Raw genomic sequence first — 44311 nt, 5'->3', positions numbered from 1 at the left:
TCTTCACGCTACTTTATTTGCTTATATGTATGAAATGTTAGGTGTATTAGCTATAAACAACGAAACAACACTTGTCCCATAAGGAAAATATCATGACCCAACAACCTTTAACCCTCGCTGCACAAGGCAGCTTTTTTGCCGGCGGCAAAGTGATTCAGGCAGACGGCACATACCGCACCGAAAACCCCATGTCGCACGACGGGCAAACCTTCCACGGCGACCATGCCTATGTTGCCTACCAAATCCCCGCCAACGCCCGCCGCCTGCCGCTCGTTTTCCTACACGGCGCAGGACAATCGGGACAATCGGGCAAAACCTGGGAATCCACGCCCGACGGCCGCGAAGGCTTCGGCACGCTGTTTCTGCGGCGCGGCTATGCCACCTATCTTTTAGACCAGCCACGACGCGGACGCGCGGGCAACAGCACCGTCGCCGACAACGCCCCCGTCTTGCCCAACGACCAGTTCTGGTTTGAAAACTTCCGCATGGGCATCTTCCCCGAATTATTCCAAGACGGGCAATTTCCCAAAGATGCCGCCAGCCTTGACCAGTTTTTGCGGCAAATCACGCCCAACACCGGCGCGTATGATTTGGAAGTTATCTCCGACGCCGTCGCCGCCGTGTTCGACCGCATCGGCGAGGGCGTGCTGATTACCCACTCGCAAGGCGGCGGCCCCGGCTGGCAGACTGCGCTGAAAAACCCCGAAAAAGTCAAAGCCGTGGTTTCCTACGAACCCGGCACCGAATTTGTCTTCCCCGAAAACGAAATGCCGAGCGTCGCCACGCCAGCCAACGCCGCTGCCAACATTTCACTCTCGCAGCCTATCAGTGCCGAACGTTTCGCCCTGCTGACCAAAATGCCCATCGTCATCTACTACGGCGATTACATTTCCGAAAACAACCCGCATTGGGCATCGCAAAGATGGATTGAACGCATCCATGTGGCTGAGGCTTTCGCCGAATGCGTCAACCGCCACGGCGGCGATGCGCGCGTGATCCGCCTGCCTGAAATCGGCATACGCGGCAACAGCCATTTTGCCTTTGCCGAAATGAACAACGTCGCCATCGCCGACGTGCTGGAAAAGTGGCTGCAAGAAAAATGGCTGAAATAAGGCGTCTCCCAAACCGGAAAGAACCCATGAAAAAAACACTTCCCGCCATCCTCATCGCCGCTCTCGCTCTGGCCACCCAAAGCACTGCCGCGCCGCTCACCCTTGCCGAACAGGGCAGCTTCACCGTCGGCGGCACGGTGAAGAAAAGCGAAGGCACCTACACCCCCATTCCCGCAGAAATTGCCGCCCGCAGCGGGGGCGACTTCTGGGACGCCCACCGGGCCGCCGTTGCCGCCGGGGGTATGACGATGCACGGCGACCACGCCAGCGTCTTCTACCAGATTCCGGTGGACGCCAGAAAAACGCCACTGATTTTCCTCCACGGCTACGGCCAGTCGGCGCGCGGCTGGATGACCACGCCGGATGGCAGAGCCGGTTTCAACGAACTCTTCCTACGCAAAACACTATCCCGTCTATCTCGTTGACCAGCCGCGACGCGGGCAGGCGGGACAAAGCACCGTCGCTGCCGAACTGAGCGCGACGCCAGACGACCAGTTCTGGTATGCGCAATTCCGCATCGGCGTCTATCCCAACATGAACGACGGCGTCGCCTTCCCCAAAGACCCGGCGGCGCAAGCACAATTCTTCCGCATGATGACGCCAGACACCGGCAGCTTCGACGTTGGCGTGATTACCGACAGCATGACCCAACTCTTCGCCAAAACTGGCGGCGGCGTGTTCGTGACCCACTCGGCAGGCGGCATCATCGGCTGGACGACGGCAATGGCAAGCGACAAGGTACAAGGCATCATTGCCATCGAGCCGGGCGCCTTCTACTTCTCTGAGGGCGAAGCACCACCGAAACTGGAAAGTAAATTCGGCGACGTTTCCCCGCTCACCGTGCCACCGGAACGATTCGCCAAACTGACCCGCATCCCCATCGTCATTTACTTTGGCGACTTCATTCCCGACCACCTCGACGGCACGCAGGGCGGCGAACAATGGCATATCCGCATGAAAATGGCGCAGCAGTTCGCCGATACCGTCAACAAACACGGCGGCAAGGCCGAACTGGTGCACCTGCCGCAGGTGGGCATCAGGGGCAACACCCACTTCATGTTCAGCGACACCAACAACGACGCCGTGGCCGACCACATCGCCGGCTGGCTGGCAAAGCAGGGCTTTTAGCGCGGGGAATACGGCCCCATCGCTATATACCAACCCGCCGCCATGACGCTTCCTCCGCTTGCGGGAAGCGATAGGAGAAACGAAACCGTATGGACGCATTGCTGCGCTGACGCCCCCCGGACGGAGATACAAAAAAACCGTCCGGGGGTGGACGGGGCACGCGGCCAAAGCGCCTACTTGAAGACGATGCCGGAGGCGGTGAAATCCATCTGCTCAGGCTCGACATCCAGCAGTGATTTGAACACCAGCCTGCCGATCTTCTTCAATTCTGCCGCACGCGCAGGATCAGGATGCTGCTGCAACTCCTGCTGCATCGCCATCAATAAAAAGCCCAGCCCCATTGACAGCTGATACGAATTCATCTTTTCCGTGGTCTTACCCTCAAACAGCTCGGGACTCTTGCGTAAATACTCGGCAATCTGCAAAAACGCGGGCTTGACCGCCGCATCCGGCATCGGCTGATTAAAATACGCCGCGTAAGCACCGCCGAGCAGCGCCACAATGCCCGTTGCCACATTTTCCTGCGGAATGCCATACAGCTGCTCAACGCTGCCGTCCAGCTTGTCTATACCCGCCACAATCAAGCGCCGCCCCTCCTGGCGCTGCGCCGCCGGGAACAGCTGCACCAACTGGTCAACCCCGTCCATATCCAAAAAATCGTCTCCTGTACGCACCAGCGCGCCGGTGTAGAGTATGTCCGTCGTAAAACCCTCGACGTAGGCCGAATCTTCGGGCGGATTCAAATTCTTCTTCGCCTGATTCATGGCGCGGTTATAGGCATCCTGCCGTAGCCACTGCTCGTTAAAATCAATATAATCAATGACATATTGCGCCTGCGCGCTGCCGAATCCCATCGCCAGTGCCAACACTGCCGCGCGAGCCCGCGTTTTACCGGAAAACCACATAAAACACCTCAAAAATAAAAGGAAAAAATGACCGCACGACAACGTCACGCCGCCGACAGCATCATATAACGCCCTCTGCCATAACGCGACGACGGCCCCATCCCTGCCGTGAGCCACACCGTTACGACACCGTCCCCGGCGGCAACGCCTACGGTTTCTATCGCGACCTTGGTTACGCGCTCTACATCAAGGACAGCGGTATTGCCCCGATTTACACCCTGCCGCAGTTGTGCGGCAGCGTTTCGAAAGCGACGCTACCCTTGCCACAAACCCGGCACATACCGCTTGGCGTCTGCCCAAACGTAAATCCCGCACAAAATCCCTTCCCTCCGCGTGCGGGGAAGGTGGCAAAGGCCGGAAAGGGGGACGAAAACCCGGTAATTTGCACCGCTCGGCAAGATCAGTAATGACGCCGCTTGGCAGGGCCGGTATTTGCTTGCTCGCGGCGCGGGTTGTTCCGTTCCCACAAGATCCGGAAATAAAAAAGGATGCCGCAGCATCCTTTTTTATCGCCCGGTACAAACCTCAGCGCGGTTTGCAGCCGAAGCCGATTGGGGCGCCGTTGTGGTCAAAAGACAGCACTTCGGCACGCGCGAGGTTGTTGCCCTGGGTTTTGACGAGGTGCAGCATGCCTTCATCGGAGCTGAAGATCAGGTTCTTGCCGCTGCTGGCCGAGGTATCCAGCGGCAGGCTGGAATCGCCGGAGTCGCTGTGGACGACGGCGGTCGGGGTTGCCGTGTTGATGTCGAGGTATTCGACGCTGAATTTGGCACCGTTTTCGCACTGGTAGTTGCGCGTTCTGCCCTTGCCTTTTGCCGGGGTGCGGGCGGCTCGCGGTGCCGGGGCGGGTTCGGCGTCCATTTCCGGTTCGGCTGCGGCAGGCATGGCGGCGGGAGCGGCGCGCATCGGGGCGCTGCGTTTGACCGGCATCGGATCGTTGCCGCCCATGCTCATGCCGCCGACCGGCATTGCGACGCCGTCTGCGGCACCGTCAAGATAGATGGTCACGTTGTAGGGGCGGGCGGTTTTGCTGTGCGCGGCATTCTTGTGGTTCTGCACGATGCGGACTTCGTATTCGCCGCTGTACGGCAGGGTGTGCACGGAGCCGAAGCGCATCCCCATTTGCGGGTTGAAGAGGGCGAATTCCATCGCGAAGTTTTTGCTGTTCGGCACCATGCGGATGGATTGTCCGGCGCTGCCGCTGAAGCTGTATGCGGCGATGCCGAGGCCGCGAATGCTGCCGGAGATGTGCGCCTGGCCGCCGCTGAAATTGAGCGGTTGCACCCCGATGCGGTCGCGGGCGGCGGCGGCGTTCGGCGGCATGATGGGCGTGCCGGGCGGGATGGGCTTCAGCAGGTTGCGGTTGCGGATGGCGGGGATTCTCTGCCCGCCGACGATGTAGGTTTCGTTGTAGGTCGTAGTGCGGGTCGTTTTGGCGGAACGGTTCGCTTTGGCCTTGCTTTTGCTGCGGGGGGCAGCGTCAACGGTCGTGGCGAGCGCAGCGGCGAGTAGCAGGATGAGGGCTTTTTTCATTGTGTAAACACTCCTGTGCGGATTAAGAAGAGATTGCGGTAATGTAACATATTTGTCCTTTGGCGGCAGAGAAAAATGACATTTTTTCCATGTTCCTTTTTTATCTGCGCGAAATCAGCGGTTTGTGATGAATAAAGATGTGTCGTTTATGATACGCACCGCTTCGTTACCGGAGGTTTTTTAATGTCGGAACAGGAACGCCATGCCGCTGCCTTGCGGCAGTTGTTGCAGTTGATTGTGGCGGAACCGGATCGTTTCGTGGACGCGGATGCGGCCTTGGATGATGCGCTGCTGGAAGCACGCAATCACGATCTGCCGCCGTTTTGGGCGGCGTACCGCTTGCTGCCGCATGAAGTGGTGTTTGCCGCTGCCTGGGTGGATGTGTTTGATTTGGTGGATGATTTGCGCGCGGTCGCGGCGAACTGGCAGGCGGATGTATTTTTCGGCGCGCAGGAAGCCGATGACGAGGCGGCGGTTTTCGAGACAGAACCGCGCCTGCTGCTCGCCCATGCCGCGCGGGAGTTGCAGGGCTACGGCCTGACGCTGTGGCGCTGGCAGGCGGACAATGCCGATGTCTGCGCCGGTTTTATCAGTCGTGCGGAAGACGAGGCGGCGGTGCGGCGTTGTGCGGCGTCGCTGGATGCGGCCATTGTCGCCGTGCGTGATGAGGAGGTGGCGGATGAATGGTGAGACTTTGGCGGTGACGGTCGCGCCGACGGCTGCGGAACAGCGCACGGCTTCGCGGGTATTGCAGCGCTTTTTGCCCAAAGCGGTTTTGCGCCGTGTGCGTTGGGTGGATGCGCTGTGCATGCTGGTTTTTATTGCCTGCATGTATATTGTCGTTAACCGTTTTCTATTTTTGAAAAATAGGGTGCTGCTTGCCGATGCCGACGGTATCCGTGCGCTCTGGTTCATTATTCAGGCAGTTGCCTTTGCCATCATGGCGTTGTCGGTTTCTATTTTTTATGAAATCCGCATTAAACGGTATACCGCCTTCCGCCCATTGCCCCAGCGGCAATTTATTTACACGGTCGCCCCGGAAGGCTTTTATAGTGAAGAATTGGATAAAAGCCGTATGCTTTATTTTTGGCCAACCATTGAGCGGGTAATCTGTGAACAGGGGCTGTGGTTTGTATTTATTGACCAGGCCGCAGCCTTTGTGATTCCGCAACGTGTATTTGCCGATAAGGAGACGGAGAACCGCTATTTTCAGTTGTTGCAGCATTACAGGGAACATTCATGACAGATTCGATGCAGATTGTTTTTACCACAAGCGAGCGCGAGAAACGGCAGGCGGGGCGGCGGCTTTTTCGCTACCGGGAGCCTGCCTTGCGGCGGAAATACTGGCTGGGTATGGCGGCATTTATCCTGGTCATTATCGGCCTTTGCTATTTCTATGGCCTGAAGATGGCGGAGATTTATCATGTTTTGTATGGGAATTATTATGCCTTTGCGGCATCCGCAGACATGGTGGAGGATTGCGTACTGGCAGCAGATAATGCCGGACAACGGTTGCAGTATTTGCTTTATTTGTTACTCGGCATTGTCATCATGGTTACCCTTCATCTGCGCTGGCAATTCACCTATGTCATACATAGCGCATGGTATCCGCTGGATGGGCGTTCATTCACTATTACGGTTTCCCCGGAAGGTTTGATGCAGGAAGAAGCCGGACGGGAACGGCGTTTCCATCATTGGCCTGCCGTTTACCGCCTGATTGAAGGCAAAGATTTCCTGTTTTTTTATGTGGATCGCAATATCGCCTATTTCATCCCGCTATCAGCGTTTGCCGCCGCCGGGATGGAAAGCCATGCCTTCTTCCTGCGAGCGCAACAATTCAAGGAGCACGCATGAAATCCTTTACCGTCCTGATTTCCGGCGGCGGCAGCAATCTCAAAGCCCTGCTGGATGCCTGCGCGCGTGGCGAGATTCCCGCGCACGTCAATGCCGTCATCGCTGATCGTGAGTGCAGCGGCAGGCAGCATGCCGAAACCGCCGCCGTGCCGTTTGTCCTCGTGGATCGCAAACGTGCGGATTTTGCCGCAGCGCTGGCTGCCGCTATTCCTGCCGCCACGGATCTGGTGGTGCTCGCTGGTTTCCTCAGCATCCTGCCGCCCGCGCTGGTCGCACATTTCCCGCAGCGCATCATCAACCTGCATCCGTCGTTGCTGCCGAAATACGGCGGCGCGGGGATGTACGGCCTGCGTGTGCATCAGGCGGTGCTGGACGCGGGCGAGCGGGAAAGCGGCTGCACCGTGCATTATGTGGACAGCGGCATTGATAGCGGCGCGGTCATCGCTCAGGCGCGGGTGCCGGTCTTGCCGGACGACACGGCGCAGAGCCTGCAAGCGCGCATCCAGCTACAGGAACACCGCCTGCTTACGGAAACCGTCGCCCGCCTGCTGGCGACATAGTCGCCTAAAACAGCCCGTTTGAACCGACTATAATCACGACCTTTCACGGATACGGCAAACACGCGCCAAGCGAGACAACCACGCGCTTTTGCCGCCTCCCACACAACTAACCCAAAAAGAGGAAAACCACCATGCTTAATATCCTGATCATCGGCGCAGGCGGGCGCGAACACGCGCTGGCCTGGAAATTCGCGCAAGACGCGCGCGTGCGGCAAATCTACGTCGCCCCCGGCAACGGCGGCACTGCCAACATGCAGCGGGTGCGCAACATCCCGCTCACCCGCGTCACCGACCTCCTCACCTTCGCCAAACAGAACGACATCGGCCTCACCTTCGTCGGCGCGGAAGCACTGCTCGTCGAAGGCATCGTCGATACCTTCCATAAAGAAGGGCTCACCATCTTCGGCCCCGACCGACAGGCGGCACAACTCGAAGGCAGCAAGCGCTTTGCCAAAGATTTCATGCACAAATACGGCGTGAAAACCGCCGCTTACGCCAGCTTCCGCGAACTCGGTGCCGCACTCGCCCACCTCGCCGCCTGCCCCTATCCGACCGTGGTCAAAGCCAGCGGTCTCGCCGCCGGTAAAGGCGTCGTCATCTGTCAGAATCAGGCCGAAGCCGAGGCCGCCGTGCGCGCGATGATGGAAAACCGCCGCTTCGGCGACGCGGGCGCGGAAATCGTCATCGAAGAATACCTGGACGGCTACGAATGCTCGCTGCTCAGCTTCTGCGACAGCCGCAGCATCGTGCCGCTCGTCAGCGCGCGCGACCACAAAACCATCGGCGAAAACAACACCGGCGAAAACACCGGCGGCATGGGCGTCATCGCCCCGCATCCCCGCTTCGGCGCGGCGGAAATGGCCGCCTTCCGCCGCGACATCCTCGAACCCACCCTGCGCGGCATCCGGGGCGAAGGCATGGACTTTGCCGGCGTCATCTTCTTCGGCCTGATGGTGACGGCGCGCGGCGTCTATCTGCTCGAATACAACATGCGCTTCGGCGACCCGGAAACCCAGGCCGTGTTGCCGCTTCTCGACAGCGAACTGCTCGACGCCGTGCAGGCCGCACTCGACCGCCGCCTCACGGCGGACGTTTTCCGCTGGAAAGACGCCCACGCCTGCTGCGTCGTCGCCGCCTCAAAAGGCTACCCCGGCGACTACCGCACCGGCCTGCCCATCCACCACCTCGAACAGGCGCGCTTCTACGCGCAAGTCTTCATCGCCGGTGCCAAATACGACGGCGGCCAATACCTGACCAGCGGCGGCCGCGTGCTGAATCTCGTCGGCATCGCCAAAACCGCCGCCGAAGCGCGGCAAAAAGCCTACGACGCCATCGCCCGCGTCCAATTCGACGGCATCACCTGGCGCCGCGACATCGGGGCATAAGCAGCACAAAAGCGCGGGGTTATCCCGCTTGGCGGGCATCAAGCCCGCCGGCGGCAGATTATTGGGGATTTGGGTGTTATGCCCGCCTGATGCGCCGCACGTTACGCTCTTTTCAGGGCGGTATTCCTGCGGCTACAACAGCAGCCGCCGCCATGTTCAGGCGCTTTTCAGGAAGCGCCGGTAGGCGCTGTTGTCCGTTTCTTCGGCGTAGTCGTAGCCGATGGCGGCAAGGTGGGCTTCCAGCGCTTCCGGGCGGTCGCTCTGGATGCCCGCCAGCACGCGGCCGTAGTCGCTGCCGTGGTTGCGGTAGTGAAAGAGGCTGATGTTGTTTTCGGTGCCGAGGGTGTGCAGGAAGTGCAGCAGCGCGCCGGGGCGTTCGGGGAAGCCGAAGCGGAAGAGGCGTTCGCCGGTCGCGCCCGCGCTCGCGCCGCCGATCATGTAGCGCAGGTGCGATTTGGCGAGTTCGTTGTCGCTGAGGTCTTCGCTGTCGTAGCCGTTGGCGTGCAGTTTGCCGATCAGTGCGGCGAGTTGGGCGCGGCCGCCGGTGAGTTGCACGCCGACGAAGATTTGCGCGCGCGTGTCATCTTGGTAGCGGTAGTTGAATTCGGTGATGTTCTGGTCGCCGAGCAGGGTGCAGAAGGCGAGGAAGCTGCCGGGGCGTTCGGGGATGGTGACGGCAAGGAGTCCCTCGCGCTGTTCGCCGATTTCGGTGCGCTCGGCGACGTAGCGCAGGCGGTCGAAGTTGAGGTTGGCGCCGGAGACGATGTTGATGAGGGTGAGGTTTTTGCCGCGCTGCTGCGCCGCCCATTTTTTGCTGCCGGCGGCGGCGACGGCGCCGGAGGGTTCGGCGATGGCGCGGTTGTCGTCGAAGAGGTCTTTCATCGCCGCGCAGATTTCGTCGGTGCTGACGGTAATGAAGTCGTCCACATGCGCCTTGATGAGGCCGTAGGTGAGTTCGCCCGGCATTTTGACGGCGACGCCGTCGGCGAAGATGCCGACGTGATCCAGGGTTTTGCGCGCGCCGTCGCGCACGGCGGATGTCATCGAGGCGGCATCTTCGGGTTCGACGCCGATGATTTTGATGTCCGGGCGCAGGGTTTTGGCGAGTACGGCGATGCCCGCCAGCATCCCGCCGCCGCCGCAGGGGACGAAGATGGCGTCGATGTGGTGCGGGTGCTGGGTGAGGATTTCCAGCGCGATGGTGCCTTGTCCGGCGATGACGTCCGGGTCGTCGAAGGGGTGGATATAGGTGTAGCCGTGCTGCTCTTGCAGGGCTTTGGCGTGTTGGGATGCGGCGTCGTAGAAGTCGCCGTGCAGGACGATTTCGGCGTTTTCCCCGCCGAAGCGCCGCACGGCGTCGATTTTGATGACGGGGGTGGTCACGGGCATGACAATGACGGCGCGGATGCCGAGGCGGTTGGCGGCGAGCGCGACGCCCTGGGCGTGGTTGCCCGCTGAAGCGGTGATGACGCCGCGCGCGCGTTCGCCGCTGCTCAGGCGGTACATTTTGGTGTAGGCACCGCGTATTTTGAAGGAGAAGACGGGTTGCAGGTCTTCGCGTTTGCAGAGGATGTTGTGCCCCAGGCGGTCGGAAAGGCGCGGCATGGCTTCCAGCGGGGTTTTCACTGCCACGTCGTACACGGGAGCGGTAAATATTTTCTCGATATAATGCTGCATGTTGTTTTTTCCTTAACTTGACGAGGTGTTGCAATGGATCAGAACGCGATGAAGGCGCTGGCCGCGAAAGAGGCGCTGCATTATATAGAAGACGGTATGGCGCTGGGCGTCGGCAGCGGTTCGACGGTGAACTGCTTTATCGAGGCGCTCGGCGCGGCGCGGCTGCAATTTGTGGATTTGGTCACGGCGTCGGAGGAAAGCACGCGCCGCTTGCAGGCGCTCGGCTACCGCGTCAGCGATTTGAATGCGGTCGGGCGGCTGGATGTGTATGTGGACGGCTGCGACGAGATCAACCCGCTGAAAGCGATGATCAAGGGCGGCGGCGCGGCGCTGACGCGGGAGAAGGTCACGGCGGCGTGTGCGGCGAAATTCGTCTGCATCATTGACGAGACAAAGCAGGTGCCGGTGCTGGGGCGCTTCCCGCTGCCGGTGGAAGTGGTGCCGATGGCGCGCAGTTTTGTCGCCCGTGAACTGGTCAAGCTCGGCGGCGAGCCGCGCTGGCGCGAGGGTGTGGTCACGGATAACGGCAACTGGATTCTCGATGTCCATCATCTGGAAATCACCGAGCCGTTCAAACTGGAAGAAATCATCAACAACATCCCCGGCGTGGTGACGAACGGCATTTTCGCGCGGCAATCGGCCGATGTGGTGATTACCGCCTATGCGGGCGGCAAGGTGAAAGTATCCTGAGGCGCGCCGCCGGGCGGCGGTGCCTGTGGTATGAGCAAAGCAGCGGCTATACAATGCCGCGCTTTCTTTTTTGGAGTTCCGATTTATGCAGAAGGTACTTGCCTTTATCAGCGCCATCCTGTGGCTTGCCGCCGATTATTGCAGCAAAGTGTGGGCGCAGGAGGCGCTGGCGGCGGGGAATGTCATCACCGTCAACAGCTGGATGAATTTCAAGCTCGCCTTCAACAGCGGCGCGGCGTTCAGCCTCTTTGCCGACGGCAGCGGCTGGCAGCGCTGGTTCTTCATGGCAGTCGCCATCGCCATCGGCGCCTGGCTGTGTTACGCGATTCTCTTCGAGCGCGCCACAGCGCTGATCCGCTTCGCTTATGCCGGCATTCTCGGCGGCGCGCTCGGCAATCTGTATGACCGCATTGTGCACGGACATGTGGTCGATTTTATCAGCTGGCATATCGGCGATGCCTACTGGCCGACCTTCAACATCGCTGATGTCGGCATTTGTACGGGCGTCGGCCTGCTGGTCATCGCCTGGATTTGGGAATGGCACAAGGGGAGACAGTCATGAGCGATATTCTGGTTATTCACAGCGGCGGCACCATCGGCATGAAACCCGGCCCGGCGGGGCTGGCACCCGATCCGGACTTCGTCCGCCGCCTGCAAGCGGCGCTGCCGCAAGCGGATTTTGACGTGTATGTCTGCGAACCGGCAATCGACAGCTCTTCGGCGACGCCCGCCGCCTGGCAGCGCCTCGCCGATGCCGTCGTCAAACACCGCGAACAGTACCGTGCCTTCGTCGTCCTGCACGGCACGGACACGCTGGCGTACAGCGCCGCCGCCCTGAGCGGCATGCTGCGCGGCCTCGGCAAGGCGGTAGTCGTTACCGGCGCGCAAATCCCGCTGGGAATGCCGGAAAGCGATGCGCTGCGCAACGTGCGCGGCGCGCTGGCTTTTGCCGCCCTGCCGGAATTGCAACAGGTGGCGGTGTTTTTCCACGACCGCCTGCTGCGCGGCGAAGCGACACGCAAGGTGGACGCGCAAAGCTATGCCGGCTTCGACAGCCCGAATGCCGACTGGCTCGGCGTGTTCGATGGCAATACCGCACAGTTGAGCGCGCCTGTCTTTGAAGAACGCGAAGAAAGCGCCTACCTGCGCGGCGCATGGCGCGGGTTTCAGGAAGCAGCGGTGGCGACGCTGCTGATTACGCCGGGGATGCCGTCATCCGCCTTCGCGCCGCTGCTCGCCGATGACAAACTGCGCGCTCTGGTGCTACTCAGCTATGGCGTCGGCAACCTGCCGGAACGCGACGATTTGCACACGGCACTGCGGGCAGCTATCGCGCGCGGCGTGTGTGTGGTGAATGTCAGCCAGTGTCTGCGCGGCGAAGTGGCGGGACACAGCTATGCGGTCGGCGCGGCACGCCTCGGCGCCCTCGGCGGTGGCCGCCTGACCCCGGAATCGGTCTATACCCGCCTGCACTGCCTGCTGGCGGAAAGCGATACACGTCCGCTGGCAGAGCGCTGGTTCAGCCTGTGAAAAAGCTTGGGGTTTGTCCGCCGTTATCTTTATAATAACGGCTGCAATTTTATTGCATTATCATCTGTAAACAACATGGGAGTAAATCATGAATGACTTGACTACTGGCTTAACTACTGGGCAAATAATACTACTGTTAATATTATTTATTAATATTGGCACTTTATGTATAACATTTCAACATATATTTAGATAAATACAATATAGATCTACATAACATTTTTACCTTTAAAAACAAAATGTTATTAATTGGGGGGGGGGATGATAGCAATTGCCTATATAATATTAAATTATATAGGTTTTACTAGGAGCGGCTGGTGGGCATTGCTTGCCTGTATAATAAATGTTTATTTTACTTTGACAAACACAGCATATATATTTGAATTATTAAGAAAGAAAGATGATGATTAAAATAGAAAGGATAATATCAATCACCCAAATACATTCGACAATGTAATGCGTCGTAAAAGATCCGATTATTTGCTGAAAGCACATAAAAAAACGCCCAACCGGAAAGGTTGGGCGTTTGTTGTTCAATGGTCGGAGAGACAGGATTTGAACCTGCGACCCCTTGCACCCCATGCAAGTGCGCTACCAGGCTGCGCTACACTCCGACGCGAGGCGTGCATTATAGAAATTTGGAGGGTCTATGCAAGCGCTTTTTCTTGACGGAAAGCCGTGGCTGGCGGCGGACTGGCCGCCGGCCGGCCGCTTCATCGCCGGCACGACGCTGACGGCGTCGCCGCTGGTCAGCGAAGGTTTCAATCTCGCGCGGCACGTTGCCGATACGCCGGAACGCGTCGCTGCCGCGCGGACGCTGTTTACCACGCATCTGCCGCCGGACGCTCGCCCTTTGTGGCTGAGTCAGGTACACAGCGCCACGGTGTGGCGGGCGGCGGATTATCAGGCGGGCTGCGAGGGCGACGCGCTGATTAGCCACACGGCGCGCGACGTGCCGGTGGTGATGACGGCGGACTGCCTGCCGGTGTTGCTGGCCGATGAAGCGGCGACCGTCTGGGCGGCGGTACACGCCGGTTGGCCGGGGCTACACAAAGGCATTCTCGCGGCGACGATTGCGGCGATGAACGTGCCGCCTGCGCACCTCTTTGCCTGGATAGGGCCGTGCATCCGTCAGGATAACTACGAAGTGGACGAACCGTTTTTCCAGCGTTTTGCCACGCTGGATGCGCGCTTTGCTGCCGCCTTCCGCGCCAACCGCCCCGGCCACTGGCTCGCTGATTTACCGGCCATTGCCCGCTTGCAACTGCAAGACGCTGGCCTGCCCACCGCGCAGATAACCGACTGCGGCCTGTGTTCCTATGCTGACCCGCGCTTTTTCTCGCACCGCCGCAACGGCACACAAGCGGGGCGGATGGCGAGCTTCATCCTGCCGCGCACACCCGTGCCGTAGTTTTCCCGTGCCGTCTTCCCTTGCGGCAATAAGGCGTGCGGCGCTGCACGCGTGATGGCGAGGGTCTATAATCCGTCCATCATTAACGAACGGATAAAAATCATGTCCCACCACGATACCCACTTCCTGCTGCTGGAAGGCATCCACCCAAACGCCGTCACCACCCTGAAACAGGCGGGGTTTGCCCGCGTGGAATTATTGCCGGGCGCGCTCGAAGGCGCGGCGCTGGCAGACGCCCTGCAACGCGCCGATGTCGTCGGCATCCGCTCGCGCACGCAGTTGAGCGATGCGGTGTTGCAGGCCGCGCCGCACCTGCAAGCCATCGGCTGTTTTTGCATCGGCACCAATCAGGTGGCGCTCGATAGCGCGCAAACACTGGGGATACCGGTGTTCAACGCGCCTTATTCCAACACGCGCTCGGTCGCCGAACTGGTCATTGCCGATATTCTCTGCCTGCTGCGCGGCCTGACCTGGCGCAATCAGGGGGTGCACGAGGGGCGCTGGCCGAAGGATGCCAAAGGCAACGAGGCGCGCGGCAAGACGCTCGGCATCGTCGGCTACGGCAATATCGGCGCGCAGTTGTCGGTGCTGGCGGAAAGCCTGGGGATGCGGGTGCTGTTCTACGATTTCCGCCCGCGTCTGCCGCTGGGCAATGCCGAAGCGGCACCGTCGCTGGATGCGCTGCTGGCGCAGGCGGATATTGTCAGCCTGCACGTGCCGGAAACCCCGGCAACCCGCAATTTCATCAGCGCGCGCGAGCTGTATCTGATGAAGGAAGGCGCGATGCTGATCAACGTCTCGCGCGGCCGCTGTGTGGCGGTTGACGACCTCGCCGAAGCCTTGCAGAGCGGGCATCTTGCCGGAGCGGCGCTGGACGTATTCCCGGTCGAGCCGAAATCCGCCAGTGAGGCGCTGGAATCGCCGCTGCGCGGCATCAAGAATGCCATCCTCACCCCGCATATCGGTGGTTCGACAGTCGAGGCGCAGGCCAATATCGGCCTGGAAGTGGCGGGACGTTTTGTGCAATACCTGAACAGCGGGGCGACGGTCGGCGCGGTGAATTTCCCCGAAGTGTCGCTGCCCTTGCGCGAGGATACGCACCGCCTGCTGCATATTCACGAGAACCGGCCGGGGGTGCTGTCTGCCGTCAACCGCCTCTTCGCCGAGCATGACATCAACATCACCGCGCAGACGCTTTCCACCAAAGACACGCTTGGTTATCTGGTGATGGACGTGGCGCACGGCGATTCCGAAGTCGCGCTGGAACAGTTGCAAAGCGTGAGCGGCACCATCCGCAGCCGCCGCATTTATTAACCTTTGGCAAGGCGCGCCGCTATAATGCGGCGCTTCTCAACTACGAAACTCTCAAAAAGGAAAGCCCGTCATGGCAGAAGCAGAAGAAACGGCAAAAGAATCCTGTTCGATCCTGATGATCAGCAGGGATATGGAATGGATGCTGGCATTTGGCAAAGGCGTGCAGCGTTTTTACCTCCTGAACGAACGCCGCGCGGAATCGCTGGAAGCGGCGGAATCGCGCATGCTGGAAAGCCGCCCCGATCTGGTGGTACTGGCGGTGCAGGACGGTCTGCCGTCGATGGACAAACTCCGCCCCTTCGTGCGGGAAAAAATGCAGCCGCCGGTGCCGGTCATCGTCATCGACAGCAAACCGGAAGGGCTGGATCAATGGATCAAGCAGGGGGCGGAATTTGCCTGCGCCCGCCGCGATCTGTTGAGCGCGGTCAAACACGTGCAGCAAATCATGCGCGCCGCCCGCTTCGAGCAGGTCCTGCATAACGTCGAAAGAGACGCCAAAGCCGTCGCCGAGCGCTATGAACGCATCTATCACGACCTGCCCGATCCGGTCGCCTATGTGCAGGACGGCCTTTTTATCGACGCCAACCCCGCCTTTTTGCGCACCTTCGGTGTTAAAAACCGTGCCGCGCTGGACGAACTGACCCTGATGAGCTTCGTGCCGCACAAGAGCGAAAAAGGGCTGAAATTGCTGCTGAAAAAAGCGACGGAAAAAGAAGTCGTGCCGAGCGAACGCTTCGAATTACAGACCATCGAAGGCGGCAAAGTGGATGTAAACGTCAGCGTTTCCGGCATCATCATCAACGGCGAATCCGCCCTGCAAATGTATTTGCGCAGTGCGGATGCGGGCGGCGGCAGCGCCGGCACCGGCATCGACCCGACCACCGGCCTCGCGGGCCCGCGCGTCCTCGCCGCTTCCATCAAGCAAACCCAGGAGCGCAGCGAGGCGAAAGCGGTACTCGGCTACTGGATTTACGCCTGGGTGGAAAACTACCGCGAGACCTGGCAGCGCGACGGCTACAAGGCGGCGGAAATCCTCATCGCTTCCGTCGTGGAAAACAGCAAGCGCCTGTTGCCGCCGAGCACGGAAATCGTCCGCTTCACCGACGACAGCCTCGCCCTGTGGCTGACCGGCAACAAGGAAGAAACCATCAAGCGGATGAACGGCCTGATCGCACACCTCGATGAAGTGGTGCCGGAAAACATCGGCCGCCTCGTGCACCCGAAAGTCTTCGCCGGCATCAACGAAATCACTACCGAAAGCACTTGGGACGACCTCGTCAGCAGAAGCTTCCGCGCCGTGCGCGGCCTTGCTTCAAGCCAGGGCAGCGACCGTGTCGCCGAGCCGATGAGCGGCGACATCTCGCGCAAGGACGAGCGCCGTGTCAACGCCATCCAGAGCATCCTCGACGAACAGCGCCTGCGCGTCCTCTACCAGCCGATCAGCGCGCTGGAAGTCGATGGCGTGCCGCGCTATGCCGACCGCCTGCAAATCTTGCAGGACGAAAGCGAAAGCGGCAACGCCGAAATCATGGAAACGGACAAACTGATCCAGGTCGCCGAACGCTTCGGTCTGGCACGGCAGTTCGACCGCATCAAAATCAACACCATGTTGCAGGACATCCTCTCTTACAACGGCGACCAGCGCGCCCTGCAATGCTTCATCTCGCTCAGTACCGATACCCTGCTTGATGACAGCTTCCCCGACTGGATCGACAGCCAGCTGCGCGCCACCGGCATCACCCCGGGCCAGATTGTCTTCGAACTGCGCCTCGACAATCTCGCCGGCGGCTTCACTGGCGCCATGCACCTCATCGATAAAATGCGCCCGCAGGGCAGCCGCTTCGCCCTGACCGACATCGGCCGCCTCGATAGCAACGTGCGCGAAATGCTGGAACGGGTCAAACCGGAAGTCATCAAGCTCGACATGCGCGAAATCGACACCTTCGAGGACAAAGAAGAGGAAGACTTCATGAAAGAAATCAAGGCATACGCGGAGGCGAACCATGCCATGATCATTGCCGATCACATGGAATCGCCGGCGCAGCTCTCGCGCGTCTGGCCGCACGACATCCAGTACATCCAGGGCGACGGTATCGTGCCGTCGATGGAAAAATTCACCTTCGACTTCAACGAACCGCTGTTCTAGGAGCCGTTAACCGTTTCCCGCCTGCCCGGCGGGAAAATTTTATAGTCGTTTCAAACAGAAATGATACGGTGTTGGCGCGCCTGACCGGGCACCCATAAAAATCGCTGTGCGATTTTTATGGGACCCGCGCCGTACTATCTGTACTGTCTGCGGCGCGCCGCCTTGTTTCCTTCCTGTTTGAAAAGACTATATAAACCGTTCCTGCACGAAAAGCCTGCCTCACCCATACACTCTTCGCCCCGCCACCTTGTCCCGATTTTTGCAACAACGCTATCCGCACGCCGGAGGAACCATGAAAAAAGCCCTGATTGCCGCCCTGCTGCTCGGCGGTTGCACCACCACCGCCAACTACGAAGCCGCCCTGCAACAATGGGTCGGCCGCCCGCTTGACGACCTCGTCCTCGCCTGGGGGCCGCCGCAAAGCAGCTACACCCTGCAAGACGGGCGCAAAGTCGTCGAATACCTGCGCCAGCGCGTCATCTACTCGCCCGGCTTCACCTGGTACCGCCCGCACACCATCTACCACCAGGGGCAGGCCTACAACGCCGACGGCAGCCCGGCGGGCGTCTATCAGGACAGCAGCACCATCTTCATCCCCGAAGAAAGCCCCGGCGACAGCCGCTATCTCGAATGCCGCACCCGCTTCACCGTCAGCAAACAGGGCGACATCGAAAAATGGGGCTGGGAAGGCAACGACTGCCGCCGATAACCGAAGCCGCGCATGGACATCCACGACCTCATCAACGAAATCAGGGCCGACCCGCACTGCGCCGTCTATCCCGCCGAGGCGGACATCCCGCTGCCTGCCGAACTGCCGCTGGATCTCGCCCGCTTCTACGCCGCAACCGACGGTATGCTCCTTTATAAGGACGACCCCGAGCGGCGCATCGAAATCGTCGGCAGGCGGGAATTCCTCCCCACCAACCGCAACCTCTACCCGGAAGAATGGGCGGACGCCATCGGCGACATCCGCCGCCACTGGTACCTCATCGCCCGCGCCGAGCAAGGCCGCTACATCAGCATCGACCTCACCGAAGCGCGCCACGGCGAATGCTACAACAACGACGACAGCGCCACCCCGGCCATCGCCCGCAACTTCACCGAACTCCTCGCGCTGCTCTACCACCGTCGGGGCGACATCTGGTATTGGCTGTACAATACCTACCGCCCGAACGGCGACCCGCACGACATGCCGCTCATATAACCCAACCCGCAAACCAAGGAAAACCAACCATGCAACACAAACACCTGCTTGCCGCCGCCATTGCGGCCGCCCTGCTCGCCTCCTGCTCGGACGACAAACCGGTGGAGAAAAAAAGCGAACCGGTCAAACTCGCCGCCGTCTCCGCCGAACAAATGGCGGACGAAGCCGAGGCGCGCTACAAAAAGAACAGCGAAGCCCTGGACGGCGAATACCGCCGCGAAGGCAGCGGCGCTGTCTCGACCGGCAACCTGACCCTGCCGGCAGATAACGGTGAACCTGTCACCCTGACCATCACCGACACCATCACCTACGACCAGAGCCTGCGCGACCAGGGCATCATCGCCCGTGTTGAAACCCGTTTCGCCCCGCAGGAAGCCTTTGCCCAAGCCATCAAAGCCTTTGTCCCGTGGCGACCGGCAGACGACAACTTGATCCCTGTCATGGCAAACCACCTGCAAATGCGTAACGATCTGCTTGCCGACGACAACGTCCACAGCACCTTCGGCTTCACCCCCTTCCAGACTCAGAAAGACGGCAGCAGCATTGATTTCAAAGGCGGGCAATACGAGCAACGCTACAACGAAAAAACCCCGGACATCAGCGACTACCGCCTCACCATCGAACCGCTGACCATCACCGACAGCGGCAAAGACGGCAAAGGCAGCACCACCACCTTCACCGCCATCAAAGGCGACTGGGGCAACAAAGCCGACGGCAGCGCTTATCTCAACATCGAGCCCATCAAAATCGAAAACACCAGCGGTGTCGGCCTGGGCAGCCTTGAAATCGAAGGCATCAAGGGCAGCGGCAGCGGAATCGCCTTTGATAAAGCCCTCGGTGCCTACCTCGGCAAAGGCGGCATCAACATCGCCAACATCCGCTACACCCAAAACGGGCAAACCACCAAACTCGGCGACATCAACCTTGATATCGACAACAACAAAACCGCAGGCGGCAATTACAACAGCGCCTTCGGCCTCACCCTCAAACTCGACGGTGCCTCACTGCAACGAAACATCCCGCAACTGCCCGTTGCCCCGCAAAACCTGCGCCTGAACGTGTCCGTGAGCGACATCAGCGCCCGTGCCAATGCCAGCCTCAGCGAAGCCATGCAGCTCATCAGCGCGCAGACACAACCAGGCAGCACCGACATCCCGCCCGCCGCAAAAGACAAATTCGACCTGGCACTTGCCGACCTCATCCGCGACAAAACCCGCTTCAACGCCGAGCTCAGAGTCGAAACCGACAGCGGCAACGCGGGCGTGACGGCAGCCTTCGGCATCCGCAAAGACAGCAGCGTCGCCCAGGAAACCTGGCAGAGTGCCCTGAACGACGCCAACCCGGCCACTCTGCAAAACCTGCTCAAAGAAAACCTCGACCTCAACATCGACGCCCACATCAGCAAAAACCTCGCCGATAAAACCGGCCTAACCCCGCTGATCGAAAGCCGGGGCGCGATGTTTATCACGCGCGCCGATGACGAATACCGCGTCAAACTCGAAAACAACAACGGTAAAATCACCCTGAATGGTATGCCGATGCCCTTCTGAGCGTATCGCGCAACAACAAAAAACCCCGCTTAATGCGGGGTTTTTCTCCATCCGGGCGGCATCACAGGCTGGTGACGCAGGTGATGAGCCCCAGCACCACCCCGGGTGAGTTGGCAATCGCAATCGGCCAGTCGCGTTGTTTTTTGAAAAGGCCATACACCACCCACAAGGTGCAGTTGATGGCGGCGCAAAGCGGCTGGATTGGGTTACCCTTGTGGCCGGCCAGGTTGGCTTGAATTTGAAAGATATAGGATGTGTACATACAGATGGAAGCGATGGTGGCGATAGTGGCCAAAATACGGATCTGTTTTTCATTCATAAGGTAACCCTCTGATAGATGGACAATATTTTTCGGACATTCAGTGTAACATATCAGGGCGCCCTGTGCAGGCGGCGTTTCGGACGCGTATCATGCCCGCCTTCCATCTCATCCAGACAAGGAGCCCCAACCATGCTGCTACACATCGGCGACAAGCACATTTCATCTTGGTCCCTGCGTCCGTGGATTCTGCTGAAAATGGCGGACATCCCCTTTGCGGAAGAAGTGCACGCCTTCCTGCCCGACCGCACCACGCAGCGCCGCCTCTGGCGCGCCTTTTCGCCGACGGCGCAGGTGCCCGTGCTGCATGACGGCGAGCTGGTCATCTGGGACAGCCTCGCCATCTGTCTCTACCTCGGCGAGCGTTACCCGCAGCTGTGGCCAGACGACCGCGCCGCCCGCGCCTGGGCCTATGCGGCGAGCGCGGAAATGCACGCCGGATTTACCGCATTGCGCAGCCAATGCGGCTTCACCGTGCGCCCCGCCGCGCCCATCACCGCCCCCGATGCGGCACTTGCCGCCGACCTTGACCGCCTCAATACGCTGTGGACGGAAGGACTGGGCCGTTTCGGCGGCGACTATCTCGCGGGCGGGCGCTTTACCGTGCCCGACGCCTTCTACGTGCCGGTGGTGCTGCGTCTCCATCATTACGGCCTTGCCGGCCGCCTTGCCCCCGCCGCGCGGGATTACCTCGCCCGCATCCTTGCCCTGCCCGCCGTGCAGGCGTGGTGCGCATGACCCTGTCCCGGATGAAACCCCGCCATGAAAACCACCGAATTCTACAAACACATCAGCGCGCCGCTACAACCGGCCATGCGGGCGCTTGGCTTCGCCAAGAGCAAAAGGACCATCCCCTGCTGGCAGCAACCGCTGGCCGGGCAGACTCTTTACTTGTTTATAAAAGCCGGGAAATACACATGGCAGGACGGGCTGGGTAGTGATTTCAGCCTTTATGCCTACCTGCGCGACAGCACCGCGCCGCCACCCGATCCCGGCGAATCCGACGCGCTTTACCCCTTTGACTATGCCGATGAAGGGCTCAAAGCCCGCCTTCTGGCGCAAAACCGCGTGGTGTACGAAAAAATAGCCGCGCTGGATATCGGTTATCTGCAAGGTTTCGAGCGGCAATGCGCGGAAACCCGACGGGAAGCATTATTGCCTGACCTGTGTGCCGATATTGAAAGCGAACGCCCGTGGATCACGATCAATAAACCCCTGTATTACTACGATGCCGCCGACGCGGCCGCCTGGAGCGAACCTGTCCGGCTGCTGTTTCAGGCCGTCACGAGCGGCGTGCAGACGGGGCTGTACTACGGCGATAACACCTGCCTGCAGCGTCTGGCAGCCTTGAACCCCTAAAACCCCTCCAAGCGGGATAAAACCTGGCCTTGCCGCCAAGCGGGATAACCGCGCCTTTTCCATTCATTACGATCACGCGATACTCATGACCTACACCGCCCTGCACAACCACAGCGAATACTCCCTCACTGACAGCATCCTGCGCATCGAAGACATCGTCGCTTTCGCCAAAGCGCAGGGGGCGGAAGCCATCGCGCTCACCGACCGCAACAACCTCTACGGCGCGCTCAAACTCTACAAAAAAGCGCGGGCGGCGGGCATCAAGCCCGTCATCGGCTGCGACCTCACCATTCGGGATGCCGACGGCAGCGACAACCAGCTCGTCCTTCTCGCGCAGGATCACGCGGGCTTTATCCACCTCTGCGAACTCGTCAGCGCCGCCTACCAGTACGACCAGGATGCGCAGGGTATCGCCGTGCACATCGACCGCCTCACCGCCGAACAATGCGGCGGCCTCATCGCGCTTTCCGGCGGCCTTTCCGGCGATCTTGCCCGCTTCCTGCGCCGCAACGATCCCGCCGCTGCCGAAGCCCGCGCCGCACACTGGCAACGCATCTTCCCCGACCGCTACTACCTGCAAATCGCCCGCCACGGCGAAGCGGGCGAGGCGGAATACGAAGAACTCTGCCAAACGCTGGCGGGCAAACTCGGTCTCGCGGCGGTCGCGACCAACCTTGCCTGCTTCGTGAATGCCGACGACTACGACAACCACGACATCCGCGTCTGCATCAGCGGCGGCTGGCAGCGCAGCGACGGCAAACGCCCGCATGACTACAACCGCCGCAACCACTTGGCCACCAACGAAGAAATGGCGGAACGCTTTCATGACGCCCCGGAACTCCTCGCCAACAGCCGCGTCATCGCCGAAAGATGCAACCTCGAACTCACCCTCGGCAAAAACTACCTGCCCGACTTCCCGCTGCCGGAAGGCGTCGCCATCGAAACCTATCTGATTGAGCAGGCGAAAAGCGGCCTTGAAGCGCGCCTTGCGACCCTCTTCCCCGACCCCGCCACCCGCGCGGAAAAACGTCCGCCCTACGATGCCCGCCTCGACATCGAACTCGGCGTCATCAACCAGATGGGCTTCCCTGGCTACTTCCTCATCGTCGCCGACTTCATTCAGTGGGCGAAAGACCAGCACATCCCCGTCGGCCCGGGGCGCGGCTCCGGCGCGGGCTCCCTTGTCGCCTACGCCCTGAAAATCACCGATCTCGACCCGCTCGCCTACGACCTCTTCTTCGAGCGCTTCCTGAACCCCGAACGCGTCTCCATGCCCGATTTCGACGTGGACTTCTGCATGGAGCGCCGCGACGAAGTCATCGAATACGTCTCGAAAAAATACGGTGCACAGCGCGTCTCGCAAATCGCCACCCACGGCACCATGGCCGCCAAAGCCGTGCTGCGCGACGTGGGGCGCGTCCTCGGCATCCCCTATCCCACCGTGGACCGCCTCGTCGCCACCGTCCCGCCCGTCCTCGGCGTTACCCTGCCCGATGCCCTGGGCCAGAGCGCGAAAAGCAAAGACAAACCCGAACTGCGCTCAGACGCCATGCAGGACATCTACAATACAGACGAAGACATGCGCGAAATCATCGACATCAGCCTCGCCCTCGAAGGCCTGACGCGCAACGTCGGCAAACACGCGGGCGGCGTCGTCATCGCCCCAACCAAACTCACCGACTTCTCGGCGCTCTACAGCGAAAGCGCGGGGGCGGCGATTGCCACCCAATTCGACAAAGACGACATCGAAGCCGTCGGCCTCGTCAAATTCGACTTCCTCGGCCTACGCACCCTCACCGTTATCGACTGGGCGCTTGATCACATCAACCGCCGCCGCGCCCGCGAAGGCGAGCCGCCGCTGGACATCAGCACCCTGCCGCTGGACGACCCCGCTACCTACAAACTGCTGCAATCGACCCACACCACCGCCGTCTTCCAGCTCGAATCCAGCGGCATGAAAGAACTCATCCGCAAACTCAAACCCGACACCTTCGAAGACATCATCGCCCTCGTCGCCCTCTTCCGCCCCGGCCCGCTCGGCTCCGGCATGGTGGACGACTTCATCAACCGCAAACACGGCCTCGCCGAAGTCGAATACCCGCATCCCGACCTCGAAAACATCCTGAAAACCACCTACGGCGTGATGGTTTACCAAGAACAAGTCATGCAAGTCGCGCAAAAACTCGCCAACTACAGCCTCGGCGAAGCGGACAACCTGCGCCGCGCGATGGGCAAAAAGAAAGCCGAAGAAATGGCGCGCAACAAAAACATCTTCGTCAGCCGCGCCGTCGAACGCGGCGTGCCGGAAAAACAGGCGACCGACATCTTCGACCTCATGGCCAAATTCGCCGAATACGGCTTCAACAAATCACACAGCGCCGCCTACGCCCTGCTTTCCTACCAGACCGCCTGGCTCAAAGCGCACTACCCCGCCGAACTCATGGCAGCCGTGCTCACCTCCGAAATCGAAAAAATCGACAAAATCGTGCGCTTCACCAACGAAGCGCGCGACATGGGCCTCACCGTCATCCCGCCCTGTATCAACCGCTCCCAATACGCCTTCACCGTCAGCGACAAAGGCGAAATCATCTACGGCCTCGGCGGCGTCAAAGGCGTGGGCGAAGCCGCCATCCACATCCTCCTCGAAGAACGCGAAAAACACGGCGACTACACCTCGCTCGAAGATCTCTGCCGCCGCCTCGACCTCAAAAAACTCAACCGCAAAACCCTCGAAACCCTCATCTGCGCCGGCGCCTTCGACAACATCGAACCCAACCGGGGCGCGCTCTTTGCCGCCGTCGAACAAGCCATCCGCCTCGCCGAACAACACCACCGCAACCGCGACCAGGGCCAGGGCGACATGTTCGGCCTCTTCGGCAGCGACGACACCCCGCCCGGCCTCATCCTCAACCCCGCCGAACGCTGGGAACTGCGCGACACCCTCACCGCCGAAAAACAAACCCTCGGCCTCTACCTCAGCGCCCACCCCATTGACGAAGCGCGCGACACCCTGCTGCAAATCAGCCGGGGCAAAACCATCGCCGACCTGCAAGAAAACATGGAAAACTGGCAACGCCCGACACGACGGGGTGACGCCATCGAAGTCCTGCTCAGCGGCGTCGTCATCGAAGCACGACATATGACCAGCAAAAAAAACGGCAGCCCGATGGCGTTCATCACCCTGGATGACCGCAGCGGACGGCAGGAAATCGGCGTCTTCGGCGAAGCCGCAGAAAAATACCGCGAGCTCTGCCAAAACGACAACATCCTCATCATCCGGGGCAAAGCCGACTACAACCCCTACAAAGAAGAATGGCGCATCAACGCCGACGCCATCTACGACTACTACGAAGCGCGCTACAGCCTGCTGCAAAAACTCGACATCCACCTGAACGCCGCCGACGTCAACCGCGACACCTGGCAACAACTCAAAATCGCGCTTGACCCGCTTGCCGACAAACAGGGCGTGCGCATCAGCATCACCCTGCACGCGAACGACATCAACGCCAAAGGCAGCCTGCACCTGCCCGCGCACTACCGCATCGGCCACGAACAAATGCAGCACCTGAACACCCTGCTGAACCACCCGCCGATGCAGCGGCATTACTGAAACAAGCGCAGGACGAACATAGGGCGGGCTTTAGCCCGCCAAAAACAAACCCCGCAGCGACAAAATCCCGCAACCATCCCGCTTGGCGAGCCCAGTATCTACGCTGCTTGGCGGGTTTGACTACGGCAGCATGGAAAACGTGGAGGCGTTGCCTGCAACGCCTCAAAACAAGAAACGGCGTAGTTACCCCGCTTGGCAGATCCGGAATTTACGCCGCCTGGCAGGGGGGGCAGGCTGACAGTTTGGGATGGAGACGTTGCCGCAACGTCGTCTCATGCCCTCCCAAGAACTAAAACCGTTGCGGCAGATGGTTTTTGCTCTTGGTTAGGGTCTGTTGACACGCAACATTGCGGCAGTTTTTCGCCGGAATCCGGCATCTGCTGCATTGAAAAGGCGCGCGAGGTGTCCAACCTGACTGCGCTTTTTGCCTGTATCTGCCGTTTTTGCCGCAAAAATCCGCTGCGCAAGTCGAATGTCAACAGCCCCTAGTCCAATTCTTTTTCTTTCAGCCGGTCGGCCATGAGCTCGGCCAGTTGCGCGTTGTTTTTTTCGCCCATCAGGAAATGCGAGTTGCCTGTGATGCCGCGTTCCGGCAGGTGGACGAGTTCGGCTTTGCCGCCGTGGCGGTTGATGGTATCGACGAACTGTTTCGCCATCGCCAGTTCTGTGCCCCATTTGTCTTCGCCGACGTTTTCCGAGCCGACTTTGATGTAGTCGCCGTAGTAGAGGACGATGGGGATTTGTGTCAGTTTTTTGAAGTCGGCTGCCGGCACGGCGAGGGCGGAGGCGGAGAGCGCGGGGAAACGGGCCTGGGTGATGTGCGGCATGTCGTTTTCCGGAAAGAGGAAGGGCGTGCCGCCCGGTTCCCAGGCGACGATGCCTTTCACGTTGTCGCTTTTGATGGCGGCGCGCCAGCCGATGGTGCCGCCCATCGAGTGAGTAATCAGCACCGCGCCGCCGGTTTTGTCGGCGAGTTGGGCGAGGACTGCGGCGTTCAGGTCGTTATCGAGCGGGCCGCTGCCGATGGTCCAGCTTTGCTGGAAGGCGGTGTAGGCGTCTTCGCCCGCCGGGAATTGCGCGTTGGCGACGGGGTTGCCCTTGTCGTCGTAATGCCCCATGCGCGAGAGTATCCACAGGGTTTTGTCGCCGTACATCGGGTTGCTCGCCCACGGGGTGTCCGGCGTGACGGCGGCGGTGGAGAGGTTGGACTTGCCGCTTCTCGGCTGGTCGAGCAGGTAAACGCTGTAACCTTTGCGCAGGAAGAGGGTGTCGAAGCCTTCGCGACCATCCACCGTGCTTTCCCAGGTGCGCGAGGATTGTGCGCCGCCGTGCTGGAAGATGAGCGGGATTTTTTTGGCATTGACCGGTGTCTGGTATTTGACGTAGGCGAAGTCGCCATAGGCGCGCTGGCCATCGGGCGAGGTGAAGTTTTCCGGTTTGAAGGTGCCGTCGTGGGTTACATAGCTGCCGCCGATGGTGAAGCTGCCCTGTTTGTCGATGGTGAGCGGGGCGGCGTGCGCGGCGGTAAGGATAAGGGCAAGGGCGGTAGCAAGCAGGGACGGGTCATGGGGTTCCTCATTGTTGCGGGCGGCTGTCGCTGATCATGAAGTTGGCGATGCGGCGTTTGATGAGCCAGTGGCCGTTTTCTTTGATGTAGCTGTCGTTGTAGCGGACGTAGTGGTTGTGGATAAGCGTCTGCCCGTCTTTTTCTTCGGTGAGGACGACATGGCAGTAGTTGATGGCGTCCGCGCTGGTGTCATCGAGACGGGTGACGGTGAACTGGCCGTTCAGGTGATAGACGCTTTTGAAGTTGGCGAGGAAGTCGGTGAAGACCCGGACGATTTCCGCGCGGCTGGTCATGTCGGCAAAAGGGTGCCGCCGATGTAGGTGGTTACATGGGCATCAGCGGTGAAGAGCGGCCCTTGTTCGGCCACTTTCTTTTCGTCGGCGAGGTTGGAGAAGGTGTCAACCAGTGCTTTCAGCGCCTGTTTTTCCAGTAGTTCGTTCATAAATATTCCTTGGTTACGCGGCGCGGGATTGCGCCGACATGGTGCATTGTAGGGCGGCATCGGCAGTGGATAAACGGGGCGGCGGCGTTAAGGCCTATGAACGGCATTCATGAATGGGCAAGCGCCGCCACCGCCTTTTCCCCATCACTTGCGCCCATCATTCGACGGCCTCCGGGCGGCGCGCTATCATCCTGCCTCCTCTGCGCCATCAGGGAAATCCCATGCAATATCTGCTTCATCATCAAGCGGCTGTGCCGCTCTTGGAGAGACCCATGATACCCGCTCTTTGCTTCTCTGCGGCGTTTTTGCCGCCTGCTGCTGGGCGCTTGCCGATATGCTGCTGGTCGGATTTGTGCCGCAGGCGGCGGATTATCCGCTGCTTGCCGCGCTGGATGACGCGATGCCGGGCGATGCCGATCTCGCGGCGCTGATGCTCGGCGCTTCGCCGCAGCGCTTGCTGTGGGGCGTGTTGCCCGCCACGTTCAGCGTCATTTTCTATTTCGCCGCCGCCTGCGGGGTGTACCGCTTGCTGCGTCCGTCCCGCTGCGCCCGCATTTGCTTTGCCCTGCTCGCCTGCGGCGTCGCCCTGTCGCCGCTCGGTCATGCGGGGTTTTATTTTCTTGGCCGCAGTGCGCAGGCGCTTGTCGCCGATCCGTCCGCCGACAAAAGCCTCTTCATCGCGCTGTATGGCGATTTTTACCGCGTCCTGGTTATTCATTGGGCGGGTTTCGTCGGCCTCAGCGCGCTCGGCTATCTGCTGCTGCTTTTCGCCGTCGCCGCCGGACAAAGCGCCCTGCCGCGCACGTCGGCCTGTCTCACCCCCGTGCCGGTCGACATCCTGATCGCCGCCACTTGTCGCCTTTTCCCGTCCTCCACCGCTGCAGCAATGATCGGCGGCGCGACGTTCAATCTCGCCCAGCTGGTTTTTTATCTGGCGGCGCTGGCCTGTCTGTGCGACGGTCACAGATGCGGCAGGCCGTCCGCCTGACAGCCGCCGGGCAAGGCGTTATCATCCCGCTTCCTTCACGTTATCCGGAAAATCCCATGCAACATCTGCTTCATAATCTTTACGTCAGCGGGCAAATCCAGCCCGACGAGTTGCCCCTCCTGCGCGCCCGTGGCATCACGCAAATCATCTGCCACCGTCCCGATGGCGAAGGCGCGACGCAGCCCGCGTTTGCCGCCATCGCCGCCGCTGCCGCCGCCGAGGGCATTCACACGCTGCATCTGCCGGTGAAGGGCGGGCTGTTCCCGCCGGAGGTGATTGCGGCGACGCATGAAGCGCTCGCAAGCGGTGAACCGACGCTGATGTTCTGCAAGAGCGGGATGCGCAGCACGCTCGCCTGGGCGCTGGGCGCGGCGGCGGCAGGAACACCGGTCGATGAACTCGTCGCCCGTGCCGCCGCTTGCGGTTATGACCTGGAACCGCACCGCGCGCTGCTGGTCGCGGCGGCGGGCGAGTCTTTATAATGCCGCCTTTTTGCGCGAGGCCCCATGCTTATTCACCGTTGGCAGCGTCATCCGGCGTTGCCGCATCCGGTCGCCCTTGCCATCGGTAATTTTGATGGCGTCCACCGTGGTCATCAGGCCATTTTGCATACGCTCGCAGCGGAAGCGGCGGCGGATAATCTCACCACCGCCCTGCTCAGTTTTTTTCCGCATCCGAAGTCGCTGGTCAGCGGTGAGCCGCCCGCCCTGCTCACGCCGCTGCGTGACCGCGCCTATTGGCTGGCGCAGTGCAGTTTGCAGCACTGGCTGCTGCTGTCGTTTACACACGCCCTGATGCGCAAGGAACCGGAAGACTTTATCCGCGAGTATTTGCTGCCGCTGCGGCTGCGTTTTTTGCTGGTGGGCGACGATTTCCGCTTCGGCTTTCGCGGGCGCGGCGATGTCGCGCTGCTCTCGCGCTTTGCGGCGCAGGCGGGATTTCGTGTGCAGACGTTGCCGACGGTGCTGGCGGACGGCGCGCGCGTGTCCAGTTCGCGCATCCGCGCCGCGCTCGCCGCGCACGACATCGCTCACGCCCGCGACCTGCTGGGGCATGATTTGACCTTCACCGGCAAGGTGCGCCACGGCGCGGGGCGCGGTCATGCGCTCAGCACGCCGACCGCCAATCTGCATCTGCCCGCCAACTGGTGCCTGCCGGACGGGGTCTATGTGGTGCAGGTCGCCGTCGCGCCGGATGACGCCTTGCACTGGGGCGTCGCCAATATCGGCACCACGCCGACCTTCGGCGGCTCCCGGCGCAAGCTGGAAGTGCATTTGCTCGACCGCAGCGCCGCGCTTTATGGCGCGACGTTGCGCGTGCACATCCGCCATTTTTTGCGCGACACCCGCCGCTTTGCCGACGCCGCCGCGCTGCAAGCGCAAATCCGCGCAGACATCGCCGCAACCCGATTTTTTATTCAACAGGAACAACAACATGGCTGACTATAAAGACACTCTGAATTTGCCCACCACCGATTTCCCAATGCGCGGCAATCTGCCGCAACGCGAGCCGGAAATCCTCGCTTTCTGGCAGGAGAATGATATTTACGGCAAACAGCGCGCAGCGTTTGCGGGCAGCCCGAAATTCATCCTGCACGACGGCCCGCCTTACGCCAACGGCACCATCCACGTCGGCCATGCCCTCAACAAAATCCTGAAAGACATCATCACCAAATCGCGCCACCTGCTCGGTTTCGACAGCCCCTATGTCCCCGGCTGGGACTGCCACGGCCTGCCGATCGAGCAGAAGGTGGAGCAGAAAATCGGCAAGCCGGGCGCGAAAGTGAGCGCCACCGAATTCCGCGCCGCCTGCCGCAGCTATGCCGCAAGTCAGGTCGAGTTGCAAAAGGCCGATTTCATCCGCCTCGGCGTCTTCGGCGATTGGGCGCAACCCTATCTCACCATGCAGCCGCAGACGGAAGCGGGCATCGTCCGCGCCCTGCGCGACATCGTCGCCAACGGCCATGTGGTGCGCGGTTTCAAGCCGGTCAACTGGTGCCTGGACTGCCGCTCCTCGCTGGCCGAAGCAGAAGTTGAATACGAAGATAAAACCTCGGAATCCATCGACGTACGCTTTGCCGTGCGCGACACCGCCGAGCTGGCCCGTCGCATGAATCTCGCCACTGCGCCTGATGCCGTAGATGTCATCATCTGGACCACCACACCGTGGACCCTGCCCGCGAACCTTGCCGTCGCCCTGCACCCCGAACTCGAATACGCCCTCATCCACGACGGCAGCCGCTACTTCATCATCGCCCAAGACCTCATCGACAGCGTGCGCGAGCGCTGGGGCGTGGAAACCCCTTGGCAAACGATCGCCACCGCCAGTGGTAAAGCGCTGGATCGCCTCGTCCTCGCCCACCCCTTTATCGAGCGCGACAGTTTGCTCATCAACGGCGAACACGTCACCCTCGATGCCGGTACAGGCTGCGTCCACAGCGCCCCTGCGCACGGTGTCGAAGACTTTGAAGTGTGCCGCCACTACGGTATCGGTGTGGATGTGAACCCCGTCCTGGCCGATGGCCGCTTTGCCGACGATACCCCCTATTTCGCCGGCGAAAACGTCTTCAAGGCCAACCCCAAAGTCGTCGAACTCCTCAAAGAAAAAGACCGCCTCGTCCACTACGCCCCCATCCGCCACAGCTACCCGCACTGCTGGCGGCACCACAGCCCGACCATTTATCGTGCCACCGCGCAATGGTTCATCAGCATGGACAAAAACGGCCTGCGCCAAACCGCGCTGGATGGCCTGCAAAACGTCCGCTTCACCCCCGAATGGGGGCGCAGCCGCCTGACCAACATGATTGCCACCCGCCCGGACTGGGGCATCACCCGCCAGCGCTACTGGGGCGTGCCGCTGTGCTTCGTGCAGCACAAAGACAGCGGCGAACTGCATCCGGATATCCTCGCCATCATGGACAAAGCCGCCGCCGTCATCGAAAAAGACGGCATCGAAGCGTGGTTCACCCTCAAACTCGAAGACCTCATCCCCGCCGCCGATTGCGATAAATACGAAAAACTCAACGATGTGCTGGACGTCTGGTTCGACTCCGGCAGCACCCACTACGCCGTGCTGCGCCAGCGCCCCGACATCGGCTACCCCGCCGACCTCTACCTCGAAGGCTCGGACCAGCACCGGGGCTGGTTCCACTCCTCGCTGCTCACCGGCTGCGCCATCGACGGCAAACCGCCCTATCGCGGCCTCCTGACGCACGGCTTCACCGTGGACGAAAGCGGGCGGAAAATGAGCAAATCGCTGGGCAACGTCGTCGAGCCGCAAAAAGTCATCAACAGCCTCGGCGCGGACATCCTGCGCCTCTGGGTATCGTCTGCCGATTACAGCGCCGAAGTCAGCCTCTCCGACAACATCCTCAAACAGCGCGCCGACGCCTACCGCCGCATCCGCAACACCTGCCGCTTCCTGCTCGCCAACCTGCACGACTTCGACCCCGCGCGCCACGCCGTGCCGCTTGACCAACTGCTGGCGCTGGACCGCTACGCCCTCGCCCGCGCCAACGAACTGCAACGCAGCATCCTCACCGCCTACGAGAACTACGAGTTCCACCTCATCTACCAGCAGCTCTTCAACTTCTGCGCGGTGGACATGGGCGGTTTCTACCTCGACATCATCAAAGACCGCCAATACACCGTCGCTACCGACAACATCGCCCGCCGCAGCGCGCAAACCGCCATCTGGCACATCCTCGAAGCGATGGTGCGCTGGCTCGCGCCCATCCTCAGCTACACCGCCGAAGAAATCTGGCGGCACATGCCGGGCGAACGCGCCGAATCCGTCTTCCTCACCCGCTTCTACGACGACCTCGCCGACTACGACCCGCAATACGACGCCGCCTTCTGGGCGGAAATCATCCGCGTGCGCGAAGAAGTCAACGCCGCGCTGGAAACCGCGCGCAAAAACGGCGACATTGGCGGCTCGCTCGAAGCCGCCCTCACCATCACCGCACCGGCGGCGACCCTTGCCACTTTGCAGCGCCTCAAAGACGAACTGCGCTACGTGTACATCGTCTCCCACGTCGAACTGCGCGCCGGCGACACCCTCGCGATAGACGTGCAAAAAGCCGCAGGCGAGAAATGCGAACGCTGCTGGCACATCCTGCCGACCGTCAACCGGGACGCCGCCTACCCCGGCCTCTGCCCGCGCTGCATCGACAACATCGCCCACGGCGGCGAACACCGCAAATACGTCTGACTGCAAGACCTTTGCCCACGACAACATTTCGCCAGGCGGCGCAAACACCGGCGCCGCCGGGCGTCCATGCGGGAAGTTTTTATCGTGTGCGAAGCTGCAACACAAAAACCCACTATCGCAGGGCGGGCTTCAAGCCCGCCCTGCCTTTAAAATCCCGCCGGGCGGGACACGCCGCCCTCCCCACACCACGAGCACAACCATGACCGACATCAGCCAACTGCGCGAGAAACTCGCCGCCCTCGACAACAACGGACAACGCCAGCAAACCGCCATCGCCGCCTTCGATGCCGCCGAAAAAGCGGGCGACAACGACACCTGCGCCGCCATCGCCGGACACATCATCGGCGCAGACACCCTCGACGAACGCTTCAGCCCCGGCCTGCAAATGTACCTCCTGCAATGGCTGAGCGATTACCACAGCGAGCGCTTCGTCGCCTGCTACAACGACGCAAACGCCGGCGAAGACGACAAAAACGCCGCCTGGCAGCCGCTCATGCTCAACCTCTGGCAGCACAAATGGATCATCGCCAAACTCGCGCAAGACCTCGACATCCCCAAAGAACGCCTGACGCTTGCCGGCGAAGTTATGCGCGAGCGCTACGACTGGGCGGGACTCAGCCAGTCCGCCGTGCACAAAAGCCTCATGCTCATGTGCATGGACATGGGCGATGTCGAAGGTGCCAAAACCCACTACACCGCCTGGCAGCAAACCGAAGCCGATTCCAGCGCCGACTGCGACGCCTGCGAACAAACCGAACTCGTCAATTACCACCACTTCACCGGCCAGTACCACAAAGCCGTCGAACTCGCCGCCCCCATCCTCAGCGGCGCACTCACCTGCGCCGAAGTCCCGCACATCACCTACTACCCCGCCATCAGCAGCATGATCCACACCGGCGACTGGACACGCGCCGCCGCCACCCTCGATGGCGCCGTCAAACGCATCGCAGCAGCGGGCGACGAACACATCCACCTCATGCCGCGCCTCATCCAGCTCGAAAACCGCCTCGGCGCACACGACCGCGCCAAAGAACTGCTCGAAACCCACAACGACGCCATCTACGCGCGTTGCGCCAACAACAGCTTCACCTACCTGCAATACCTCACCGCCGCCGCGCCCTACTACCCGGACGCCGCCGGACACGCGCGCACCCTTGCCGAACAATACGACACCCGCAACGGCAACCACTATTTCCGTAACCAGATAGCGTCGCTGCTCACCCCGCCCACCCTGCAATGACCATCTTCGTCCGCCTCTTCCTCGTCTATGGGCTGGTGCTGACCCTGGGCGGGGCGCTGCTCATGCGCGACGTGCAACAACAATTGCGCCCCGGCATGCGGCAAGTGCTGGAAGACACCCTTGCCGACAACGCGCAAATCCTCGCCGCCGCCCTCGCCCCCGCCCTCAAAGACGGCAGCATCCGCGACCCCGCCCGGCAGGCCGCCCTGCGCGCCGACCTTGCCCGCCCACGCGACATCCACATCTACCAAAACCACAAAACCGCGAACCACCAGCAACTCATCATCACGGATGCCAAAGGCATCGTCCTCTACCACAGCGACCCGCTGGAAACCGGCAAAGATTACAGCCGCTGGAACGACATCCTGCGCACCCTGCGCGGCGAATACGGCGCGCGCAGCAGCCACGGCGCAGACGGCAGCACCATGTACGTCGCCGCCCCCATCCGCGACGAAGCAGGCCGCCTGCTCGGCGTCGTCAGCCTCGGCAAACCCAGTGCCGACATCCTGCCCTACCAGGCAGAAACCCAGCACAAACTGCGGCGCAGCGGCGCGCTCTACCTCGCCGCCAGCCTTGCCCTCATCGCCCTGCTCACCCTATGGATACGGCGCAGCATCAACCTCGTGCGCCGCTACGCCACCGCCCACGCCCCCATCCCGCCCGCGCCGCGCTTCCATCTCGCCTCCGAACTCAACCGCCTCACCGCCGCCATCGGCAACATGCGGCGCGAACTCGAAGACCGCGACTACGTCACCCGCTACATCGAAACCCTCACCCACGAACTGAAAAGCCCGCTCACTGCCATCACGACCAGCGCCGAACTCCTGCAAGACGACCTGCCCGCCGCCGACCGCGCCCGCTTCGCCGCCAACATCGCCCAACAAAGCAACCGCCTGCACGAACTCGTGCGCCGCCTGCTCGAACTCTCGCGTCTCGAAAAAGACCCGCTCCACAAACAGCCGCTCGACATCGCCGCCCTCTGGCACAAACTCCTGCGCGCCCAACACGCGCGCCTCGCCCAGAAACACCTCAGCTTCCGCGAAAACATTACAGTGGAGAAAGAACCTCCCCCGTGGCCGCTTCCCGCAAAAACGCAAGCGTTTTTGCGGGTACCCGGCGGGAGGGGTTGGAGTGGGGGCAGCGAAAAAACAGCGGCCCATTCCCCAACACACGACGCGGATGCCGTGGAAAAAAATATTTTCCCTGAGGAGAGCGAGCGGGGAAAAACACAGACCGCGACGACGAAAGAGGACAGCCAAAAAAACACCACCGACACAGCGCTAAAACCGCCGCTCACCCTGAACGCCGACCCCTTCTGGCTCGAACAAACCCTCGCCAACCTGCTGGATAACGCCATCCGCGCCGCCCCGGACGGCAGCACCCTCACCTTCACCGCCGCCCAAACGCGCAGCCACATCACCCTCAGCCTGCACAACCCGACCACCGCGCCCATCCCCGCTTACGCCCTGCCGCGCCTCTTCGAGCGCTACTACACCCTGAACCGCAAAGAAAACAGCGGCCTCGGCCTGACACTGGTCGCCGAAACCATGCAGCGCCACGGCGGCAGCGCCACCGCCGAAAACCACGCCGACGGCCTGCGCATCACCCTGACCTTCCCGCGCTGAACCACCTGCCCCGCCAAGCGGCATCAATGCTGACCTTGCCAAGCAGCATAAACACCGACCCCGCCAGGCGGCATAAACGGGAGTTTCGCGTCAGCGCAATCCCTTCCTCCACTTGTGCGGGGGAAGTTGCTTGAAATAAAGTCGCCAAGCGGCGTAAACACCGGGCTCGCGCAGGATGGGCTTCAGCCCATCAAGCAAGCACAGCCTGCTTTTTGCATTCTTGATAGCGGCGCGAAGAAGCACCGCCAAGCGGCGTAAACACCGGGGCACCGGGCGGAAAATCTCCCTTCCCCCGTCGCCTCGCGACACTTCATGGGTATCCCGCCTCCCGCTTGCGGAATGAGGGGTTATCCTCTGTTTTCTAAAAGATTTTTCTCGCTGAGAGATGGAGCAGATACCCATGTCCAAAGGGCAGGGGCTTTTTTGTTGCGCACGAAGGCAAGAAGAAGCGGGGCGGGCTTCGCGATGATTGATGCGGAATATGAAAACGGCGGACATTGCCCGCCTGTTTTCCGCTTATTTATCGCAATATCAGCGGCGTATCCCTATTTTGCATTTCCCCAATCACACGAGCCGCTTCGCCGTGCGTGTGCAGGGTGGTGATGATGGCGTCCGCTTCGTTTTTGGGCGCGATGAGGATGAAGCCGATGCCCATGTTGAAGGTGGCGTAGCTTTCTTCGCGCTGGACGTGTTGCAGGATGATGTCCGCCAGCGGCAGGGTGGGGAAGGTGGCGGTATCGACCACGGCGGTGAGGCCTTTACGGTAGGCGCGCGGCAGGTTTTCCGGCAGGCCGCCGCCGGTGATGTGGGCAAGGCCGTGCACACGGTGTTTACCGAGGACGTCGAGGACGGGTTTGACGTAGATTTTGGTCGGGGTGAGCAGATGTTCGCCGATGGTTTTGCCGTCGTGCGTGGTGCCGAGGTCGGTGAAGATTTTGCGCAGCAGCGAGTAGCCGTTGCTGTGGAAGCCGCTTGATGGCAGGCCGATGAGGACGTCGCCGGCTCCGACTTTGCTGCCGTCGATAAGGTCATCTTTTTCGACGACGCCGACGGCGAAGCCCGCGATGTCGTATTCCCCCGCCCGGTAGAAGCCGGGCATTTCGGCGGTTTCGCCGCCGATGAGCGCCGCACCCGCTTGTGCGCAGCCTGCTGCCACGCCTTTGACGATGTCGGCGGCAACGGCGGGTTCGAGTTTGCCGCAAGCGAGGTAGTCGAGGAAGTATTGCGGCGCGGCGCCGTGGCAGAGGATGTCGTTCACGCACATGGCGACGGCGTCGATGCCGATGGTGTCGTATTTTTCGAGGGCAAAGGCGATTTTGAGTTTGGTGCCGACGCCGTCGGTGCCGGAGACGAGGATGGGGTGTTGGTAGCCGCTTATGTCGTAAAAGGCGCCGAAGGCGCCGATTTGTCCGAGGACGCGGGCGTTGTGGGTTGCGCCTGCGTATTGTTTGATGCGTTCGACGGTGTCGTAGCCCGCTTCTTTGTCCACGCCCGCGCTTTTGTAGTCGAGGTTCATGTTGTTCTCCGGTTTGTTGGGTTAGCGGGCCTGGTTGTGTATGTTGCCCTCCTCCGTCGCAAAGCGACACCTCCCCCCGCAGGCGGGAGGAGGGTTTTGTCTGGTGTTTATTCTTCTTCCGCTTCTTCGCGTTCTTCAAGGCGGTCGAGGATGTCCTGGTAGGCTTCGAGCAGGCCGCCGAGGTCGCGGCGGAAGCGGTCTTTGTCGAGTTTTTCGTTGGTGTCGGCGTCCCAGAGGCGGCAGCTGTCCGGGCTGATTTCGTCAGCGAGGACGATGTCGCCGTCGGCAGTGCGGCCAAATTCGATCTTGAAGTCCACCAGCAGCACGTCGCATTCGTCGAAGATGTCGAAGAGGACGGCGTTGATCTGGTCGGTGAGTTCGTAGATGCGGTCGAGTTCGTCGTAGGTGGCGATGCCGAGGGCGACGGCGTGGTCGTCGTTAATCAGCGGGTCGCCGAGTGCGTCGTTTTTGTAGCAGATTTCAAAGATGGGGTATTCGGTCTCGGTGCCTTCTTCGAAGCCGAGGCGCGCCGCCATCGAGCCGGCGATGACGTTTCGGACGATGACTTCAAGCGGGATGATTTCGACTTTTTCGCAGAGCTGTTCGCGCTCGTTCAGGGTTTCGCGGTAGTGGGTGGGGATGCCCGCCTCGATCAGGGCGCGGAAGAGCAGGGTGGCGATGCGGTTGTTGAGGATGCCTTTGCCGTCGATGATTTCATGTTTGGCGCCGTTGCCTGCGGTGGCATCGTCGTTGTAGTGGATGATGACGAGTTCCGGATCATCTGTCGCATAGATGGCCTTGGATTTGCCGGTATAGAGCAGCGCTTTTTTTTCCATGTTACACCTCGGTTAGGATTGAAGGACGCGGGCATTATAGCGGCTTCGCGCCGCTTGGGACTATAATCCGGACCCGTCATTTCAACTGTTTGCGAGGTAGTTATGCCCATCGTCAATATCAAGATTGTGGAAGGCCGCAGTGTCGAACAGAAGCGCGCGCTGGCGAAGAATGTCACCCGCGCCGTGGCGGAAAGTATCGGCGTGCCGGAAAGCGCCATCTGGATCAGCATCGAGGACTTGCGGCCGGAAAATCTCGCCCAGGGCGGCGAGCTGCGCCTGGACCGCAAGTGACGGACGAAATGGAGGCGCGCCTGGAACGCCTGGAATCGCGTCTCGCCTATCAGGAGGATTTGCTGGCGGAGCTGAATGCGGGTGTGGCCGCCCTGCGCGAGCTGCTGGATTTGCAGCAGGGGCAGTTGCGCCTGCTGTGGCAACAGTTGCAAGAGCGCGATGTGCGCGAACCACGCAATCCGGCGGACGAGATTCCGCCGCATTTTTGATGCTGGCGCTGACTGCCGGGGTGGACGAGGCCGGGCGCGGCGCGCTAGTCGGCAATGTCGTTGCCGCCGCAGTGATACTGCCCGCGCGGTTCGCTTTGCCCGGCCTGACTGACAGCAAGAAACTGCGCGCGCGACAGCGCGAGGTGCTGTTTGACGGCATCACGGCACAGGCATTGGCGTGGTGCGCCGCTGTTGCCTCGCCCGCCGAGATTGACGCGCTGAATATCCATCATGCGACGCTGCTCGCCATGCGGCGCGCGGTCGAGGGACTCGCGACCGCGCCGCAGCAGGTGCTGGTGGACGGCAAGTTCACGCCCACTCTCGCCATGCCGGCGCGGGCGATTGTCGGCGGGGATGCGAGCGAGGCCTGCATCGCCGCCGCTTCCATCATCGCCAAAGTTACGCGGGACCGGCAGATGGCGGAGCTGGACGCACGCTTTCCCGGCTACGGTTTCGCCGCGCACAAGGGCTACGGCACGAAGGCGCATCTCGCCGCGCTCGTCCGCCTCGGTGCAACGCCGGAACACCGCCGCAGTTATGCGCCGGTCAGGGCGGTGCTGGCGGGCGATTTGTTACAGCAGGAATAGTGTGGCGAGGCCGAGGAAGATGAAGAAGCCGCCGGAGTCGGTCACGGCGGTAATCATCACCGAGCTGCCGAGTGCCGGGTCGCGCCCCATTTTTTCCATGATGACCGGGATGAGGACGCCGACGGTCGCTGCCAGCAGCAGGTTCAGCGTCATCGCCGCCACCATGACGAAGCCGATGCCGATGCTGCCGTAAAGCAGCCAGGAGACGAGGCCCATCACGCTGCCCCAGAGGACGCCGTTGACCAGCGCCACGCCGATTTCTTTGCGCAGCAGCCTGCCCGCCTGGGCGGTGGAAAGCTGCCCCATCGCCAGCGCGCGCACGATCATGGTGATGGTCTGGTTGCCGGAGTTGCCGCCGATGCCGGCGACAATCGGCATCAGCGTGGCGAGGGCGACGATTTTTTCGATGGAGCCTTCAAAGAGGCCGATGACGCGGCTGGCGACGAAGGCGGTGCAGAGGTTGATGGCGAGCCACACCCAGCGGTTTTTCACGGAGTCGAGCACCGGCGCGAAGAGGTCTTCTTCTTCCTGCATGCCCGCCATATTGAGCATGTCGGCGTCGGATTCTTCGCGGATGACGTCGACGATTTCGTCGATGGTGATACGGCCGATGAGTTTGCGTGCGCCGTCCACCACCGGGGCGGTAACGAGGTCGTAGCGCTCGAAGGCTTGCGCGGCGTCTTCGACGTCGTCTTCGGGGTGAAAGAGGACGACGTCTTTAATCATGATGTCTTCGATGCGTTTGTCGGGGTCGGAGACGAGCAGTTTGCGCAGGAGCAGCACGCCGCGCAGCACGTCGTCGTCGTCGGTGACGAAGATTTTGTCGGTGTGATCGGGCAGGCGGTCGAAGCGGCGCAGGTAGCGCAAGACGACTTCGCAGGTGACGTCGGCGCGGATGTTGATCATTTCAAAGTCCATGATGGCGCCGACCTGGTGGTCGGCGTAGGACATCGCCGCCTGCACTTGCGCGCGTTCTGCGGCGTCGCGCGTGCTCAGTGCTTCGTGCACGACTTCGCGCGGCAGGTCGTCGGCGAGTTCCGCCAGTTCGTCGGCGTCCAGATCATCCACCGCCGCCAGCATTTCGTCCTGATCCATCATGCCGATGAGGCTTTCGCGCACGGCGTCGGAGACTTCGAGCAGCACTTCGCCGTCTTCTTCCGGCACGGCAAGGTGCCAAACCAGCATCCGTTCTTCCTGCGGCAGGGATTCGAGGATGTCGGCGACATCCGCCGGGTGCAGTTCGACGAGATTGGTGTTGAGTTCGGTGAGCGCCGCCTGTTGCGCGGGGTCGTCCAGATGTGTCGCCCCGGCCATGATGGCGGCAGCAGCGGGCATCAGGGTCTCGACGAGCTGGTGGATGCGTTCGATGTCGGCTGAGGGGCGTTCGCGGGTTTCGGTGTTGTGTTCTTCAGTCATGGCGGTTCCTCGCGGGCTGCGCAAAAGGGGCGCAGATTGTACCTGTTTTATAAGGCGGGGCGGCGGTAGAGGTGCAGCGGGTCGGCGGGCAGGGCAGGGCGGTTGCCTTTCAGCCCTGGCAGGCGGCGGTAGGTGTCGTTCTGTTCGAGGAGGATTTTCGCGCTCTGCCGCAGGGCGCGGATGTCCGCTTCCGGCAGGTAGAAGGTGGTACCGATGTTGAGCACCTGCTGTTTCAGCGCGCCGTCGGGCAGGTCGTCCAGGTTGAGGTCGATGAAGTGCAGGGCGACGTGGCGGTTGTTGCCGCGCGCGTTCCATTCGTCCACGAAGCGGCGGAAGTTGCGGATGCTTTCCTGGGTGTTGCCGTCGATGGGGACGTTGATGATGGCGCCCGCCACGTCCACCAGGCCGGGGATGGCGGGGCTTTGGTCGATGCTGCTGTCGAGGCGGTTTTGCGCGTTGACGCTGATGACGACGATGTCGCGCACCTTGCCGCCGGTGATGTGGCGGTAGATGTTGTCGCCGCCGTAGATGTCGGCGAAATCGAGCAGGCTGCGCAGGCCGAGGTTGTCGGTCAGGCCGCCGTCGAGCAGGTGGATGTAGGGGCGGGCGGCGCTGTCCTGATAGGGGGCGGTGAAGCGTTGCACCGTTTGTCCGCCCGTGGCGCGCGGCGGCGGTTGATAGCGGCAGCGGCCGCCGTGGTTGTTCAGGGTCAGCGGCGCGAAAACCAGCGGCACGGCGCTGGACGCGGCGACGGCGCGGGCAATCGGCAGGCGGCTCAAGTCGAGACACAGCGCGTCGAAAAATTCCTGCGTGAATTCAATACGCTGGCCGATGCTCATGTCGGTGGCGCTGATGACGGCGAACGGCCCTTTGCGCCCGTCATCGAGCGCGGCGAAGGTCGCGCCGTGGTAGAGCAGGCGGTCGAGTTCTTCGGCGAGCAGGTCGCCGCGCCCGAATTCCGGGGCGGTGAGGCGCGGCAGGTTGGCGAGCGAGAAGAGCTGGCGCAGCACCGCGCTTTGCAAATTCTGGCGCAGGAAGGCGCGCTCGAATTGCGGCACGGTGTCCGTGCCGTGCAGGGCGAGGTAGGTGGCGAGGATGGAACCGCCGGAGACGCCGTGCACGAGGTCGATTTTCGCCAGCAGCGGCTCGGTTTTGCCGTAACCGGTAACGGGCGTCGCCGCCAGCGTTTCCAGCACGCCGTAGCCGAAGGCCGCCGCGCGGCTGCCGCCGCCGGAGAAGAGGAGGACGAGCAGCAGGCCGTCGTCGTTGTGTTCGGTATCCAGCGCCGCTTCCAGGCGGTAGCCGCGACTGCGGTCCACATGATCAAGGGTGGCAAGCGGCTGATACTCGATGAGCGAACAGGCGGCGAGCAGGAGCGGCAGCAGGAGGACGGTGAAGCGGCGCATGGTCAGGCGGTGAGGTGGGCGAAGAAGCGGGTGGCAACCGGCACGCTGATGACGATTTCGACGACGAGGAAGACGGCGAAGGCGGTGTAGCCGGTGCGCGGCGGCTGACGGCGGGTCATGATGCCGATGACGACCAGGGCGAGGAAGGCGATGGCGGCGAGCACGGCGAGATAGCAGATGATGACGATGCCGGCGAGAACATAGCGGGCGGCGGGGTTGTGCGCACTTTCCGCCATAATCCGGCCGGCGAGCAGGAGGAGGATGTTGTCGATGGCAAGCATGGGGACTCCGGGGTGGTGAAGGCGGCGGGATGGTGCGGACGGGGCAGCCCGTTTACGCTTCAAGCCCCAGCAGGCGGGCGACAGTCTGCATCGCCGCTTGGGCGGCAGTTTCGTCGATGGCGCTGTCCGTCGCGACGACAGCGGCGCGGCTGCCGCCCGCTTGTCCCGCCTGCATCCGTGCCTTGTCGCCGAGCTGGCGGCGTTCGCCGGCCTCAAATGCGGTGAAGGTGCGGCGCAGGAGTGGCAGCAGTTCGGTGAAGCGGTCTTCCGGCAGGGCGCGCAGCCAGTCGTTGATGATCTGCCACAGGGTGTCGTGCACGAGCAATACGGTGCCGCTTTGGTAGAGGAAGCCTTCCAGCCATTGGGCGGCGTCGGCGTAGTTGCCGCCGCGCGAGAGTTGGCGGTGCAGTTCAGCGGCGACGGTTTCTGCGTCGGTTTGCTGGCGGTCGTAGTGGTCGCGCCAGGCGTTGCCGGCGAGCAGCGGGTGGATGTGTTGTGAGGTGGTTTGGGCGTGGATGTAGTCGTGCCAGTAGCGGTCGGCATCCGCGTCGTTCAGTGCGGCGAGGGCAGCCCCGGCACTGCGGGTAAGGCGGCAGAGGGTTTGCGCGCTGTCGTTATCGATGTTCATGCAGCCCTGGACGCCGCCGGCGGCGAGGCGGGCAAGCAGGGTATCGAGCAGGTGGGCAAGGGCTGCGTTGTCTGTTTGCCGTACGTTGCCGTAGCGCAGGGTTTCGGCGAGGTGGGGCAGGGCGGCGAGGGTGTCGGCGAGGTCGCGGTTATCGACGCTGAGGGCGGCGATGGCGGCGGCGAGTGCGGCGACGAGGTTGGGCAGTTCAGCGGGCAGGACGTGTTCGAGGCGTTCGGCGAGCGCGGCGAGGCTCTGGTCTTGGTGCAGGGTGCTGGTGATGTAGGCGGTGACGGCGCTTTCCAGGGTGTTGCCGTACACGGCTTTTTCGGTGAGACGGATGTGTTGTTCGGGCTGGTATTCGAGGCGCCAGGCTTCTTTGTAGGTGCCTTTGCCGCTGCGCGCCAGCGGGGTGGCCCACAGGCCGCCGTCAAGGAGGTTCAGGCGGTGGATGTATTGGCTGCGCGCAAGGTCAAGCGGTTTGCGCAGGTCGAGGATGATTTCTCGGCTTTCGGCGGTTTGCGGCAGGCGCAGTTGTTTGCGCTGTTTGTCGATATCGGCGATGAGCGGCAGTTGCGGGGTATTTTCGGGGACGCTGCCGATGGTGTCGCCGATGAGCCATGCGTGCTGGATGCGGTCGATGATGGCGCTGTCGCCCATGCCGATGATGCTGGCGAGGGCGTCGGTGTAGTCGGCGAGGGCGACGCGGGTCTGCCCGCGCAGGGCGGCGGTGGTGCGCGCGAGGCGCAGGGTTTCGATGAGGTGCGCCGCCGAGATGTCGTAGTGTTTGGCGCGCAGGTGTTGGGCGGCCCGGCCCAGCCAGCGCACACCGTCGTCATCGGGGTGTCGCCAGAGGTGGGCGTACCAGTTCGGCGCGCGGATGCCCGCGCCGTAGCCGCTTTGGCGGGTGAGGCGGCTGTTGGTCCAGGGAATCCAGGTGCTGTCCACTTTGGTTTTGGCAAGCCCTTTGAGCAGGGCGTTGTCGTCCTTGACGGCAACCGCGCTTTGCAGGGCGGGGATGTGCCAGGCACCGCAGATGACGGCGAGGCGTTCGCTTTCTTTGGTGGCGGCGCGGATGGTTTTGCGCATCCATGCTTCGCGCTTGAGGTCACCAGCGCTGGTCGCTGCCGGCAGGGCATCGCGCAGGGCGGCAATGGCTTCGGTAACGGCGGCAAAGAGGTCTTCGCCGTCGCCGCGCTGTTCGACGGTGGCTTCCCACCATTCTTCGCCGTCGCGGTAACCGGCGATGTCGGCGAGGTCGTCGAAGGGGTGGCGGGCGGCGGTGGGGGTGTCGTCGTCTTCGTCGTGGTCGTCGGCGAGGCTGTGCGCCAGCGGCAGGTCACAGAAGGTGAGCGGGATGTGATGCGCGAGGGCGTATTGCATGGCCTGCCATTCGGGCGACCAGGCGGCGAAGGGGTAGTACACGGCACGCTGTGGGGCGTCGGGGCGGTAGGCGAGCAGGGCAACGGGCGGCTGCATGGCGGCATCGGCGACAAGCGGCAGCAGGGCGTCGGCTTCGGGCGGGCCTTCGAGGAGGATGCGGTCGGGTTGCAAGGCGTCGAGCGCGGCGAGGAGGTGGCGGGCGGAGCCGGGGCCGTGGTGGCGGATGCCGTAGTAGTGGATGGACATGGTTTGGCGTTTCAAGGTGTGCGGTGGCGGGGTCCGTGTTTTCGCCGCTTGGCGGGGCTTTTGCCAACAGCAGAAAAGGCTGGCTGCGCCTGCCCGGCGGGCTGAAGCCCACCCTGCGAACTCTGTTTTGTTTCTTGGGATTGGGATGAGATGTTGC

40 protein-coding genes, 1 tRNA gene and 1 pseudogene are annotated in these 44311 nt (G+C 61.7%); 28 read left to right on the top strand and 14 right to left on the bottom strand.

Features of this window, described 5'->3' with window-relative positions; all coding sequences use genetic code 11:
- Window positions 1-92: 92 nt before the first annotated feature.
- Window positions 93-1112, top strand: a complete 1020-nt coding sequence (locus Q0562_RS05645) for an alpha/beta fold hydrolase (RefSeq protein WP_298642236.1) — start codon at window positions 93-95, stop codon at window positions 1110-1112.
- Between the two features lie 26 nt (window positions 1113-1138).
- Window positions 1139-2240 (top strand): annotated as a pseudogene (locus Q0562_RS05635) (alpha/beta fold hydrolase).
- Between the two features lie 173 nt (window positions 2241-2413).
- On the opposite strand, the gene Q0562_RS05630 reads toward Q0562_RS05635, so the two are convergent.
- Window positions 2414-3145 (bottom strand): DUF6683 family protein, encoded by a 732-nt coding sequence (locus tag Q0562_RS05630; RefSeq protein ID WP_298642228.1) that lies wholly within the window; start codon window positions 3143-3145, stop codon window positions 2414-2416.
- Window positions 3146-3670: 525 nt separating this feature from the next.
- Window positions 3671-4678: a hypothetical protein gene (locus Q0562_RS05625; RefSeq protein WP_298642225.1), complete on the bottom strand. Its 1008-nt coding sequence runs from the start codon at window positions 4676-4678 to the stop codon at window positions 3671-3673.
- A 183-nt stretch (window positions 4679-4861) separates the two neighbouring features.
- Between Q0562_RS05625 and Q0562_RS05620 the strand changes: the two genes are divergently transcribed.
- From Q0562_RS05620 to purD, 5 genes are all read left to right on the top strand, one after another.
- Window positions 4862-5368 (top strand): hypothetical protein, encoded by a 507-nt coding sequence (locus Q0562_RS05620; RefSeq protein ID WP_298642222.1) that lies wholly within the window; start codon window positions 4862-4864, stop codon window positions 5366-5368.
- Window positions 5358-5921, top strand: coding sequence for a hypothetical protein (locus Q0562_RS05615; RefSeq protein ID WP_298642220.1), 564 nt, complete (start codon window positions 5358-5360; stop codon window positions 5919-5921). Before Q0562_RS05620 ends, Q0562_RS05615 begins: the two co-directional genes overlap by 11 nt.
- A complete protein-coding gene (locus tag Q0562_RS05610; protein WP_298642218.1) occupies window positions 5918-6532 on the top strand; it encodes a YcxB family protein in 615 nt (204 codons plus the stop codon). The genes Q0562_RS05615 and Q0562_RS05610 overlap by 4 nt, the downstream gene beginning before the upstream one ends.
- Window positions 6529-7092: a phosphoribosylglycinamide formyltransferase gene (gene purN, locus Q0562_RS05605; protein WP_298642216.1), complete on the top strand. Its 564-nt coding sequence runs from the start codon at window positions 6529-6531 to the stop codon at window positions 7090-7092. Before Q0562_RS05610 ends, purN begins: the two co-directional genes overlap by 4 nt.
- A gap of 131 nt (window positions 7093-7223) precedes the next feature.
- Window positions 7224-8477 (top strand): phosphoribosylamine--glycine ligase, encoded by a 1254-nt coding sequence (purD, locus tag Q0562_RS05600; RefSeq protein ID WP_298642214.1) that lies wholly within the window; start codon window positions 7224-7226, stop codon window positions 8475-8477.
- Between the two features lie 156 nt (window positions 8478-8633).
- Here the strand turns inward: purD and ilvA are convergent, their stop codons facing one another.
- On the bottom strand, window positions 8634-10154 hold the full coding sequence (gene ilvA, locus Q0562_RS05595) for a threonine ammonia-lyase, biosynthetic (RefSeq protein WP_298642211.1): 1521 nt from the start codon (window positions 10152-10154) through the stop codon (window positions 8634-8636).
- A gap of 33 nt (window positions 10155-10187) precedes the next feature.
- Here ilvA and rpiA point away from each other — a divergent pair, with 33 nt between their 5' ends.
- The 3 genes from rpiA to Q0562_RS05580 all read left to right on the top strand — a co-directional run bounded on the left by rpiA (window position 10188) and on the right by Q0562_RS05580 (window position 12374).
- A complete protein-coding gene (gene rpiA / locus Q0562_RS05590; protein WP_298642208.1) occupies window positions 10188-10844 on the top strand; it encodes a ribose-5-phosphate isomerase RpiA in 657 nt (218 codons plus the stop codon).
- A gap of 85 nt (window positions 10845-10929) precedes the next feature.
- A complete protein-coding gene (gene lspA / locus Q0562_RS05585) occupies window positions 10930-11406 on the top strand; it encodes a signal peptidase II (RefSeq protein WP_298642205.1) in 477 nt (158 codons plus the stop codon).
- Window positions 11403-12374, top strand: a complete 972-nt coding sequence (locus Q0562_RS05580) for an asparaginase (protein WP_298642202.1) — start codon at window positions 11403-11405, stop codon at window positions 12372-12374. Before lspA ends, Q0562_RS05580 begins: the two co-directional genes overlap by 4 nt.
- Before the next feature lie 537 nt (window positions 12375-12911).
- Here the strand turns inward: Q0562_RS05580 and Q0562_RS05575 are convergent.
- Window positions 12912-12988, bottom strand: a tRNA-Pro gene (locus Q0562_RS05575).
- Between the two features lie 35 nt (window positions 12989-13023).
- Here Q0562_RS05575 and pgeF point away from each other — a divergent pair.
- The 6 genes from pgeF to Q0562_RS05545 all read left to right on the top strand — a co-directional run bounded on the left by pgeF (window position 13024) and on the right by Q0562_RS05545 (window position 19999).
- Window positions 13024-13785, top strand: coding sequence for a peptidoglycan editing factor PgeF (gene pgeF, locus Q0562_RS05570; RefSeq protein ID WP_298642199.1), 762 nt, complete (start codon window positions 13024-13026; stop codon window positions 13783-13785).
- A 102-nt stretch (window positions 13786-13887) separates the two neighbouring features.
- On the top strand, window positions 13888-15099 hold the full coding sequence (gene serA / locus Q0562_RS05565; RefSeq protein WP_298642196.1) for a phosphoglycerate dehydrogenase: 1212 nt from the start codon (window positions 13888-13890) through the stop codon (window positions 15097-15099).
- 70 nt (window positions 15100-15169) lie between these two features.
- Entirely contained in the window at window positions 15170-17245 is a 2076-nt protein-coding gene (locus Q0562_RS05560) for an EAL domain-containing protein (RefSeq protein WP_298642194.1), read from the top strand.
- A 292-nt stretch (window positions 17246-17537) separates the two neighbouring features.
- Entirely contained in the window at window positions 17538-17954 is a 417-nt protein-coding gene (locus Q0562_RS05555) for a hypothetical protein (RefSeq protein WP_298642191.1), read from the top strand.
- Between the two features lie 12 nt (window positions 17955-17966).
- Window positions 17967-18449 (top strand): hypothetical protein, encoded by a 483-nt coding sequence (locus Q0562_RS05550; protein ID WP_298642188.1) that lies wholly within the window; start codon window positions 17967-17969, stop codon window positions 18447-18449.
- Between the two features lie 29 nt (window positions 18450-18478).
- Window positions 18479-19999 (top strand): DUF945 family protein, encoded by a 1521-nt coding sequence (locus tag Q0562_RS05545; protein ID WP_298642185.1) that lies wholly within the window; start codon window positions 18479-18481, stop codon window positions 19997-19999.
- 61 nt (window positions 20000-20060) lie between these two features.
- Here Q0562_RS05545 and Q0562_RS05540 read toward each other — a convergent pair whose 3' ends face one another.
- The gene (locus Q0562_RS05540; protein WP_298642183.1) at window positions 20061-20318 is read right to left on the bottom strand and encodes a SemiSWEET family transporter; all 258 of its coding nucleotides are present in this window, start codon (window positions 20316-20318) and stop codon (window positions 20061-20063) included.
- 132 nt (window positions 20319-20450) lie between these two features.
- On the opposite strand from Q0562_RS05540, the gene Q0562_RS05535 reads away from it, so the two are divergent.
- The 3 genes from Q0562_RS05535 to dnaE all read left to right on the top strand — a co-directional run bounded on the left by Q0562_RS05535 (window position 20451) and on the right by dnaE (window position 25287).
- On the top strand, window positions 20451-21056 hold the full coding sequence (locus tag Q0562_RS05535; protein ID WP_298642180.1) for a glutathione S-transferase: 606 nt from the start codon (window positions 20451-20453) through the stop codon (window positions 21054-21056).
- A gap of 24 nt (window positions 21057-21080) precedes the next feature.
- The gene (locus tag Q0562_RS05530; protein ID WP_298642177.1) at window positions 21081-21677 is read left to right on the top strand and encodes a hypothetical protein; all 597 of its coding nucleotides are present in this window, start codon (window positions 21081-21083) and stop codon (window positions 21675-21677) included.
- Window positions 21678-21762: 85 nt separating this feature from the next.
- Window positions 21763-25287, top strand: a complete 3525-nt coding sequence (gene dnaE, locus Q0562_RS05525) for a DNA polymerase III subunit alpha (protein WP_298642175.1) — start codon at window positions 21763-21765, stop codon at window positions 25285-25287.
- Window positions 25288-25772: 485 nt separating this feature from the next.
- Here dnaE and Q0562_RS05520 read toward each other — a convergent pair whose 3' ends face one another.
- Genes Q0562_RS05520 through Q0562_RS05505 form a run of 3 tightly spaced genes read right to left on the bottom strand, consistent with a single transcriptional unit; the run spans window position 25773 to window position 27296 of the window.
- Window positions 25773-26819, bottom strand: coding sequence for an alpha/beta fold hydrolase (locus Q0562_RS05520; protein ID WP_366144715.1), 1047 nt, complete (start codon window positions 26817-26819; stop codon window positions 25773-25775).
- A 43-nt stretch (window positions 26820-26862) separates the two neighbouring features.
- Complete coding sequence (locus Q0562_RS05510) at window positions 26863-27147, bottom strand: nuclear transport factor 2 family protein (RefSeq protein WP_298642169.1); 285 nt, start codon at window positions 27145-27147, stop codon at window positions 26863-26865.
- Window positions 27144-27296 (bottom strand): hypothetical protein, encoded by a 153-nt coding sequence (locus tag Q0562_RS05505; RefSeq protein ID WP_298642166.1) that lies wholly within the window; start codon window positions 27294-27296, stop codon window positions 27144-27146. The genes Q0562_RS05510 and Q0562_RS05505 overlap by 4 nt, the downstream gene beginning before the upstream one ends.
- Window positions 27297-27582: 286 nt before the next feature.
- Here Q0562_RS05505 and Q0562_RS05500 point away from each other — a divergent pair, with 286 nt between their 5' ends.
- The 6 genes from Q0562_RS05500 to Q0562_RS05475 all read left to right on the top strand — a co-directional run bounded on the left by Q0562_RS05500 (window position 27583) and on the right by Q0562_RS05475 (window position 35358).
- Window positions 27583-28284 (top strand): DUF6796 family protein, encoded by a 702-nt coding sequence (locus Q0562_RS05500; RefSeq protein WP_298642163.1) that lies wholly within the window; start codon window positions 27583-27585, stop codon window positions 28282-28284.
- A 56-nt stretch (window positions 28285-28340) separates the two neighbouring features.
- Window positions 28341-28766 (top strand): TIGR01244 family sulfur transferase, encoded by a 426-nt coding sequence (locus Q0562_RS05495; RefSeq protein WP_298642160.1) that lies wholly within the window; start codon window positions 28341-28343, stop codon window positions 28764-28766.
- Window positions 28767-28790: 24 nt separating this feature from the next.
- Complete coding sequence (gene ribF, locus Q0562_RS05490; protein WP_298642157.1) at window positions 28791-29726, top strand: riboflavin biosynthesis protein RibF; 936 nt, start codon at window positions 28791-28793, stop codon at window positions 29724-29726.
- The gene (gene ileS, locus Q0562_RS05485; RefSeq protein ID WP_298642154.1) at window positions 29719-32493 is read left to right on the top strand and encodes an isoleucine--tRNA ligase; all 2775 of its coding nucleotides are present in this window, start codon (window positions 29719-29721) and stop codon (window positions 32491-32493) included. The genes ribF and ileS overlap by 8 nt, the downstream gene beginning before the upstream one ends.
- A 199-nt stretch (window positions 32494-32692) precedes the next feature.
- A complete protein-coding gene (locus tag Q0562_RS05480; RefSeq protein ID WP_298642151.1) occupies window positions 32693-33733 on the top strand; it encodes a hypothetical protein in 1041 nt (346 codons plus the stop codon).
- A complete protein-coding gene (locus Q0562_RS05475; RefSeq protein ID WP_298642148.1) occupies window positions 33730-35358 on the top strand; it encodes an ATP-binding protein in 1629 nt (542 codons plus the stop codon). The genes Q0562_RS05480 and Q0562_RS05475 overlap by 4 nt, the downstream gene beginning before the upstream one ends.
- 520 nt (window positions 35359-35878) lie before the next feature.
- Here Q0562_RS05475 and purM read toward each other — a convergent pair.
- Together purM and purC are read right to left on the bottom strand one after the other, a co-directional pair.
- Window positions 35879-36874: a phosphoribosylformylglycinamidine cyclo-ligase gene (purM, locus tag Q0562_RS05470; protein WP_298642146.1), complete on the bottom strand. Its 996-nt coding sequence runs from the start codon at window positions 36872-36874 to the stop codon at window positions 35879-35881.
- 107 nt (window positions 36875-36981) lie between these two features.
- Complete coding sequence (gene purC / locus Q0562_RS05465; protein ID WP_298642144.1) at window positions 36982-37710, bottom strand: phosphoribosylaminoimidazolesuccinocarboxamide synthase; 729 nt, start codon at window positions 37708-37710, stop codon at window positions 36982-36984.
- 102 nt (window positions 37711-37812) lie between these two features.
- Between purC and Q0562_RS05460 the strand changes: the two genes are divergently transcribed.
- From Q0562_RS05460 to rnhB, 3 genes are read left to right on the top strand one after another with little or no spacing between them, the layout of a single operon-like run.
- Window positions 37813-38001 (top strand): 2-hydroxymuconate tautomerase, encoded by a 189-nt coding sequence (locus tag Q0562_RS05460; protein WP_298642142.1) that lies wholly within the window; start codon window positions 37813-37815, stop codon window positions 37999-38001.
- Between the two features lie 8 nt (window positions 38002-38009).
- Window positions 38010-38210: a SlyX family protein gene (locus Q0562_RS05455; RefSeq protein WP_366144714.1), complete on the top strand. Its 201-nt coding sequence runs from the start codon at window positions 38010-38012 to the stop codon at window positions 38208-38210.
- Window positions 38210-38797 (top strand): ribonuclease HII, encoded by a 588-nt coding sequence (rnhB, locus tag Q0562_RS05450; RefSeq protein ID WP_298642136.1) that lies wholly within the window; start codon window positions 38210-38212, stop codon window positions 38795-38797. The genes Q0562_RS05455 and rnhB overlap by 1 nt, the downstream gene beginning before the upstream one ends.
- Here the strand turns inward: rnhB and mgtE are convergent.
- From mgtE to Q0562_RS05430, 4 genes are read right to left on the bottom strand one after another with little or no spacing between them, the layout of a single operon-like run.
- Entirely contained in the window at window positions 38783-40213 is a 1431-nt protein-coding gene (mgtE, locus tag Q0562_RS05445) for a magnesium transporter (protein WP_298642133.1), read from the bottom strand. The genes rnhB and mgtE overlap by 15 nt on opposite strands.
- 47 nt (window positions 40214-40260) lie before the next feature.
- Window positions 40261-41619: a patatin-like phospholipase family protein gene (locus Q0562_RS05440; RefSeq protein WP_298642131.1), complete on the bottom strand. Its 1359-nt coding sequence runs from the start codon at window positions 41617-41619 to the stop codon at window positions 40261-40263.
- A 2-nt stretch (window positions 41620-41621) separates the two neighbouring features.
- Window positions 41622-41900 carry a hypothetical protein gene (locus tag Q0562_RS05435; protein WP_298642129.1) on the bottom strand — a complete coding sequence of 93 codons (279 nt, stop codon included), beginning with the start codon at window positions 41898-41900 and terminating at the stop codon, window positions 41622-41624.
- Between the two features lie 52 nt (window positions 41901-41952).
- The gene (locus Q0562_RS05430; protein WP_298642126.1) at window positions 41953-44169 is read right to left on the bottom strand and encodes a DUF5682 family protein; all 2217 of its coding nucleotides are present in this window, start codon (window positions 44167-44169) and stop codon (window positions 41953-41955) included.
- Window positions 44170-44311: the final 142 nt, after the last annotated feature.

This window comes from uncultured Cardiobacterium sp. (genome assembly GCF_938028825.1).
In the GTDB taxonomy this organism is placed as follows: Bacteria; Pseudomonadota; Gammaproteobacteria; order Cardiobacteriales; family Cardiobacteriaceae; genus Cardiobacterium.
Note: the sequence above shows the minus strand (reverse complement) of the source record. Positions and strands in the feature narration are given on the sequence as shown.

Coding starts and splice junctions, on each gene's coding strand:
- Q0562_RS05645 (WP_298642236.1), top strand. CDS start 93: ATGACCCAACAACCTTTAACCCTCGCTGCACAAGGCAGCTTTTTTGCC.
- Q0562_RS05630 (WP_298642228.1), bottom strand. CDS start 3,145: ATGTGGTTTTCCGGTAAAACGCGGGCTCGCGCGGCAGTGTTGGCACTG.
- Q0562_RS05625 (WP_298642225.1), bottom strand. CDS start 4,678: ATGAAAAAAGCCCTCATCCTGCTACTCGCCGCTGCGCTCGCCACGACC.
- Q0562_RS05620 (WP_298642222.1), top strand. CDS start 4,862: ATGTCGGAACAGGAACGCCATGCCGCTGCCTTGCGGCAGTTGTTGCAG.
- Q0562_RS05615 (WP_298642220.1), top strand. CDS start 5,358: ATGAATGGTGAGACTTTGGCGGTGACGGTCGCGCCGACGGCTGCGGAA.
- Q0562_RS05610 (WP_298642218.1), top strand. CDS start 5,918: ATGACAGATTCGATGCAGATTGTTTTTACCACAAGCGAGCGCGAGAAA.
- purN (WP_298642216.1), top strand. CDS start 6,529: ATGAAATCCTTTACCGTCCTGATTTCCGGCGGCGGCAGCAATCTCAAA.
- purD (WP_298642214.1), top strand. CDS start 7,224: ATGCTTAATATCCTGATCATCGGCGCAGGCGGGCGCGAACACGCGCTG.
- ilvA (WP_298642211.1), bottom strand. CDS start 10,154: ATGCAGCATTATATCGAGAAAATATTTACCGCTCCCGTGTACGACGTG.
- rpiA (WP_298642208.1), top strand. CDS start 10,188: ATGGATCAGAACGCGATGAAGGCGCTGGCCGCGAAAGAGGCGCTGCAT.
- lspA (WP_298642205.1), top strand. CDS start 10,930: ATGCAGAAGGTACTTGCCTTTATCAGCGCCATCCTGTGGCTTGCCGCC.
- Q0562_RS05580 (WP_298642202.1), top strand. CDS start 11,403: ATGAGCGATATTCTGGTTATTCACAGCGGCGGCACCATCGGCATGAAA.
- pgeF (WP_298642199.1), top strand. CDS start 13,024: ATGCAAGCGCTTTTTCTTGACGGAAAGCCGTGGCTGGCGGCGGACTGG.
- serA (WP_298642196.1), top strand. CDS start 13,888: ATGTCCCACCACGATACCCACTTCCTGCTGCTGGAAGGCATCCACCCA.
- Q0562_RS05560 (WP_298642194.1), top strand. CDS start 15,170: ATGGCAGAAGCAGAAGAAACGGCAAAAGAATCCTGTTCGATCCTGATG.
- Q0562_RS05555 (WP_298642191.1), top strand. CDS start 17,538: ATGAAAAAAGCCCTGATTGCCGCCCTGCTGCTCGGCGGTTGCACCACC.
- Q0562_RS05550 (WP_298642188.1), top strand. CDS start 17,967: ATGGACATCCACGACCTCATCAACGAAATCAGGGCCGACCCGCACTGC.
- Q0562_RS05545 (WP_298642185.1), top strand. CDS start 18,479: ATGCAACACAAACACCTGCTTGCCGCCGCCATTGCGGCCGCCCTGCTC.
- Q0562_RS05540 (WP_298642183.1), bottom strand. CDS start 20,318: ATGAATGAAAAACAGATCCGTATTTTGGCCACTATCGCCACCATCGCT.
- Q0562_RS05535 (WP_298642180.1), top strand. CDS start 20,451: ATGCTGCTACACATCGGCGACAAGCACATTTCATCTTGGTCCCTGCGT.
- Q0562_RS05530 (WP_298642177.1), top strand. CDS start 21,081: ATGAAAACCACCGAATTCTACAAACACATCAGCGCGCCGCTACAACCG.
- dnaE (WP_298642175.1), top strand. CDS start 21,763: ATGACCTACACCGCCCTGCACAACCACAGCGAATACTCCCTCACTGAC.
- Q0562_RS05510 (WP_298642169.1), bottom strand. CDS start 27,147: ATGACCAGCCGCGCGGAAATCGTCCGGGTCTTCACCGACTTCCTCGCC.
- Q0562_RS05505 (WP_298642166.1), bottom strand. CDS start 27,296: ATGAACGAACTACTGGAAAAACAGGCGCTGAAAGCACTGGTTGACACC.
- Q0562_RS05495 (WP_298642160.1), top strand. CDS start 28,341: ATGCAACATCTGCTTCATAATCTTTACGTCAGCGGGCAAATCCAGCCC.
- ribF (WP_298642157.1), top strand. CDS start 28,791: ATGCTTATTCACCGTTGGCAGCGTCATCCGGCGTTGCCGCATCCGGTC.
- ileS (WP_298642154.1), top strand. CDS start 29,719: ATGGCTGACTATAAAGACACTCTGAATTTGCCCACCACCGATTTCCCA.
- Q0562_RS05480 (WP_298642151.1), top strand. CDS start 32,693: ATGACCGACATCAGCCAACTGCGCGAGAAACTCGCCGCCCTCGACAAC.
- Q0562_RS05475 (WP_298642148.1), top strand. CDS start 33,730: ATGACCATCTTCGTCCGCCTCTTCCTCGTCTATGGGCTGGTGCTGACC.
- purM (WP_298642146.1), bottom strand. CDS start 36,874: ATGAACCTCGACTACAAAAGCGCGGGCGTGGACAAAGAAGCGGGCTAC.
- purC (WP_298642144.1), bottom strand. CDS start 37,710: ATGGAAAAAAAAGCGCTGCTCTATACCGGCAAATCCAAGGCCATCTAT.
- Q0562_RS05460 (WP_298642142.1), top strand. CDS start 37,813: ATGCCCATCGTCAATATCAAGATTGTGGAAGGCCGCAGTGTCGAACAG.
- Q0562_RS05455 (WP_366144714.1), top strand. CDS start 38,010: ATGGAGGCGCGCCTGGAACGCCTGGAATCGCGTCTCGCCTATCAGGAG.
- rnhB (WP_298642136.1), top strand. CDS start 38,210: ATGCTGGCGCTGACTGCCGGGGTGGACGAGGCCGGGCGCGGCGCGCTA.
- mgtE (WP_298642133.1), bottom strand. CDS start 40,213: ATGACTGAAGAACACAACACCGAAACCCGCGAACGCCCCTCAGCCGAC.
- Q0562_RS05440 (WP_298642131.1), bottom strand. CDS start 41,619: ATGCGCCGCTTCACCGTCCTCCTGCTGCCGCTCCTGCTCGCCGCCTGT.
- Q0562_RS05435 (WP_298642129.1), bottom strand. CDS start 41,900: ATGCTTGCCATCGACAACATCCTCCTCCTGCTCGCCGGCCGGATTATG.